This is a genomic window from Vitreoscilla stercoraria DSM 513 (assembly GCF_000382305.1).
Taxonomy (GTDB): domain Bacteria; phylum Pseudomonadota; class Gammaproteobacteria; order Burkholderiales; family Neisseriaceae; genus Vitreoscilla; species Vitreoscilla stercoraria.
In genome coordinates this window covers 1-45,721 of the sequence record NZ_KB908035.1, presented here as the reverse complement: position 1 = coordinate 45,721, position 45,721 = coordinate 1, and the positions used below count along the sequence as shown (strand labels likewise).

Genomic DNA, 45,721 nt, shown 5'->3' with positions numbered 1-45,721 from the left:
ACTGTCTGTCTTTAATCTCTTTAGGGCGGTCCCAAATTGACTTTAAATTTGGAATCTGCTGCTTACCAGAGTTGTGATGATTGCGGGCGTGGCGAAACATTCTTTTTCTGCGAAGATGTCTTTTTAGCTTTGGAGGCAGAATGTTTTTTTTTCAGCAGATACAGTGATTTGTATATGGTTTCATAAGAAACATGCATCGATGGATTATGAGGAAACTGTATGAATTTCAGCCAGCCTGCTATTTGTTCGGGAGACCAACAACATGACAGTTTATCAATAACCATCTGTTTTAATAATGAATTGCTTTGTAAAATAAAAGATTTTGGCCTTTTTACTTTCTTTAAAGCCAATTGCTCTGCTAAATAAGCCCTGTATTTATGAGCACCTCCATTACGTGAAACCTCACGCGAAATGGTCGATGGCGATCGATTTAATTGGCGACTTATGGCTCTTAAACTCAGTCCTGCTGCCAATGCTCGAGAAATGCATTCGCGCTCTTGCAAGGTTAAATCGGTCGCTTTTCGGCGTCGAATATCAGGTTCAATACCACCATGGTATTCTAGAAATGAGTAAACGGTCGCAGGTGGTTTCATAATGTCTTTGGCAATGAAGGCCATAGGCTTTCCCTGCTTCCATAGAAACCAGATTCGTTTCTTACGTTCATCAGTCATTGCTCCATGTATGGAAACCATAACAATCCTTTTAACATAAAAAGTAGGATTGGTGTTGCGCTGACCGGTTGAATCCGCATGGCATCACATTTGGTAAACCATAAAATTTTATTGTGAATCAATATTATCAACATAATTAATATAATCTATATGTTATCTGTTAATGCTGTTTAAATATATTAAATACAGTAAAATGCTTAGAACATATTAATTAGAGTTTTCAGTGCCATCACTGGAGCAAGGTGAAATAGTGAATGAATGTAATATGGTGTAATGCAATAACAGTGGCTGTGTTAATGGTGATTGTGACGGTGGCTACTGTGAGCTTGGCGACTGACGATGCGCAAACCAATTGGTTTCAGGCCATGACCAATCAATTAATGCCTATGGATGAAGTGTTGCTAGAGATGCCAGAAGAACGCCAAAAGAGAATGATGGCTTTGTATTCAGGCATCATGCATTGAGCGATGGCAGTGTCATTTTAAAAATACCAGCGTCCTGTAAATGTTACAGGACGCTTTGTATTGATGATTGCTGGTCATCATTGGCTGAGTGGATTGTTTGATGTCGATGGGATTTTATTTGCGGCATTTATGGTTATAATCAATCCTTGAGTTTTGTTTTATTTTTCCAAAAATGCCAGTCGTTTTTTTAGAGAGGGATCAGAATGTCTCAAACCGATACACGCACACCATTGAATTTAGACCACGATATCATTGAGCACAATGCCATTGATCATTTGCCGACTGTGGTGGCGCAAGAGGCGCAAGGGCAATCTGATGAAACTACCGATGTCGTGACTGCAAAAACAGTGGCACAGCAAGAAGTGAGTAAGCGTGAACAAGCCCGTTTGCAGCGTGCGGCTTTGCTTGCTGAGCAAGAAAAATTGCAAAAATTATTGGATGAAATTGAAGATGACAGCGATGGCGATATTGCACAATTGAAAGCCCAAGTCCAAGATTTGCGTGACGAATTTGATCGTTGGGTTAAGCCAGATGACCATCATGTGGTGTTTGCCCACATTGGTATTTTTTGTTTGGTGGCATCGTTGGTGTGTTGGTTTGTGGCACCGTGGTTGTCGGGTCAAAGTACTTATTTAGATGGCGCTATTAGCAGTGCTGCGGTGTTGTTGGCGTATGTGGCGGCAGGTTTGTTATTGTTTGTGCAAACGCAAAAACATTGATATATGACTCAAAAAAGCGTCCTGTAAACTGTTACAGGACGCTTTTACATTTTAATGTACCGATGCAGATGTGATTTTTTGCGCTTTTTTGTAGCCCAGTACTAAAATCAATAAGCTCAGCAGACTAAAGGCGACGCCCATCCATGTGACCGACAATAAGCCCAAGCCTGAGCCAATCAAATAGCCACCCAACAAAGGACCAATGGCATTGCCAATATTGAGAGTGCCGTGATTCAAGCAAGAGGCGAATGTGGGTGCGGCAGGTGAGCATTGAATGATGAGCAGTTGCAAAGCAGGCAAAAACACCGTGCAAGCGCCTAAGAGCAAAAAGCCGATATAAAAACCGATGGCAGACAATGCCAACCAATTAAAACACAAGATCACTAAAGCGCAATAAGCAAAGGATGCAAACAAAGTGCGATACATGTTTTTATCTGCCAAAATGCCACCTATGACAAAGCCTAAAGACGTTCCAATACCGCTTACTATGACGACCAAAGGCAATTGTTGTTGGGGTAATTGGGTGATTTCTAGGAAAATTGGCTCTGCATAATCGATGATGGCCATACGACCACAAAAAAGCGTGACGCCCAAAGCTGCCGCCCACCACAACAAGGGATTTTTTAAAATTTCGGCGGTGCTGACATTGGAATGCAAATCAGGCGGAGCAGGTGCCTCGTTGAGTAAGTCGTGTAGCAATACAATCACCAACAAATCCAACAATCCAATGCCGCGTGCAATCAAGCGCCAGTCTTGAAAATGTTCCAAATAAATACTGCTAGGGACGACTAATAATAAAGCCAAACCAATGCCGCTCATTAAAATACCAATGCCAAAACCATGGCGGTGTTTGGGCAGAGTTTGAATCAAAACCATGCTGGCAATGCCAAAAAACATACCATGAGGCATGCCTGCAAATATTCTAACCCAGCGCAATTGTTCCCATGTGGTGACAAATGAGGTGGCAATATTGCCTGCGAAACACCAAAACAACAGTAAGGTGAGCAGACGTTGGTGAGAGAGGTATTTCACCAAAGGCAGTAGCACAGGAATGCCTATCATGACACCAAACGCATAATAACTGGTGACTGTGGACGTGAGAGGTGTTGATGCTTGTAAGTCGTGAGTGATGGTGTGTGAAAGCCAAATAGTAAAAAACTCAGCCATGCCCGCTGAGAAGCTGCCTAAGGTTAATACGATTAAAATGGTCAATTGGCTTTTGGAAAGGGTTTCTTGCGACATACGATGCTCCAAAGTTACCAACCGATGAGCAAAAGCATATTGACTAAGCAAATATGCGAAGAATGCGACAGAGTCATCTATCGCATTCTATCTTTTAAATCGCGGCAGTCAAGATTTAAGCGTCTACTGGCAAATCTTTCAACTCACGACGTAAAATTTTGCCTACATTGGTTTTTGGCAATTCGGTTTTAAAGACGATATCTTTAGGAACTTTATAACCAGTTAAGTTCGCTCGACAATGCTCAATCAACGCTTCGGCAGTTAAATTAGGGTCTTTTTTCACGACAAACAAACGAATGGCTTCACCGCTTTTTTCGCTTGGTACTCCCACGCAAGCGACTTCTAACACACCTGGGTGCATTGCGACCACGTCTTCAATTTCATTTGGATAAACGTTGAAGCCAGAAATGACAATCATGTCTTTTTTGCGATCGACGATTTTCACAAAGCCTTGTTCGTTGACAATCACGATGTCACCTGTCGCCAAAAAGCCATCACTGCCCAAAACTTTTTCGGTTTCTTCAGGTTTGTTCCAATAGCCTTGCATGACTTGGGGACCACGCACAAACAATTCACCCGTTTCACCAAAGCCCAAAGCTTTGCCATCGCCATCGCGCACTTCAATTTCGGTATCCGAAATAGGCAAACCAATATTGCCTGAGTAATTGGTACTGGACAAAGGATTGACGCACACACCCGGACTGGTTTCGGTCAAACCATATGCTTCAATAATCGGTTGTTTGGTGATGGCTTTCCATTTGTCTGCAACGGCTTGTTGTACCGCCATACCGCCGCCCAAGGCGATTTTCAAACGTGAGAAATTCACTTTGGCAAATTCAGGATTGTGTACCAAGGCATTGAACAAAGTATTTACTGCAGTGATGACGCTGACTTTGTAAGTGTCGATTTCTTTGACCAAATTGGGAATGTCACGTGGATTGGTAATCAAGATGTTGTGCGCACCGATTTTGGTGAAAATCATCAAGTTAACCGTTAAACAGAAAATATGATATAGCGGTAAAGCGGTTAAAATGGTTTCACCTTCATGGCTGATTTTGGCTTTAATCCAAGCACCCGCTTGCATCATATTGGCAACAATATTGCCATGGCTTAATACCGCGCCTTTAGACACGCCCGTCGTGCCGCCTGTGTATTGTAAAAAAGCAGTATCGTTTAAGCTTAATTCCACCACTTGAAAACTGTGCGCCTTACCTTGTTCTAAAGCATTGGAAAACGTAATGGCATTGGGAATATGGAACGCAGGCACCATTTTTTTAACTTTGCGTATGACAAAGTTGGTAATCATGCCTTTCAGGCCGCCTAACATTTCGCCTATGTTGGCCAAAATGACATTTTTCACAGGTGTTTGTTTGAGAACTGATGCCAAAGTATTGGCAAAGTTTTCTAAAACGATGATGGTGGTGGCACCGCTGTCTTTGAGCTGATGTTCCAATTCGCGTGGCGTATACAATGGATTGACATTCACCACCACATAACCGGCCTGTAAAATAGCAAATACTGCAATCGGATATTGCAATACATTGGGCATCATGATGGCCACACGTTCACCGCGTGGCAATTTCAAAACGTTTTGCAAATATGAGGCAAATTGATCTACCAATTGCTTGGTTTGACCATAAGTCAAAGTTTTACCCATATTGGTAAAACCTGGGCGAGCGCTGTATTTGGCAGCGCTCTCATTGAATACTGCAGTGATAGAAGAACAAGCAGTGACATTGGCAAATTCAGGCACGCCTTCATCGTATTGCGATAACCAGACTTTTTCCATATTAAGGTTTCTCCTTTGCTGTATTGTTTTGATGGTTTTTACTTATGGTTTTTTCAGTGCATCATTTTTTATGCACGGCTAGTGATGATGCCGCCACCCAAACATACTTCACCATCGTATAACACGGCCGATTGTCCAGGGGTAACTGCCCATTGCGGTTCATCAAATATCAATTCGATGCGCTCATCATCGAGGTAACCCAATTGGCATTTTGCATCTTGCATGCGATAACGGGTTTTACATGCATATTCGCCTTCGCTTGGGCGAGTTGGTAAAGTAAAACTCAAGTCATGCATGACCAAACTGCGGCTTTTTAGTAATGGATGATCATGCCCTTGCACCACAATCAATTCATTTTTAGCCAAATCTTTGTCTGCCACAAACCAAGGCTCACCTGGGCCGCCTATGCCCAAACCTTTGCGTTGACCCAAGGTATAAAACATCAAGCCCAAGTGCTCACCGATGACTTTACCTTCAGGCGTGCGCATTGCACCATTATTGGTCGGCAAGTATTTTTGTAAAAATTCACGAAACGGACGTTCGCCAATAAAACAAATGCCCGTACTGTCTTTCTTGGCCGCGGTAGGCAACGCCACTTCAGCAGCGATACGACGTACTTCAGGTTTTTCCAAATCGCCCAATGGGAAGATGGACTTACTTAATTGGTATTGATTCAAACGGTATAAAAAATAACTTTGGTCTTTGTTACCATCCAAACCTTTGAGCAAGTAATGCACGCCATCAACCACTGATTTGCGGGCATAGTGACCTGTCGCCATCACATCTGCACCATGGGCTAACACATAATCCAAAAAGCTTTTGAATTTGATTTCAGCATTACACAATACGTCGGGATTGGGTGTGCGTCCTGCTTGGTATTCTTGTAAAAAATACGCAAACACACGGTCTTTGTAGTCTGCGGCGAAATTGACGATGTCAATGTCGATGTCCAAAATGTCCGCCACTGCCATCGCGTCCAATGAATCTTGCTTGATGGAACAAAATTCATCGTTGTTGTCGTCCTCCCAGTTTTGCATAAAAACGCCTTTAACGGCATGACCTTGCTGTTTGAGCAAAGCTGCCGTTACGGACGAATCAACGCCTCCTGAAAGGCCGACGATGACGTTAGAATGGGGTGGAAGTTGTTGTGTATGCCAAATCATGTGAGAACTATGCCATAAGTATTAGGTTTTTAGTTTAGAAAATTAAACTAACTAATCTATTAAGAAGTGATTTTTATGCGCGGCCTGTAGAACCAAAGCCACCTTCGCCACGCGCGCTGGCAGCGAATTCTTCAACGAGGTTAAATTGTGCTTGTACCACAGGGACAATGATCAATTGTGCAATACGCGCCAAAGGTTCAATGACAAAATCTTCGTTAGAGCGGTTCCACAGCGATACTTTTAATTCGCCTTGGTAATCTGAGTCTATCAAACCGACCAAATTACCCAATACGATGCCATTTTTATGACCCAAACCCGAGCGTGGCAAAATCATGGCGGCTAAATTTGGATTTTCCAAATACATCGCCAAGCCTGTAGGAATCAAAACAGTTTGACCCGCGGCAACGGTTAATGGCGCATCAATGGCAGCACGCAAATCCAAACCTGCTGAACCTTCGGTAGCGTAAGCGGGCAAGTATTCGGTCATTTTAGGGTTAATGATTTTTAATTGTACGTCGGTTGGGCTCATAATAAAGTGTTGCCAAAATAGATAAGAAGACTCTATTTTACGCCAAACTGACACAAACTTCATAACTTGCCGTTGAACGATGCCAAGAGATTGGGTTTAAATATGTAAAATTAACTGAATAAAGTCTATTTTGATAACAATAAATATTTGCTCATGTCATTTTGATGGCTTTTGAGGGAGTGAATGCAGCACTAAAAGGAGAGAAATGGTTAATTTATACCAATTGTTAGGTATTCATATGCAAGCGGATGCGGCACAAATTCAATCAGCATTACAAGCGGCAAGAGTGGCAGGGCAAATCAATCCTCAAGTGTTGAGTAAGGCGGAAGCGTGGTTATTGGATGCGCCAACCAAAATGCGTTATGACGCACAATTGCTGCAATTTCTGCAAACGCAAGCGGCACCAGAACCCATTGAACTTACGCAAGCTGAAAATCATTTGTCACAGCCATCTTCAATCCCAACTCCTGAACCGATTGCTTTGCCTGAAAAATCAGCCCATCAAACTGTTTTTGCCAGTGATGCTTTGCCACAAGAAGCTTTATTGCAGGCTTTGTGGGGGGTAAGCAAGCGGATTATTACCAAAAGTATTTTGATATTTTAGAGCAAAGTGGCAAAGCGCCTTGGCATTGGGGAGCTTTTTTCGGTGGTGGTTATTGGTTGTGCGCACGTGGCATGTGGCGCAAGGGCTTGCTGGTTTTGATTGTGCCGATAGTCTTGTTTTTTGGTGGTTTAAGCGTGTTAAACATTGTGGCACCTAAATCGTGGTTGCTAGGCGTGTATTTGTTGACTTTTGCGGGAGCTTGGGCTTTGGGACGGTTTTTGTATTTGCCTAGCAATGCCCATGCTTGGTATTACGCTTTTGCCAAGCAGCGCATCGCTCAAATGCGTTTTAAATATCCCAACAAGCCGCAACGGGTGTTAAAAATGTTGTCTGAAACCAACAATATGCTGGCTGCTTGGATATTGTTTGCCGTATTTGGTTTTTTTACGATGATGGCGGTCATCGGCTTGTTGGCAGCAATTTTGTTGCCGTTGTATGCAAAATCATTGTGAAAGATTGAGTATTGATGAAAGCGTCCTGTAAATCTTTACAGGACGCTTGTTTTTTGTAGCGATGTTTTAAGCTTGGGCTGTTGTGTCGATTTGATTCAATACTTCTTGTGCCGCCCGAAACGCTTCTTGCGCAGCAGGCGCGCCGCAATAAGGTAAGCTGTGTAACAAGGTTTCTTGAATGTCGGCAATGCTGCAACCATTATTCAATGCACCGCGAATATGACCTTTGAGTTCAGTGGGACATTTTAAAGCCGTCAGCATGGCGATGGTAATCAATGAACGGGTTTTGCGGTCAAGCGTGTCTTCACGTTGCCAAGTCGAGCCCCAAGCATGCTCATTGATCCAATCTTGTAAAGGCTGCGTCAATTCGGTAGTCTGGCTTTGTGCTTTAGCGACAAATTCAGCACCCATCACTTGCGTACGCACTTTCAAACCATTTTGATAATCTTGCTCTGACATGTTGCCAACCTTGCTTTTGAAATGGATGTTGCTCATTTTAGCGCAATCCATTTTTTAATGCAGATATCATTTAAAATTGAGATTTTAAAAAGATTGCTTGCGCCAGTTTTGGTTTTGAAAATCATATACAAATTGGGTTTTGGGCATAAAAGTGCTCGAATAAGACACTTGTGCTTGCTTGCCATCCAGTTGGTAAGACACGTTTGGCAATGGCGTTGTCGCTTGCCAAGCGTCCTGTAATTGCTTGGGAAAAACTTGATGTTGCTGTTGATACGTTTGTATGGATTGTACCGCTTCATTGGCAACCAAGCGTGCTTGTTGGTGATGGCGACCTTGTATCATGGCAATGCTGGCGATGCTGACAAAACACAGCAACATTTTGATGGCCAAAGTCGGTAGCAGTTGGGGATTGTGGCGGCTTTTCCAAGCGCAAGTACCTATGTAAATCAAGAGCAAAGGCGTGAAAACATAGATGAAAAAACCCATTTGTGGCTGTATCAAAACCAACACGCTTACAGCGCAAAATACCATCAAAGGCAATAAAGAACGCAGCATAAATCAAGACAATACAGGAATAAAATCAATAGAATCAAGCGTCCTGTAATGGTTTACAGGACGCTTGCATGGCTTTATGGCAGCAAATGAGCAATGCGTTGCACAATGGCTTCGGCAACTTGGTCTTTGCCCATATTGGGTAATTCGGTTTCCGCTTCATCGTCCAATAAAGTGACTTGATTGGTCGCCTTGCCCATGGATTCGCTGACCAAATTGGCAACCAACAAAGGCACGCCTTTGCGTTGGCGTTTGGCGCGGGCATGGTTGAGCAAATCGTGGCTTTCTGCGGCAAAACCGACACAAAATGGCGCATCATCAAGTTGGCTGACGCTGGCCAAAATATCAGGGTTTTCAGTCAATTCAATCACAGGCGCCACGCCTGCTTGTTTTTTGATTTTTTCGTTGCTGGCATTTTTGACTTTGTAATCTGCCACCGCCGCCACCGAAATGAACACGTCTTGCTCACGCACGCTTTGGTGCACCGCTTGGTACATCGCATCGGCGCTGACGGCTTGAATGGTATGGGTTAAGCCATTGGGCAAATCGGTTTGAATTTGACCGTAAATCAAAGTCACATTCGCACCTGCGCGGCGACAAGCACGTGCCAACGCCACGCCCATTTGACCGGTCGAAATATTGGTAATGCCGCGCACAGGGTCAATTGCTTCAAATGTCGCGCCCGTGGTAATCATGACGTTCGTGCCAAACAAGGCTTTGCTGAGCCATGCATCGGGCAATAAATCGGCAATTTGCACCGCTTCTAACATGCGTCCGACACCGATTTCACCACAAGCTTGCTCACCTGAGGCTGGTTCTAAAATCGTGACGCCATCGTCTTTTAATTGTTGGATGTTGCGCAAATTGGCAGGATTGAACCACATTTGCACATTCATTGCAGGCGCAATGACCAAAGGACACGTGCGAGCTGCGACCAAATTGCTGATGAGATTGTCAGCAATGCCGTGTGCGACTTTGGCGATGGTGTTGGCTGTGGCAGGGGCGATGAGCATCACATCGGCTTCGCGAGTGAGATTGATATGCGCCATGCCGTTGCCATCGGAAGTGCCGTGGGTGTCGACCAAAACAGGGTTGCCGCTCAAAGCTTGGAACGTATTGGGATGGATGAATTCGGTGGCGCTGCGACTCATTGCTACCGTCACTTCATGACCTGCTTTTTTCAATAAGCGTACCAATTCACAGCATTTGTACGCCGCAATGCCGCCTGTAACGGCCAAAAGAATGTGTTTTTGTGTGCTCATCATGTGCATTATCAGTGTTTGTGGTTGCAACCGTCATGATGGCAGTGTTCGCCATGTTCATGCTCATGTGAATGGGCATCTGAATCCAAGACCACATCGTCCCAAGCTTCATCATCACCTTCAAAATCTTCCACCACATCAAAGTCACCATTGGTCAACATGTCTACCAATGCGCTCAATGTGGCCACGCCTTCCACTTGAAAGCTCACTTCGTCGTCAGTAGCATCTTCATGAATAATGGTGGCCACTTGCTCATGCCACGCCACCCAATAACCGTTTTCAGTGCGTATGAATTGCGCGTGTTCTGAAATAATATCGTCTGTGCCTTGGGTCAAGCGGGCAATGACTTCTTGTTTGGTCGCAATGCGGTTAAGTGACATAGTGGGCCTTTCTGATGCGAAAAAAATCTCAATGGGGCATGTTACACGGTTTGTTTGGGCAAGAAAACCAAGCTTGAGCCATGATAGTATTTGCCAATCAATCAACATTAGGTGAAATCATGGGTGTATCTGAAACTGTCGGCATCAGTGCTTGTTTGTGTGGACAAAGTGTACGTTACGATGGCAAACACTGTTTGATGGACAATGCGCCTTCCACCGACCAACGCTTCATGATTTGTCCTGAAGTGATGGGCGGATTGTCCACGCCCAGAGCGGCAGCGGAAATTGTCGGTGGAGATGGATGGGATGTGTGGCAAGGGCATGCCAAAGTGATAACGAGAGATGGCAGCGATGTCACACAAGCGTTTAAACAAGGGGCATTATTGGCTTTACAAAGTTTACAGGACGCTCAAATCAAAACGGTATGGCTTAAAAGCAAAAGCCCATCTTGTGGCAGTGGGCAAATTTATGATGGCAGTTTCCAAGGCGTTCTGAAACAAGGTGATGGCGTGACCACTGCCTTATTGCGCCAACATGGTATTGCAGTGGTCAGTGTGTGAGGCTTTATTGGAGACCAAAGTGTTTTAAAGCTTTTTGCATCCATTCACGGTAAAAATAATACAAAAAGTCGTTGGTTTGGGTGATTTGATATTCTTTGGTAAACCAAGGTTTGGGTTGGTAGGTGTAATGCAAAATATGCACATCGGTAAAACCAAAAAATCCCAAACGGATATAATCCGTCAATTTTTTGGCAAACACATTGCACGTTTGCGGTAGGTGTAATTCTGGTGTCTGCTGCCAATGCGACCACAATTGACGCAAAATTTCTTGGTCAAAGCCTTCCATGGTTTGCATCAAATGCAAGCAGGCTTGGTAATCTTGTATATTGGGTTGGAAGACAAATAAGCCTGAATTGAAATTTTTAAAATAATCATATTGCGCTTGGTTGTAGTCTGGTGTGTGAATCGGATTTTGAATCAAACCCAAATCCATAGCAGCGCTACCGTGTGGACAATCAAATAAAAATTCAATGTTTTTCAATACCAACATATCGGCATCAACATAAACCAATTTGTCATATTCAGTCAGGGTAAATACACTGAGTTTGTCGGCAGTGTTTATCATTTGTTGTGGCCAACCATACGACAACATATCCAGATTGTTTTTATCGCTATATTGTAATTTAGGCGCTTGGTAACATTTCAATTGTGCTTGTTGTAATACCAATAGCGTATTTTCAGACAGCTGATCGTTAATCATGACAATCAATTCATGCGTATTGCCATGTTGTTTTAAACTGTAAGCCAAGGTCAAAACGCCTGCCAAATACTGATCATCAGACAGCAAGGTCACATAAGCACGTTTTGGGGATAACGCATTGGGTTGAATGTCGGTGGTGAGCATGGATAGGGGTGGCTTTCAAAATTTTTGATGAATATAAATGATTGGTATCCATTTTGGTGATTTTGATGGATAAAAAATATTTCAAATGGATATTGAGTAACAAGCGTCCTGTAAAACTGCCCAAGCCATCAAGCACGTGGATGGTGTTGGTCTATGAGGTGTTTTAAGCGTACATTGGCAACATGGGTATAAATTTGCGTGGTGTTGATGTCTGCATGCCCCAATAACATTTGCACCACACGCAAATCTGCGCCGTGATTGACCAAATGCGTGGCAAAAGCATGGCGCAATTTGTGTGGGCTTAAATTTTCGATGCCAATTTGGGTGGCGTATTTGTCCACAATTTGCCAAGCCAATTGGCGGGTCATGCCCACACGCTTTTGGCTGACAAACACAAAATCACACGGCTTTTGCTTTAACAACATTGGACGCGAGTGCAATAAATATGCTTCTAGCCATTCGCATGCCTCTTCGCCCAAAGGAATCAGGCGCTGTTTGTCGCCTTTGCCAACAGTCGATACTACGCCTTGCTGTAAATCCAGATGGCTTAATTCTAAATTAATTGCTTCGGATACCCGCATGCCAGTGGCGTACATCATTTCGAGCAATGCTTTGTCACGCAAGCCATGCACATCATCCACATCAGGTGCTTCTAGCAAAGCATCCACTTGCGCTTCGGTGATGATGGGCGGCAAGCTGCGACCGATTTTGGGACGCTGCAAATAAAACAAAGGCTCTTGATGTTTGAGTTCTTGCTCGTTGAAGTAATTGTACAAACGTTTACAGGCCGACAAAGCTCGTGCTTGTGAAGTCGGTTTTTCTTCGTTTTTGAACAAAGCTTCACCCAATTGCACGCCATCGCAATTGAACCAATCGACTTTGTGTACTAAAAGACGGTCGTGGATTTTTTGCAAATCGCGGCGATACGCGTCCAAAGTGTTTTGGCTCAAACGGTCTTGCAACCACAATTGCTCTAGCAATAAATCGATGTAATCAGCTGGCGTGAGTGCGTTCATGTTCTAACAACCAATGTTTGATGGATAAAGTGTCGTCGCCTGTACCGCCTGAATAACCGCCAATGTGGTGTTGTCCGACAATGCGGTGACACGGGATAATCAACGGAACAGGATTGCGCTTGCAAGCTTGACCAACCGCTTGGGCTGCCGAGCCAATTTCTTTGGCAACATCGCCATAGGTGCGAGTTTGTCCGTAAGGGGTGTTTAACATTGCTTGCCACACTTTGCGGTCGTGTTCGCTGCCTTGAATCAAAATGTCGCCTTCAAAGCTTTGTAAGCGTCCTGTAAAGTAGGCATCGAATTGCGTTTGCCAAATCAGTGGCAAGGATGCATTGGCTTCTTGGTACAAATGAGGATAAGGTAAATCGACTTTGATTAAGACATCATCATTGAAATGCAATTGCAAACAGCCTAAAACAGGATGGATGTAATGGGTGAGGGTTGGTGTCATGACCGCTCCTTGCAAGAATGTTGAGCCCATTATACTTGAATCCGCCCTGTAACACCGTTAGGCTAATGCCTCCGATGGCAGACTAAAAAATGAAATGGGTTCAGATGGAAGATTTGTTGATGAGTGAGAGTGTGCAAAAAGTACACCATATTTTGGAAACCAAGCAAGTGGTACATCAGTTGCGTTTGCTGTCTGATAGCACTCGCACCGCACAAATGGCTGCCGATGTTTTGGGTTGTACGCCCAGCGAGATTGCCAGCTCTTTGATTTTTGAAGAAGCCACAACAGGACAATTGATTTTGATTGTGGCGTCAGGTGGCCATCGAGTGGATATAGACTTTGTGTCCCAACAATTGGGCAAAAATTTGCAAATGGCCAAAGGCAAACGCATCAAGCAAGAAGTCGGTTTTGCCATTGGTGGTGTGCCACCGTTGGCGCACAATCAGCCGTTGGAAACGTGGCTGGATGTGCGTTTGTTGCAATACCCTATTGTTTGGGCGGCAGCAGGTTCACCGTTTGCGGTATTTGGTGCCAATCCTCAAGAATTACAACGAGTCACAGGGGCGCAGTGGTTGGCGGTAGAGGAGGCGGACCTTGAACAATTGGCGTAAATGTTTTGCAGTGCTGGCGTTGGTCGTGAGTTTGAGTGCTTGCCAAAGTGTGTTGCCCAATCGGCAATTGGATTTTCAAGTGGATGGTGGTGCAGTGAAGTCGTTTCAAATGACCGAGCGTGGTGCATTGCCTGCCAGTGATGGCACATACCATGTCGAAAATTTGGGTTTGATGTTATACCAAGCAGATAATGGACAGCTTGAGTATGCTTGGAATTTTGTTGTCAATGTGGAGAAAAAAGCACCTAGTCATATTCAAGTGTCACAAGTATTGAATGATGGTACGGCACAGGCTTTGATTACAGATGAGTTTTTGAGTGACAAGCGTGGTGATGCGTGGCGCAACTTGGATGATGGCAGTCGCAGTCAGGTATTGGCACAGCGTTGGCATGCAGTGTCTAAGGGCAAAAATATGGCACAAGTGGCTTGGCTCAATCAGCCCGAGACAGAAACCATGTTTGTGTTCAAAATTGAAATTCAAGCACAAGACGGCTCACGCTCTGTATTGTACCAACCGATGGTATTGGCCCCAGACAGCAAGCAACAATATTTGAAACTGATGGCGCAAATTCCCTCTTAATTTGTTTGATGAAAAAAGCGTCCTGTAAACCATTACAGGACGCTTGGAAGCGATTGTTTTTTAAGCGTCAACTTTGTTAGGCTCGTTGTGAACGGCTTCTAATAAGTCTGCAAAGCTGTGTCCAACTTTGCTAGACAGTTCTGGTAAAGTGCGTTTGGTAATGACAATTGCTTCGGCAAAATAGCCTTTTTCATGTAAACGCACCGCTTCACCTGCGCATTGGTGAAATTCAGCATGTTTTTTACGTAGCAATTCGTATTCTGGATAATTATGGTATTCCGTGCCCGGACCGTAAATCCACTGACCCACTTTGCAACGGTTATCTGCACTCACTTGTTCGCAACCATAATTGGTTAAATTATGTTCACGCAGAGCTTGGAACCAATTTTCACGCCACGCAATATGGGCTTTGATGGCTTCATCAATAGGCAGACCGCCTAATACCAATTCTTCTTTTGGCATGGGTAGGGGTGCTTCTTCGCCTTTTAACAACAGATCAATCCAAGTATCTAAATTCATGTTTTCTTCCCAATCAAGTTGATGATGCAGCTTAAAATGCAGCAATAGCAAATATTTACCTTTATGTGCGGCATACATTTATATGTATTTGAATACGACGAGTTACTGCTTTAACTTGTACCGTGATTTAGAGAAGCTTGCTTTAATTCAAGTCAAAGAAATGATATCGGTATTTTTAAAGCGGCCTTTGTATGGCTTTGGAATGATGGATAGTGAATAATTGATATTTTGAATCATTCAAGTTGATAAGAGTGTTGTTTTTTTGAGAATTAAAAAATTCCAAATAAATATTTAGAGGAGGTTTTTTGTTTGGATTGGCCTCAAATGTAGCGACATGCCAAACGTCATGTGGCTGTTGATGTTTGCTACGATGAGTATAAAATTGTAAGTTATTTGCCGAGGATGAAAATTTTCAGGACGCTTGTGTTAAATCGTGTTGGCATAAAGCTTATAAAGAATGGTTACTATTATATTTTTGTTGTTTTTAGAGCGGTAATCATCCTATAGCTGGAGGATTTATCACATTGGCAGCCAAAGATTATTTATTAAAATGTGGCATGTTACAGTCAGTAAATTCAAAGCGTAGCCGCATCACTTTGATACGATTTTGTAAGGGCGTATTTGAAACCTTACCATGTGGATAGAGCATGATTTCAAGACAAAAAATAAGAGCACAGTTACTGTGCTCTTATTTTTGCTGTAACATGGTTTTGAAGTAAAACTTTGCAACAGGCTCTATTCTAAATCACCACACGCTAGGGTAGTGAATTTCAGGCTAATTATGCAGCTTGAATGTTTGAAGCTTGTTTGCCTTTAGGGCCTTCAGTTACATCAAAGCTTACGCGTTGACCTTCTTTTAAGGTTTTGAAGCCGTTCATGTTGATAGCTGAGAAGTGAGCGAACAAATCTTCGCCACCTTCATCAGGAGTGATGAAACCAAAACCTTTAGCGTCGTTAAACCATTTAACAGTACCTGTTGCCATTGAAACTTCCTAACTCTATAAAACAATTATTTTGAAAATGTGAGCCAAACACATCAACCTTGGAGGTGAGTGATGTTTGCCACTGATGACGTTTTACCGTTATTTACCCTAATGAGTCAAGCACAGTTTGCGAAAAATTTAAAAACTGCGCACAATGAAACATAAAACTAACACAAATTTTTTACTTTGAAGTGAACAATCATTATCTTATGACAACGGAAATAAAAGTGATGGTATCCCATCCTGTAAATGAAACATCAGTTGAGTCTAAAACCCTATTGGCACAGCAATTGGTTCCGCCAAAACAATATGCTGTTTATTTGTTAAATGATGACTTTACGCCCATGGATTTTGTGATGTATGTGTTGCAAAATATTTTCTTTATGGACGAATCTCAGGCCTTTGCTTTGATGATGATGGTGCATGAACAAGGCAAAGGATTGTGTGGTATTTATAGTTGGGATATTGCGACAACCAAACAAAGTCAGGTGATGGATTTGGCTTTTGACAATGAGCATCCGTTGCAATGCACAGTAGAGGAGGCAGTTGTATGATTTCCACAGAATTAGAACAAACTTTACAAGAAGCTTACACAAATGCTCGAGTTAAACGTCATGAGTTTATCGGTGTGGAGCACTTATTATTGGCTTTGCTAGACAATGATTCGGCTCACAAAGCATTAGTGGGTTGTCATGTAAACATTGAACTTTTACAAGAACGATTGACCGAATGTATTGTCAATGAAACCCCGAATGTTCCAGCGCATATGATGGAGCAGATCGAGACAAAACCAACTATGGGGTTCCAGCGTGTGTTGCATGCGGCCATTTCTCACTCTCAAAGTGCAGGGAAAAAAGAGGTAACAGGCGCAGATGTGTTGGTTGCGGTTTTTTCAGAACGTGAATCTCATGCGGTTTATTTTTTAAACCAGCAGTCAATCACGCGTTTGGATGTGATGCGTTATTTGGCTCATGGCATCGAGCCTGAAAGAGCACCGCCTCCGCCCCTACAAGGGAATGAGTATGGAAAGGAAGCTTCCATGGACAATGCTTTGCAGCAATACACTACTAATTTGAACAGTGAAGTTTTGGCTGGTCGTGTGGATCCATTGATTGGGCGAGCGCATGAAATGTTGCGCATCACGCAAATCTTGGGTCGCCGACGTAAAAATAATCCTTTATTGGTCGGCGAGGCTGGCGTCGGTAAAACCGCGTTGGCAGAAGGCTTGGCTTACCAAATCGTACATAAGCAAGTGCCAGAGCATTTAGAAAATGCAATTGTATTTTCTTTAGACATGGGCGCTTTGCTGGCAGGCACCAAATATCGTGGTGATTTTGAAGCCCGTATTAAAGCGGTGCTGAAAGAATTAACTGAACTTTCTAACGCCATTTTATTTGTCGATGAAATTCATACCATCATTGGTGCAGGCAGTGTGTCTGGTGGCACGATGGATGCGTCTAATTTGCTCAAACCTGCTTTGGCAAAAGGTCAGTTGCGCTGTATTGGTGCGACGACTTACCAAGAATACCGCACCATTTTTGACAAAGACCATGCTTTGAGTCGCCGTTTTCAAAAAGTGGATGTGGTGGAGCCAACAGCAGAAGAGACAGTGGCGATTTTACGCGGCCTGAAAACTTCGTTTGAAAGCTATCACAATGTGCGTTATACCAATGAAGCTTTGGAAGCGGCTGTGAGTTTATCGGTGCGTTATTTGAATGAGCGTTTCTTGCCTGATAAGGCGATTGATGTGATTGATGAAGCGGGTGCGGCGCAAAAAGTGAAGCCTAAAGGCAAGCAGCGCAAAACCATTGGACGTGAATAAATTGAAGAAATCATCGCTAAAATGGCGCGGATTCCTGAAAAAACGGTTTCTTCTAGCGATAAAAATACCTTGCAATATTTGGGTCGCAATTTGAAAAACATGGTATTTGGTCAAGACAAAGCCATTGAAGCTTTGGTCAATGCCATTAAAATGTCTCGCTCAGGTTTGGGTCATCCTGATAAACCAATTGGCAGCTTCTTGTTTTCAGGTCCAACAGGTGTGGGTAAAACAGAAGTGTCTAAGCAATTGGCCTACAATTTAGGCATCCCGTTCTTGCGTTTTGATATGTCTGAATACATGGAGCGTCATGCCGTTTCTCGTTTGATTGGTGCGCCTCCAGGTTATGTGGGTTATGAAGAAGGTGGTTTGTTAACCGAAGCCATCAGCAAACAACCTTATTCAGTGTTGTTATTAGACGAAATTGAAAAAGCCCATCCTGATATTTTCAATGTGTTGTTGCAGGTAATGGATCATGGCACTTTGACCGATAACAACGGTCGCAAAGCCGATTTTCGCAATGTCATCATTATCATGACAACCAATGCAGGCGCGACGGCGTTGATCAAACAAAACATTGGTTTTGCCAATGCCAAATCGGTAGGGGATGAAATGGCTGAAATCAACAAATTGTTCAGCCCAGAATTCCGCAATCGTTTGGATGCGACTGTGTCTTTTGCTGCTTTGAACGAGCAAATCATCACACAAGTGGTCGAGAAATTCTTGTTGCAATTAGAGCAACAATTGTTGCAAAAGCAGGTGGATGTTGAGTTTACCGATGGATTGAAAGCTTATTTGGGTAAAAAAGGTTTTGATCCGCAAATGGGTGCGCGCCCTATGGGCCGTTTGATTCAATCGACCATTCGTAAGGCTTTGGCTGATGAGTTGTTGTTTGGTAAGTTGGCTGAAGGTGGTCGCGTGATTGTGGATTGGGATGAAAAAATCGATGGTATTCAATTGATTTTCCCAACTGCTAAAAGCGATCGAGAGTTAGCGCAAGCTGTTCATTAATGAGTATGACAAGCAAAAAAAACCGCCATTTGGCGGTTTTTTATTGGGCAAACATTATTTAGAAATGGGTTCTAAGCGCCATTGCAATGCATTGTTTTGTACTTGGATGAGCAAATCCACATTAGGATGCTTGCCTGGATTTTGGACAGCATCTTCTACATGTTCTGCAAACCATGTCAAACCTTGTTCAGCGGCCTGTACGTTCAATACACCGTTAAATTGAGCGGCCAAAGCATTGTATAACTTTAAGCTGCCCAATTTGCCTGTTACAGCAGGAATGTGGTGTACCAATTGACCATCGGCAGAAATCACGTTCAGGCCGCTTAAATCGTCTACGTTGGCAAATGTTGCTAAGTAATCATTGAAATTCATGTTTGTCCTTATTCAAGGGTTTAATGGTGAACCGTACCGAAAATTTTGTCGCCTGCATCGCCCAAGCCCGGAATGATGTAGCCGTTTTCATTCAAATGGCTGTCTAAAGCTGCGGTGTAAATGGTCACATCAGGATGGGCATCGTTGACCACTTTCACGCCTTCAGGCGCAGCCACAATCACCAAAGCTTTGATGTCTTTACAGCCTTTGCTTTTCAACAAATCAATGGTCGCTACCATAGAGCCGCCTGTAGCGAGCATTGGGTCGATGATTAACGCAGTGCGCTCAGACACATTCGGTACGAATTTGTCGAAATATGACACAGGTTGCAAGGTTTCTTCATCGCGTTGTAAGCCGACCACGCTGATTTTGGCAGTTGGCAACATGTCCATTACGCCATCAAGCATGCCGATGCCAGCACGCAAAATCGGTACGATGGTGACAGTTTTACCTTTGATTTGTTTGCCTTGAATGATATTGCCTTCCCAGCCCATCATGTCGTAGTCTTCAATGGGAAAGTCGCGCGTGGCTTCATAAGCCATTAAACGAGCCAGTTCATTGGTCAAGGTACGGAATTTGTAAGTGGAACAATCTTGTTGGCGCATTAAGCTTAATTTGTGTTGTACCAAAGGATGGTCGATGATGCATAAATTGGACATGGTGATGCCTTTTAGGGTTAATGAATGGTTGAATGAGGTTTAGATTGCTGGATGAAATCAGTGAGCACATGAGCGATATGGATGTGATTTTGATGTTTACAGGACGCTTAAATCATTTAAACGTCATGAATATGCTCTTATGAATTTACAAATTGGCTGCCAGATTGGATGGTTTTCCAAATCTGTGCAGCCAACTCATATACCAGCAATCATGTATCAGCGAATGTGTTTACATTCACTTATTGCTGATTATTCTGCTAAAAGGCTTTGCAATTCGCCTGCTTCGAACATTTCCAACATGATGTCAGAGCCGCCCAAAAACTCACCGTTCACATACAATTGCGGAATGGTAGGCCAGTTAGCAAATTCTTTGATACCTTGACGAATACCTTCATCCATCAATACGTTCACAGTGTGAAAGTCGGTGCAGCCAGCTGCTGCCAAAATTTGCACTGCACGAGAAGAAAAGCCGCATTGTGGAAAGCGTTTGTCGCCTTTCATGAATAAAACAACTTTGTGACTGCTAACGATGTCTTGAATGGTTTTTTGCACGCTCATGTGTGTTTCCTAAGATGAAGATTTTTGCAATACCGCTGCGAAAAAGCCGTCGGTATGGTGGGTTGCAGGGCTCATTTGTAAATATTCGCCTGTATTGAGCGGTATTTTATAACCGTTCAGCAATTCGCTGCAATTAACCAAGCTGAATTCTGGATGGCTGGCCAAGAATTTTTCCACTTGTTGTTGGTTTTCTTCTGCCAAAATACTGCAAGTGGCATAAACCAAATAACCGCCGCGTTTGACCAATTTGGCAGCAGATACCAAAATGCGTTGCTGGATTTCGACCAATTCGTCAATGCTTTGTGGGCTTTGACGGTATTTCAAATCTGGGTTGCGGCGCAAAGTGCCCAAACCTGAACAAGGTGCATCTACCAACACGCGATCGGCTTTGTTCCACAATTTTTTCAAACGCAAATCACGCTCGTGATCCAAGCGTTGAGGTGTGATGTTGCCCACGCCCGCACGTGCAATACGTGGTTTGATATTGGCCAAGCGTTTTTCAGAAACATCCATGGCATACAAGCGGCCTGTATTGTTCATCATGGCTGCCAATGCCAAGGTTTTACCGCCTGCGCCTGCGCAAAAGTCCACTATCACTTCACCGCGTTTGGCGCCAGAAAGCAAAGCCAACAATTGGCTGCCTTCGTCTTGTACTTCAATCACGCCATCTAAGAACAATGGGTTTTTGTTCAAAACAGCTTTGTCTTGGAAGCGAATGCCCCATGGCGAAAATGGTGTGGCTTGGGCTTTAAAACCTTCAGTTTCCAATTGTGCCAAGACTTTTTCACGTTTGCCTTTTAAGGTGTTCACGCGTGTGTCTAATGGCGCAGCTTGGCTTAAAGCTTGTCCCAATGTCACGATTTCTTCATCGCTGTATTGACCTTGCATGCGTTCAATTACCCATTCAGGCAATTCGCTGGCAGTGTGCAATTGATCAGCAAAACCTGCACGAGCGGCTTTCAGGTCGCTTAATTTTTGGCGTTCGTCTTCGCTTAAAATGCTGCTCAATGAGCCTATGCTTACACCGCGAGCGATGACCAAAGCGCCCAATGCCAACAAGCGTACAGGTGCTTTTTTGCCAAAAAAGGCATGTAATTTTTGCCAATGGCGCAAAGTGGCGTAAACGGTTTCCGCAATCTCATGTCGGTCTTGGCGACCCAGCTTGCGATGGTCTTTGAAGAATTTCGACAAAATCACATCAGCAGGAGATTGGAAAAAACGCACTTCGGTCAAAAGGCGTTCGGTATGGACTAATTGTTGATTGTTCATTTAGTATTTCTTGCCGTCTAAAGTGGCGGCGGTTAAGTTGAGTTGGTAGGTTGTGCCATCATCGGTATAACGAATCAAAGCTGGAATATTGCCCATGCTAGGTGCTAAGCCGTACTCCATGACATCGCCACCACGAGTGGCTTTGTACATGTTGACAGGCAGGCTTTGACCTTTGAATTTCACATTTTGTGAGCCATTAGGACGAATATTGGTGTTTTCGTTATACACTTTTTTACCATTGGTAAATTGTGACACACCTGTGAGTTTGCCGTCGTTCAAAGCCAATTGCCACGCCAGACTAAATAAGTCCATAGGCGTACCACGCATAGGCGCAGTTTGGCTTTGACCAGCTTTGCCATAAGTAATGGTTTTGCTGCCGTGGTTGAACAAGGCTTGTGCATACAGTTTGCCGCGACGGGTGTCGCTATAACGTTGTGGCACCATTTGGTTGCCATTCATACTGCCGTTAGAGGCAAATTGCATACTGTAAAGCGGGATTTTGAAGATGGTTTGGATGCTATAAGCATTGGCATTGCGGCTGAAATTCATGTTGGCCGTCACGCCACCATTACCTGAATACGTTAAGGCTGCTTTATTGGGAAATTGGGTTTCATTGGCCATTGCAATGCTGCTCAGTAGCGCTGCGCTGACACCTAACATCATGGTCCATTTTTGCATCATTATCACACCTTCATTTGAAAAATCAAATTATTTCATTTGGTTGGCTTAGTAAGCCAAAAGTTTGTTTTGTGCGTCAGTTGGTTGCGCATTGATGACTTTACCATCTTGCACACTTAAGCGTCCTGTAACAAAATCAGCCACTGCTTGTGGATATAATTGATGTTCCACAGTCAAAATGCGTGCCGCCAAATCATCCGCACTGTCATCAGGCAAAATTGGCACTGCCCCTTGCGAAATAATCGGACCGTGATCCAATTCAGGTGTGACAAAATGCACCGTGCAACCTGCCAATTTACAACCCGCATCAATGGCAGCTTGGTGGGTGTGCAAACCTTTGAATGATGGTAACAAAGATGGGTGTATGTTCAACATGCGATTTTGATAATGTAAGCAAAAGTTTGCTGTCAAAATGCGCATAAAACCTGCCAAAACCACCAAATCAGGTTGGTAAGCATCAATGACTTGTTGTAGCTGAGCATCGAAGGCTTCGCGGTTGTCAAAGTCGCGGTGATTCAAGACTGCCGTGGCAATACCACGCTCTTGTGCCCAAGCCAAACCACCAGCATCAGGACGATTGCTAATCACGGCTACAATCTTAGCGCCTATAATATTGGCATTTACGATAGACTGCATATTACTGCCGCGGCCAGAAATCAAAATCACCACATTTTTATTCATATTTGGTACGGTCCTGCCGTTTTTAAGCGGCCTGTAAATCATCAAGCTGCATATTATAACTGACAGTGACTTGAAAGGAAAAAACATGATTTTGGATGTTCAACAATTGAAAGTGAATGCAAGGAAAAAATGGCGTTGGGAAAACCATCCAACACAATGGAAAGAAGGCTTGCCGCCAACGAAAAAAGAGCGGCAAGCTTTGGCGCAAACATTGTCTTCACAATTGAATGATTGGCAAGAAAAACTGCATGCAGAAGGGCAGCGCAAAGTATTGGTGATTTTACAAGGTATGGATACTTCGGGCAAAGATGGCACCATACGGTCAGTTTTTCAAAACGTGGATCCTTTGGGCGTGCGTGTTGAAGCATTCAAGTCTCCCACTAGCACTGAATTGGCACGGGATTATTTGTGGCGGGTGCATCAAGTGGTGCCTAAGAATGGGGAAATGGTGATTTTCAATCGCAGCCATTACGAAGATGTGTTGGTGACACGAGTCAAAGGTTGGATTGATGAGAAAGAAGAAGTGCGACGCATTCGTCATATCAATGAATTTGAGCGCATGTTGAGTGAAACAGGCACAGAAATTATCAAAATTTTTCTTAATATTTCCAAAGAAACCCAGCGCGAACGCTTACAACAACGTTTAGATATTCCTGAGAAAAATTGGAAATTTGCGTTGAGCGATGTTGAAGACCGCCATTTGTGGTCTGCTTTTCAAAATCAATATGCGCAAGTTGTCTCCAAAACAGCAACGCCTTATGCACCTTGGTATGTGATTCCTGCTGATTCTAAAAGCGGTCGTGATGTGATGGTGTTACAAATTTTATTAGCACATTTGCAAGCGATGAACCCTCAATTTCCACAAGTAGACAGAGCCTTATGGCCACAAACCATCGATTAATGGGTGATGATACATGGAAACAATCGTTCAAACCGATTGTTGGTACAGAGCCGAAAGTGATGATTCTGGGTTCTCTGCCAGGGGATGCTTCTTTGCAAAAACAGCAGTATTACGCCCATCCACGCAATCAATTTTGGCGATTGCTGGGTGATTGTTGCGGGGTAGATTTGCAAAGTTTTGAATATGCAGACAAAATAGATTATCTACAACGAATGCCTTTGATTTTATGGGATGTGATTGACAAGGCCAAGCGTCAAGGCAGCTTAGACAGTGCCATACATCAAGCACATACTCATGATTTGCCCGCCTTGCTATTGCAATATCCCAGTATTGAGCAAGTTTGGTTTAATGGACAGCAGGCGGCGAAATTGGGTCAGCGGCAAAGGCTGAATGTGGCATTGGTGCAAGTGGTTTTGCCTATACGTTGTCATATATGTATAAGCTTGCGCATTGGCAACAGGCTTGGCAGCAGTTGTTTGTACCTGATTGACGATAAAACTGTGTGATGCAATCAAAAGGAGCAGCGGGATGGATAAAGCAGAAATGGCCAGCTTGTTCGAAGCTTTTAAGCTGAATGAATTGTGGATGCACTTGATACCTAAGCTCAGCGAAGGCATCAAAATGAAGTTAGAGCCGTATGTGCATGTGGATGTGGGCGGGAGCAAAATTGGCGGCATGCCTGATTTGCCCGATAGCATCGCTTGGCCACATGCGTATGAGCAGCCTTTGGCATTTGTGGCGCAAATCAATTTGTCAGAAGTGACGGAATGGGATTTGGACGAAAAGCTACCGACTTCAGGTTGGTTGTATTTTTTCTATGATGCACTCAATGAGCATTGGGGCAATGTGCCGGAGGATTATTGGCATTTTGCTGTACGCTATTTTGATGGCGATATCAGTCAATTAAAACCTGCGGTGCCGCCTGAAAAATTGGCGTCAGAAAATCAATTTTTAAGTGCCAATACGGTGTTTTATCCACAAACCACGTTTCCCGATGAAAGCAGCGTGGCATGGCCTAAAGTTGGCTTGACGCGCAAGCAATGGATGTCATTGGGTGATTTAGAAGAGCATGTGTATGAGCTCAATTCAGGCCGCTACAACCAGTTATTAGGCCACTCGACCAATTTACAGTCGGGGATGGAGCAATTGTGTGTGCAAATGTCACAGCATTTTTTTGAAACCGAACATGGCTCGGCAGATGATTGGGTTTTGCTATTGCAGCTAGACAGCAATGACAAAGAATGTGGCATGATGTGGGGTGATTGTGGCGTCCTGTATTTTTGGATACGTGAACAAGATTTAGCGCAGCGACGTTTTGAAAAATGTTGGTGCGTGATGCAATGTTTTTAAAGAATCAAAAGGGATAAAAATGACAGATGTGGTGGCGTTGGTGCGCCAATATGCTGTGGATGCCAAAGCCGCTTCGCGCGTGTTGGCAGCCGCTTCAACAGCACAAAAAAACCAAGCTTTGTTGGCAATGGCAGATTTGCTAGAGCAGGCGCAAGCCGATATTTTGACTGCCAATGCCAAAGACATTGAGGCCGCTGAGCAAAATGGCTTGGATGCGGCAATGGTCGATCGTTTGCGTTTGACGGAAAAATCTGTGGCGCAAATGGCAGAGGGTGTGCGCCAAGTGGCAGCTTTGGCAGACCCTGTGGGCGAAATGGACGAATTCAAAACGTTGCCCAATGGTTTGCAATTGGGAAAAATGCGCGCGCCTTTGGGCGTGGTGGGCATGATTTATGAATCTCGCCCTAATGTGACCATTGATGCGGCGGTATTGTGTTTGAAATCTGGCAATGCGTGTTTGTTGCGTGGTGGTTCTGAATCGTTTTACAGCAATCAAGCCATTGCGAAGGTGATTTACCAAGCCTTGGCGCAAAGCGGCTTGCCTGAAGCGTGCGTGCGCTTGTTTGAAACCAAAGACCGAGCTGCTGTGGGTGTGATGTTGGGTTTGAGTGATTTGATTGACGTCATCATTCCACGTGGCGGCAAAGGTTTGGTCAAGCGTGTGACCGAAGAGGCGCGCATGCCTGTGATCAAACATTTGGATGGCGTGTGCCATGTGTTCATCAATCACGATGCCGATTTGGACATGGCGCAGTCTATTGCGTTGAATGCCAAAACTTCACGTTACGGCACATGCAACACCATGGAAACGTTGTTGGTACATCAAAACATTGCTCAAGATGTGTTGCCACGTTTACAGGACGCTTATCAAGCCAAAGGTGTTCAATTGCGTGGTTGTGAGCGCACACGAAGCGTCCTGAAAGACATTGTTGCTGCCACCGAAGAAGATTGGTTCACCGAATATTTGGCACCAGTTTTGTCGATTCGTGTCGTGGATGATTTGGATGCTGCCATGGCTCACATTAACCATTATGGCAGCCATCATACCGACAGCATTGTCACCAATTCGTATGCTGATATGCAGCGTTTTTTGCGTGAAGTCGATTCTGCTAGCGTGATGGTCAATGCATCGACTCGTTTTGCCGATGGTTTTGAATATGGCTTGGGTGCGGAAATTGGCATTTCAACCGATAAAATTCATGTGCGCGGTCCTGTGGGCTTGCATGGTTTGACCAATCAAAAATGGATTGTTTTGGGCTCAGGTCAGATCCGTATTTGAGGCCTATCAGATAATTGTGACAATTTTATGTAGAATTTTTGCATTAAATCATGGACGCTATATGCGTCCATTTGTATGTAAAATTGATTAAATTTGATACAAAAACACCATTTTGCCTTAATATGGTTTTTTGATTTCAAGCACACTTCTTTGAAGAAAATATAAAAAAAGGGATTATATGAAACGAATATTTTTATTCATCCTAACCAACTTGGCAGTGATGGCGGTCATTACCATCATTGCTTCGATTTTGGGTATCAGTGGCAATCCTAACAATTTGATGGGCTTGCTGGCATTTTCAGCTTTGGTGGGTTTTACAGGTTCCATCATTTCTTTGTTGATGTCTAAATGGGTGGCTAAAAAATCAACTGGCGCACAAGTGATTGAGCAGCCTGCGAATGAAATGGAAGCATGGTTGGTCAATACGGTCGAAAATCAAGCCCGTCAATTGGGTTTGAAAACACCTGAAGTGGCGATTTATGATGCGCCTGAGCCTAATGCATTTGCCACAGGTCCAAGCAAAAACAATTCTTTGGTAGCTGTGAGCACTGGTTTGATGCACAGCATGACGCGTGATGAAGTTGAGGCTGTTTTGGCGCATGAAGTGGCACACGTTGCCAATGGTGACATGGTGACCATGACGTTGATTCAAGGCATTGTGAACACGTTTGTGTATTTCTTGGCGAGCGTGGTGGCGAACATTGTGTCGAGCGCTTTGAGCAGTGATGATGAAGAAGGTCAAGGTTATGGCTCTATGGCTTATTTTATCATTCAAATGGTATTGCAATTGGTGTTTGGTTTCTTGGCAAGTTTCATCGTGATGTGGTTCAGCCGCCAGCGCGAATACCGTGCGGACGAAGGTGCAGCGCAATTGGTGGGTGCGCCTAAAATGATTGCGGCTTTAGAGCGTTTGAAAGGTGGCGGTAGTTCTTTGCCGCCTGAAATGAATGCCATGGGTATTTCTGGTGGCGAAAAAGACTCTTTGTTGAGTACCCATCCAACATTGGATAATCGTATTGCAGCATTGCAAAATCAATAAATAATCATCATGAAACAGCGTCCTGTAAATTTACAGGACGCTTTTTTTGTCGTTTTTGAATATCATTCAATTAAAATATTGGCTTATAACATGTTGTCTTTCAAGATAGATGAACAGAATATGAAAACTGAGTTGAAAAAATGGAATCGCAAAAGAAATTATGCTTTGAAAACGTTAAAGCTCAAACTAAAGTATTTTTTGCCGATATTGGTATTGAATCAAATCAAAGCCAAACAAACCATTCAAGATGTTTCAAATATTAAAAAAATTTTAGTGGTACGCAATGATTTGATTGGCGATATGGTCTTAAGCACGCCTTTATTGCGCAATTTGTTTGAGCATGGTTATGAAGTGTATGTGGTTTCTAAAGCCCAAGCTTTGAGCATGATTGAAAATAAGGATTATGTTGCAGGCAGTTTTGTTTATAACGATGCTTCGTGGAAACACGTCTTTGAATCGATTAAAAATGTCAGACAACACCGATTTGATTTGGTGATTGATATGAAATTGTCTTCTAAAACAGAGCATATTTGGTTTTGTGCTTGGATGAAAACGCCTGTGTTAATGGGTTTTAATAAAAGCAATGTCAAAGCTTATAATATTAGCCATTCATATCGAAATCCAGAAGCGCATATTAGCCGTTCTTTTGAAAGTATTTATACCAAACTGGGTATTCATGCCAAACCACATGCTTATGATGTTTCTGTTCCTGCCGCTGTTCGAAGTCATACTCAGGCATTTTTACAATCCGCATGGCCTCAGCAGGTTGATACCAATTCTAAATTGATTGTATTGAACCCGTTTGGGAGTAAGTCCGATCGCTGGTTGTCTGAGGCACAAATTGCGGTGATATTGGCTTTTTTCTCAGCGCATAAAGTGGTTTTAATTGGTGAATATGCCAAAATTTCAGCCATCACCACGCCCAATCATGTCAAAGCGTTTCAATCTAAAGGTGTTTTGGATATCACGGCATTGATTGAAATGGCGGATTGTATGGTGACGGTTGATACGGCGATTGTACATATTGCCAGTGCCTTGCAAAGCAAGATGATTGCTTTTTATAAAGAAACGCCACTCATGCGTCCTGATGCCATTTTAAATGAAGACCAACAGCTCAAACAATCGAAGTATGAGTTTGAGCGTTTGGCACAAGATTATCCTAATATTAGACACAATCATCAGCCCTTAGCCAAACACGTACAATTTAAAATGTATGCACCCAATCATCCACAAGCAGTACAAAAAGTATTCACTTGCCATCGCATTGATGCGGTGTCTTGTGAACATTTGCAACAAGAGTTAGGTGATGCATGGCAGCAATTGATGCAAGAAAATCACGCTGTCTAGCGTGTGAACGCTGGCAAGATTTCATCAGAGCTTATTGGAGCTGCCGGAATATTTGGGAGGCTGTTTATCTTGTGTGATGCTGGTTAGGTTGGTTTTTCAATGGACAATCAAGATGTCATTTAAAATTTGGTTGGTGAAAAACCATCGAGTCTCCTAAACGCCACAGATGAGGCCAATTGGTTGAGTTTGATGTGGCGTAACGCGATACAGAGATGACCGTTGGTGCGGTCATCGGTAATGAGCAAAATGGTGCGTAGGCTTTTGTTGCCATTCACAACCGATTACATATTGCTACATTGTCCCATCTTGCGACCTGTAACTTGATTTTGATTGCCGGTTGGATTTTGTGAGTTGCGTTTGCATTCTAAATCACCGCTGACATGATTGCCTGACAACAACAAGCGTCCTGTATTGCGTTCCAATTCCAAATCGCCACTGATGGTATTGGCATTCAAACGCGAAGTTTGTCCTTTGTCTATTTTCAAATCACCACTGATGCGATTGCGGTCGAATTCGGCTTCACCGCTGGTATATTCTAAATCCACATTACCGTGTACCGTATTTTCCACCAAACGCACCCGAGTGCCTCGTTCCAAATCAACATCGCCATTGATGGTATTTTTAATCATCACCACTTCTTTGAAACGATTGCGCGACTCCACATCACCATCCACAACACTGTTGGTTAAGGTCAAAGTCGCACCGGGTAAAATAATCACATCGCCACGCACATTCACCTCTGACAAACTACAACTGCCTGAGATGCGCACATCGCCTTGAATGGTACGATTTTTGATACTGCTGCTACATGTTTCATTCGCCATGGCAATATTTGCCGCCAATAAAAACACTGTCAATGCAATCAGCTTTTTCATGATTGAGCCTTTCTTATGTTTAGATGTATTGGGACAGTACGATGACCATCATCGGTATTTTGACACAATACTTTTTTTAGTCTTGGCCTGCGTTAGAAAATTCAAATAAATTGTATCAGTGCATGAGTAGCTTATTTTGAAACCAATCTATTTCAAATCTACCCGATTATAAAAAAGCGTCCTGTAAACTTTACAGGACGCTTTTGACAACTCAAATCAACGCTGACAGCTTATGCTAACAAGCGTTCTTCGCCTTTGCCTTCAATGTTGTCAGCACAACGCGCGCACAAACATGGATGCGCAGCAACGCTGCCCACGTCTGGCAAGTAATGCCAGCAACGCTCACATTTTTCGCCTTCGGCTTTTTCAACAGTAATGCTTAAAGCTTCGCCTTCGTTAACAGTCACTTTAGACACCATCAACACAAAACGCAACTCCTCGCCCAACGCACGCAAATAGCCGTAAGTTGGTTCAGGCGCAGTCACGCTGACTGCCGCTTGCCAAGAAGAACCCACTACATCAGCAGCACGTTTGGTTTCGATTTCTTTGTTGATGGCTTCGCGTACTGCACGCACTGCTTGCCATTTTTTCACCAACTCTTCTTCTACGTTTTCAGGCATAGACGGGAATTCGTGCAAAGTATGGTACATCACCGAGTCTTCATTGCTGCCAGCCAAAACTTCCCAAGCTTCTTCTGCGGTAAAGCACAAAATCGGGCTGATGGCCAAAATCAAGCTGCGTGTAATGTGGTATAGCGCGGTTTGCGCACTGCGACGAGCACGGCTGTTCGCTTGTGTGGTGTACAAACGGTCTTTCAAAATGTCCAAATAGAACGCGCCCATTTCGTCGGCACAGAAATGTACGATGTCTTGAACCGCATAATGGAAAGCGTAACGTGGGTAATGGTCGCCCACCAAACGCTCTTGCAATTGACGTGCTAACACTACCGCATAACGGTCTAACGACAACATGTCGTTGTAACCGACTGCATTTTCAATTGGGTCAAAGTCTGACAAATTCGCCAATAAGAAACGCATCGTGTTGCGCAAACGGCGGTAGCTGTCGGTGGTGCGTTTTAAGATTTCGTCAGAAATCGCCAATTCGCCTGAGTAATCGGTCGAGGCTACCCACAAACGCAAGATGTCGGCACCCAAAGTATCGTTCACTTTTTGTGGTGCAATCACATTGCCGATGGATTTGGACATTTTTTGACCTTTGCCATCCACCACAAAACCATGCGTCAACAATTGGTTGTAAGGTGCACGATTTTGAGTGGCACAAGCGGTCAACATAGACGATTGGAACCAACCACGATGCTGGTCAGAGCCTTCTAAATACAAGTCCGCAGGCCAAGTCAATTCTGCACGTTGTTTCAAAACTGCATAATGCGTTGAACCTGAATCAAACCAAACGTCCAAAGTGTCTGGCAATTTGTCGTAAACTGCTGCATCTTCTGCGTTCAATAATTCGGTTTTGTCCAATTTGAACCAAGCTTCGATGCCTTCTTTTTCGATGCGCTGTGCAATGATTTCTACAAATTCAGCGCTTTGTGGATGCAATTCACCTGTTTCTTTGTGAGCAAAGAAAGCCATAGGCACACCCCAATTGCGTTGGCGTGATACACACCAATCAGGGCGTCCTGAAATCATTGATTCCAAACGCGCACGACCCCAAGCTGGGAAGAATTCGGTTGAATCCACCGCATTCATTGCCACATCACGCAACACTTTGCCTTCATGGCCTGATTTGTCCATCGCGATGAACCATTGAGCCGTCGCACGGAAAATAATTGGGGTTTTGTGACGCCAGCAATGTGGGTAGCTGTGTTCCATTTTTTTGAATGCGAGCAAGCGGTTGTTTTCTTGCAACCATTCAATCACCACTTCATTGGCTTCCCAAACGGTTTTGCCTGCCACACGCGAGACATCCGAGCGGAAGCGACCGTCATTCATCACAGGACAATCAATCGGCAATTGGTATTTCAAACCCACATTGTAGTCGTCCAAACCATGCGCAGGGGCGGTGTGTACCATGCCTGTACCTGCATCCGCAGTCACGTGGTCACCCACAATAATCGGTACGATGCGCTCTTCTAAGAATGGATGCTGGACTTCCAAGTTTTCCAAATTGATGCCGACGGTTTCACCCAAGATTTCAAAACTCTCGAAACCATAACGAGCAGCAGCGGACTCAACCAAATCTTTGGCCAATACCAACACGCGGCCTGTATTACTGCGCACCAATTGATACGCCAATTCAGGATGCACGCTGATGGCTTGGTTGGCAGGCAAAGTCCAAGGTGTGGTCGTCCAAATGACCGCTTCCACGCTTTCTAATTGCTCACCTGAAAACTCGAACACTTGCGCGACTGCTTCCGCATCCAAAAATTCAAATGCCACATCCAAAGCAGGCGACACTTTGTCTTTGTATTCTACTTCTGCTTCTGCCAAAGCCGAACCGCACTCTAAACAAAAATGAACCGGTTTTTCACCTTTGACCAAATAGCCTGCTTCTTGGATTTTGCCCAAGTTGCGCACGATATTCGCTTCGGTATCGAAATTCATGGTTTTGTAAGGATTGTCCCAATCGCCAATAATGCCTAAGCGAATGAAATCTTTTTTCTGGCGCGCGATTTGTTCTTCTGCGTATTCACGGCACAATTGGCGGAATTTGGCAGCAGGAATCTCTTTGCCATACAGTTTCTCAACCATCAATTCAATGGGCAAACCGTGGCAATCCCAACCGGGAACATAAGGCGCATCAAAGCCCGCCCAAGTTTTTGAGCGCACAATCATGTCTTTTAAAACTTTGTTCACCGCATGACCAATGTGAATATCACCGTTGGCGTAGGGAGGGCCATCGTGCAAAACGAATTTCGGACGGCCAGCTGCCACTTCACGCAATTTCTCGTAACGCTTTTGTTGGCGCCATTGTTCTACCCATGCACCCTCGCGTTTGGCAAGGTTACCGCGCATCGGAAACGGCGTATCCAATAAATTGACGGTGGTTCGATAATCGGTCATAACTTTCTCTATATATTGGTGGTTCTATTTAATATGTCATCTATACAGGCGTCCTGTAAAACTTTTAAGCCTGCGTCCAAGCTTTTGCTTGTGACATGTCCATGTGTATTTTTTGTTGTAATGCTTCCAAACTGTCAAATTTGGCTTCATCTCGCAATTTGTGTAAAAACGCCACGCGCAAACGCTGTCCGTATAAACTTTCATGCCAATCAAACAAATGTACTTCACATTTTTGATTGCGGCTGTCGGTCACGGTCGGATTTAAGCCAAAACTGGCAACGCCTCTGCGCTTGCCAAAATTGCCTGTCACTTCTACCACATATACGCCACTTAATGGAAACGACAGCGCAGGCAAATGAATATTGGCAGTCGGACAACCCAATGTGCGACCTAATTTCGCGCCGTGTTTGACTTTGCCTGTCAATTGATAAGGATGTCCTAACAAACGTTCAGCCAAATCCAAACGTCCTTTGAGCAAGGCTTCACGCACCGCGGTACTCGAAGCACGGGTGTTTTCGACCATGACGCTGGATGTGTTTTCAGTCACAAATGCATTTTGTGCTTGGAGCAAATCAAACGTGCCTTGGCGCTTAGCACCAAAGCAGAAATCATCACCGACCAGTAAATATTTCACATTCAATTGGCCAATCAACACGTCATCAATGAAGCGTTGAGCATCGATTGCCGCAAACTCGCTGTTAAAACGGCGCACATTCACGCCTCGCAATCGCGGTTGGTGCTCACGCATCAGGCGCAATTTGTCGCGCATTGGGCTTAAACGTGGTGGCAAAGCCAATTGACGTTGACGAGCGAAATACTCTTTCGGTTGTGGTTCAAATACCATCGCCACTGCCGGTAAGCCGCGCGCATCCGCTTCATTTTGTAAGCGTGACAAGATGTGTTGATGTCCTAAATGAACACCGTCAAAATTGCCTATGGTCAAAGCGCAACCATTTTGAAACAGTTTGGCATCGGTGTGCCCCAACCAAATTCGCATATCAATACAGCATCTTTATGGTGATAAAACGTTTTATTTTAAACGCTATATGCAATTGCAGCTAGTCTTTTGCAGCATGATGCTTGACGCCATGCACAACAATCAATACTTAAAATCGGTAGCATCAGACAACAGATTGCCTTAAACTTCGCATAATATTAACGTTTCATGTGGCTAAATTGACAAAATACACACAGTTGTAGCCGTCGGGACACATCCTTTCAGTTGGAGTGATTTATGGATTTTCGCTTTGATATCATTTACGAATATCGCGAAATGTTTTGGATCGGGGCGAAATATACCTTAGGTCTGACCGCATTTTCTGTGGCCGTGGGCACGGTTTTTGGTTTAATTGGTGCTTTGTGTCGCTTAGCAAACTTTGAAAAAGGCAACATTTTGTTGCGTACATTGGGCTGGTTTTTGCGTACAGTCTCTTTATTGTATGTGACTTTGTTCCGTGGTACGCCATTGTTTGTGCAGATTTTTATTTGGCATTTTATTTGGTCAGTCGCCCTCATCAATCCTGTTGATGGTTGGCTGATCAGTGGTGAATTGGCGCGCGAGTTGCGCAAAGAATACGGTGCATTGATTGCGGGTGCTTTGGCTTTGTCGGTCAATGCGGGTGCTTATATCACGGAAATTTTCCGTGCAGGCATTCAGTCTATCGACCGTGGCCAAGTGGAAGCGGCGCGTTCTTTGGGTCTGAATTATGCCCAAACCATGCGTCATGTGATTTTGCCACAAGCGACCCGTCGCATGTTGCCGCCGTTTGGCAATGAGTTCATCACTTTATTGAAAGACAGCTCTTTGGTGTCTGCCATTGGTGTGGCGGAATTGGCATATGTGGCGCGTACGGTTTCAGGCCGCTTCTCGATTTACGAAGAGCCTTATTATGCCATCGCCTTGATTTACTTGGTGATGACCATAGGTTTGGCAGCGTTGTTCTCTTGGTTGGAAAAACGTTATCGCATCGGTCAGCGTTAAGCTTGAACTTATGACTAGCCACAACAAGCCCGACTCGTTCGGGCTTGTTTGTTTTTGTGCCATAATAAGCGCCATTATAAGCGTCCTGAAAAATTGCTCATGAAATATGCTGATTTGCGCGACTTCATCTCGCAGCTAGAACAACAAAACAAACTCAAACGCATTGCCCATCCGGTGTCACCACATTTGGAAATGACCGATATTGCAGACCGTGTCTTGCGTGCCGAAGGTCCAGCCTTGCTGTTTGAAAACCCTACTACCGATGGCAAGCGTTATGATTTTCCTGTGTTGGCCAATTTGTTTGGTACGACCGAACGTGTGGCGATGGGCATGGGGGCGAAAGACTTGTCTGAGTTGCGCCAAATTGGTCAAACTTTGGCATATTTAAAAGAGCCTGAGCCGCCAAAAGGCATTAAGGACGCTTTTTCGAAATTGCCTTTGCTCAAAGACATTTGGTCGATGGCGCCGAATGTGGTTAAAAAAGCACCTGTACACGACATCATTATTGAGGGCGATGATGTGGATTTGTCGGTGTTGCCGATTCAGCATTGTTGGCCGGGCGATGTGGCACCATTGATTACATGGGGCTTGACTGTTACCCGTGGTCCACACAAAAAACGCCAAAACTTGGGTATTTACCGCCAACAAGTCATAGCCAAAAACAAAGTCATCATGCGTTGGCTCGCTCATCGTGGCGGTGCTTTGGACTTTTTGGCACACAAACAAGCCAATCCAGGCCAACCTTATCCTGTGTCTGTGGTTTTAGGTTGTGATCCTGCAACGATTTTGGGTGCGGTGACGCCTGTGCCTGATACTTTGAGTGAATACCAATTTGCGGGGCTGTTGCGGGGCTCACGCACCGAATTGGTCAAATGCATAGGCAACGATTTGCACGTGCCAGCTCGCGCTGAGATCGTCTTGGAAGGCGTGATTCATCCCGATGAAACCGCGTTAGAAGGCCCATATGGCGACCACACGGGTTATTACAATGAGCAAGACCATTTCCCTGTGTTTACCGTTGAGCGCATCACCATGCGTCAAAACGCCATTTACCACAGCACTTACACTGGTAAACCAATCGATGAACCTGCGGTTTTGGGTGTGGCGTTGAACGAGGTATTTGTACCATTGTTGCAAAAACAATTTCCTGAAATTGTTGATTTTTACTTGCCGCCTGAAGGTTGTTCTTACCGCATGGCGGTGGTGAGCATGAAAAAACAATACGCAGGTCACGCCAAGCGTGTGATGATGGGTTGTTGGAGTTTCTTGCGCCAATTTATGTATACCAAATTCATTGTTGTGGTCGATGAAGATGTGAATGTGCGTGATTGGAAAGAAGTGATTTGGGCAATTACAACACGTATGGACCCTGTTCGCGATACGGTTTTGATTGAAAATACGCCGATTGATTATTTGGATTTTGCCAGTCCTGTGTCTGGCTTGGGTGGTAAAATGGGCATGGATGCGACCAATAAATGGCCAGGTGAAACCAACCGCGAGTGGGGCGTTGTGATTGAAAAAGATCAAGAAATCTCACGCCGAGTGGATGCGATGTGGCAAGATTTGGGTTTATAAGAAATTTGAGTTTAAATAACTGACACTTACATTGTGTTTTGCATCTATCAAGCGTCCTGTAACTTACAGGCCGCTTGATTTGTTTTTAAAGCCCATTGATTTACAATTTTTTTGTTGCAAATGAAGCGTATCGCGGTTAAAAATAAACATAGGTTGGGTGGCTTGAATCGACCCTGCTGTTGCCTAATAGTCAATTCTTATTGGTCTTTGCTTGGCAGCATAGAATTTTCCGCTATAATCCGCGCAGGTCATGCCTGAGCTTTGAGGCATGACATTTTTTTAATTCGTCAGGGAAAGATAACCTATATGAAAAAATTGCTCTTTGCTCAAGTTGTAACTTTGGCATTGTTAACTGCATGTGGTGGCGGTAGCCAATCACAAGAACCCGCTCAAGCCGCACCTGCAGCCAGCAATACCGATTCAGCTAGCGCAGCCAGCAATCCAGCCGCCGGCCACGATTATCCACAAACATCTGAATTGAACATCTACAACTGGTCTAACTATGTGGATGAAGCGACGGTTGAAGAATTCCGCAAAGAATTTTCTTTGAAATTGAATTACGATTTGTATGAAAACAACGAAGCCTTAGAAGCCAAAGTGTTGACAGGCAAATCAGGCTACGACTTGGTAGTGCCTGGCATTTCTTTCTTGCCTCGTCAAATCCAAGCCGGTGCTTACCAAAAAATCGACAAAAGCTTGTTGAGTAACTATGGTAATATCGATCCTAAATTATTGACCTTGTTGAACCAAGTGGATCCAGGCAATGAATATGCCGTACCTTATTTCTCAGGCTTGAATACTTTGGCGATTAACAAAGACAAAGTCAAAGCTGCTTTGGGTACAGACCAGTTGCCAGAAAACGAATGGGACTTGGTCTTTAAACCTGAGTACTCTAATAAGTTGAAAGCTTGTGGTATCAGCTTGTGGGACTCTCCAAGCGAAATCTTCCCATTGGTGATTAAATATATTGGCAAAGACCCTGCTAAAGCCAGCAATGAAGATATCAATGCAGCTGCGGCCGTATTGAAAGCCGTTCGTCCTGACATCAAACGCTTCAGCCCATCGTTCATCGATGAATTGGCCCGTGGCGATATTTGTGTGGCAGTGGGCAATGGCGGCGACATGAACATGTCTAAAAAACGTGCTGAAGAAGTGGGCAATGGCGTCAACATCGAAGTATTGACACCTAAAGGCATGGGCTTCTGGGTGGAATCTTGGTTGATTCCAGCTGACGCTAAAAACTATGTCAACGCTCACAAATACATGGACTGGACGTTGAAGCCAGACATCGCAGCTCGCAATGCTGCAGAAGTGACTTTCGCTCCAGCGAGCTTGCCTGCACGCGAGTTGATGGACAAATCTTTGGTTGAAACCCGTTCTATCTTCCCGAATGACGAAGATGCAGCAGCTGGTTTCTTGATGCCTGAATTGAGTCCAGATGCGAAAAAATTGACTGTGCGTTTGTGGCAAGAATTGCGTAGCGGTTCTTAATCGCTTTGAATTGACATAATATCCAACATCATCCCCTAACATCTTCTATGTTAGGGGATTTTTATTGGCATATTGGCTAACAATCTGTTTTAATGAAATTAAATACCAAGCGAATATTTTAATTGTTACAAGAAAGCCAATGGCATTTACAATGTACATCTTTACAAGGGTGAAAACATGACTAATAAAACACTTTTAGCCACAATAGGCCTATTAAGTATTACATCTGCTTTTGCACAACCGCCAGCTTTTGGCAACAATCCCAATATGGTCACCAGACAAACGATACACAGTGATGTCAGTGGCAGTACGACCATCACCACTGTGATTGAGCCAGTTCGCCAAACCCAAGATGCCACCGCCACATTCACGCCCATGGCCATGCCTGTGGTTAATACCAATCCAGAAGCTATTATGCCGAAGACAGAACCTAGTGCTGCGGCATCTTTTTTGGCACCGAGTTCAACACATCAGCCTGCTACTTTAGATCATGAGGTTGTGACCCACTACCATTTAGGTAGCCAAAAAGCAGAAAAATCAATGCCTGCTTATCAAAATCCCGTTAACTCAAACAAACAAGCACCAACGGTACGCTATGAAAATATGCGCGAAGATCCAGAAGATGTGATGATGCGTATTTTGAATCAACGACAATAAACATCTATACACGAGTCATTTTTTACAAATGCCTAAAAAAGCACATTTTTATGTGCTTTTTTAGCATAAATAAGTGTTTATTTTAGGTACAATAGCGCTTTTATCAAACTGACCGAGTGACAGCAAATGAGTCAATACGTTTACTCAATGTTGCGTGTGAGCAAAGTAGTGCCACCGCAAAAACAAATCATCAAAGACATTTCTTTGTCTTTTTTCCCTGGCGCTAAAATTGGCTTGTTAGGTTTGAATGGTTCGGGTAAATCAACCGTCCTGAAAATCATGGCAGGCGTGGACAAAGAGTTCGAAGGCGAAGCGGTGCCAATGAGCGGCATCAAAATTGGTTATTTGCCGCAAGAGCCTGAGTTGGATGCGACCAAAACCGTGCGTGAAGAAGTTGAAAGCGGTTTGGGCGAAGTGGCCGATGCACAAAAACGTTTGGACGAAGTGTACGCAGCTTATGCCGACCCCGATGCAGATTTTGATGCTTTGGCTGAAGAACAAGGCCGTTTGGAAGCGATTTTATCCGCAGGCGCAGGCGACAATTTAGAGCACCAATTGGAAATTGCGGCCGATGCTTTGCGCTTGCCTGAGTGGGACGCCATCATTGGCAATTTGTCAGGTGGTGAAAAACGCCGCGTGGCTTTGTGCAAATTGTTGCTGTCTAAGCCTGACATGTTGTTGCTTGACGAACCGACCAACCATTTGGATGCAGAATCAGTTGAATGGTTGGAGCAATTTTTGGTGCGTTTCCCAGGCACCGTGGTTGCAGTCACGCATGACCGTTACTTCTTAGACAATGCTGCCGAATGGATTTTGGAATTGGACCGCGGCCATGGCATTCCTTGGAAAGGCAACTACTCTTCTTGGTTGGAACAAAAAGAAAACCGTTTGGCCACCGAATCCAAACAAGAAGCGGCGCGCATCAAATCGATGAAGCAAGAATTGGAATGGGTACGCCAAAACGCCAAAGGCCGCCAAGCCAAATCCAAAGCGCGTATTGCCCGTTTTGAAGAAATGTCGAGCTACGAATACCAAAAACGCAACGAAACTCAAGAAATCTTCATTCCAACTGCCGAGCGTTTGGGCAACGAAGTGATTGAGTTTACCAACGTGACCAAATCGTTTGGTGACCGTGTGTTGATTGATGATTTGAGCATGCGCATTCCAGCAGGCGCGATTGTCGGTATTATCGGTCCTAACGGCGCGGGTAAATCGACTTTGTTCAAAATGATTACTGGTCAAGAAACGCCTGATTCTGGTGAAGTGAAAATTGGTCAAACCGTTCAATTGTCTTACGTCGATCAAAGCCGTGGTAATTTGGGCAATACCAAAACCGTGTTTGATGAAATTGCCGAAGGTCGCGACATTTTGCAAGTGGGCAAATTTGAAACGCCTGCACGCGCCTACTTGGGTCGTTTTAACTTCAAAGGCGCAGATCAAAGTAAAATCGTCGGCAATTTGTCAGGCGGTGAACGTGGTCGTTTGCACTTGGCCAAAACCTTGATTTCAGGCGGCAATGTGTTGTTGCTTGACGAACCATCAAACGATTTGGACGTGGAAACTTTGCGCGCGTTGGAAGATGCGTTATTAGAGTTTGCAGGCTCAGTCATGGTGATTTCGCATGATCGTTGGTTCTTAGACCGTATTGCGACCCATATTTTGGCAGCCGAAGGCGATTCAAAATGGGTGTTCTTTGATGGTAACTACCAAGAATACGAAGCGGACAAAAAACGTCGCTTGGGTGAAGAGGGCGCGAAACCAAAACGCATTCGCTACAAACCTGTGAGCCGTTAATTCGTTTGACTTAACAAGCTTTAAAAAAAGCGTCCTGTAAATTACAGGACGCTTTTGTATTCAAATCATTTATTTGGCATTTAACCATTGAATCTTGGCTTCATCCGCGACAGAGCCTAATTTAGCTGTCATGTTGGTATCCACTTTACAAGCTTCAACGACCAAGCCAATGGCCATGTCTTGTGGGTTGCTGCCAACCAAACGGGTCAAACCACGGGCATCGGCAGATTTCACTTGTGCAGGTGCTGCTAGGTTTTGTGTCCACGTAATATGGCGACCACTGCTAGAGAATTCATTGTATTTAGGGTTGTTGGTGCGCAATAACAAAGGTGATTGGGCACCATCATAAACCACTTGTACACCTGCTACTGTGTTGTTTTTGATGCCATATAAGGCCAAAACACGACCACCTTGGCATTGATAAGCCACTTCTTGGTAGCTGTCAAACTGCACATTGGTTTGCACAGGTTTGCTCTTCGCTTGTGTAGATGGATTCGGTGCATCAGTAGAAGCACACGCACTTAAAGCCCAAGCAGACATTGTTGCGATTAACCATTTATTAAATTGCATAAAACCATTCTCACATAAGGTTTAGATAAGTGGTTCAAGATTACCATGCTTGAATATAAGTTCCAAGTTAAGCAAGGCAAAGAATCAAGGCAGACGGCAGAAATGAAAAAAACCAGCTCGAAAGCTGGTTTTTAAAATTGGTACGCCCACGGGGAATCGAACCCCGGTTGCCGCCGTGAAAGGGCAGTGTCCTAACCGCTAGACGATGGGCGCGGCTTTTCAGAATGGTGCACCCGGAGCGATTCGAACGCCCGACCCTTTGGTTCGTAGCCAAATACTCTATCCAACTGAGCTACGGGTGCATCTGAAGAGAAATGCATTATAGGATGGACTTATTTGTACGTCAAGAACTTTTTATAAAAATATGCATAAATTTATTTGGCCAGCTGTTTTAGCGGTAGAATAAAGCGTTTTTTGTTTCCGGCCACTTCTCCATGTTACGTCACGATGACTTACATACCTTGCAGCAACAACTGCAATTTTTAGCAACCCCCATCGTCATCATCGATACCGAAGCCACGGGTGGCAATTTATACCAAGACCGTTTGACCGAAGTGGCATTGATTCGCTTTGACGAACACGGCATACATACTTATGAGCAATTGATTAATCCTCAAATGACCATTAGCCCTTTCATTGAAGAGCTTACAGGCATCAGTAATGATATGGTGGCAGCTGCACCTTTGTTTGAGGATATTGCAGATGAATTGGCACATTTTTTAAAAGATGCTGTTTTGTTCGCTCACAACAGTCGTTTTGATTATCATTTTTTACGTTTGGCATTTAAACGTTGCGGCAAACAATTGAGCATGCCGCAATTGTGCACGGTGAAATTGTCACGCCAATTGTATCCTGAACATTTCAAACACAACTTAGACAGTTTGATTGAACGTTTTCACATTGTTTTACCGCAACGTCACCGCGCGATGGCAGATGTGGCAGCTTTAACGCAATTTTTGGCACAAGCAAGTCAAGAACGTGGCCATTTATGGCAATCTGCTTTGTACAAACACATTACACCAAGCTTGTTGCCTGATTGGTTGCCTGAGCATTTGAAGCAACAATTACAAGCCTTACCAGATGAATATGGCATGGTTTTGATTTGGCACAAAGATGCCAAACAGCCCAAAGTGCGGGTGTGTGAACACATGTATCATGATATGTGTCACAAATTACATGCCAAACAAGCCCAAGATTGGTTTGCCAGTATTGTCAAAATAGAAGGTTTTGCGGCCATTGGACCATTGGATGCTGCAGTGATGTCTAGCCAATATGCCGATCCCAAGCAGCATGCTTTTTATACCATACGTTTAATTAAGAATGACCAACAGCGTTTACAAGCCAAAATCCAACCTTTGGGTACGCAAATCACTAACGAACCTCCTTTTGGCGTCTTTGCTCATCCCAAAGCTGCCAAAAAAGCCATCTTAGAGTGGGCGCGTGAACATGGCTTTTGCCCAAAATATTTGGATATTTTGCCGCAAACGTTGTCTGAACAGACTCCTTGTCCTATACACAGTAGCAAAAAATGTCATGGTTGGTGTCCTCAATTGAATGAACAAGAAGACATTGATGCTGCCTTGCGTCAAGAAATGACCAAGTTGCCTATTGCAGGTTGGCAACAACGTTGGCCACACAATGCCCAAGAGGTGGATTTGGTCACAGGGCAAACCAAGCAATGGCATGTTGCAGGTTCTGCCATTCAAACGGAAGATGGTTTGTGGCTGTGGGATGCGCGGGTTTTTCAAGCTTTAAAAGAACATTTTCGCAAGCCACAAGCTTAAAAGCGTCATCACTTCAATAGACAAGCAGATGGTTTCTGGTGCACCAAAGACATTGCTAAGCGGTCAATAGGCGTGTTTTAAATCAATTGACAAAGCCTATTCAAAATAGACGTTTGCTCATAAATGGGCTGGCGATACATTTCAAGGAGCATGTATACGGTCTTTGTAACGCAGATTATGGGTACAAAATCATTGAAATTTTTGACAATAAGCGTCCTGTAAAACCTTTACAGGACGCTTATTTTTAATGTGATTTATTTGACATCTATTTCAATGCGGCCGCCATTTTGATTGGCATTGTGTAAGTTGATAAATAAGGTAGAGGCACGTTCAACATTTTTGCCTGTTTGGACATTGTAATCGTCTTGGCGTATGGCAATCTTCAAATAACCCACTTTAGCGCTGGGCAGCACTTGATAGCTTTTGACATTGGGTAAATGGTAAACATTCCAACTGAGTTTTTCTTCATTGACCACCGCCAAGCGTAGAAACCATGGATTCATGCTAGGAGCATCAATGGGCATGCTGTGAAACAATTTGACCGTCATGCTTGAGTCTGGCATTGCCGTGACTTTTTCGACATGCGCTGCACCTGTATTGTGGCTGTCGTTTTGTGGTGATAACCATTGTGCTTGAGCTTGTGCACAGAGACTGAATAAGCTGAACATCCAAAACAGTGGTTTCATGCAGACATCCTTTTAAGGTTTTTGTACGATTTCTTCGATTTGTATCGAGCCATGAGCTTGTGCGGCGGCAGTCATGTTCACAAATAAAATCGAAGTTTGGGAGGTAACATGGCTTGTTGAATCGAGGTGTTCAGTACGCAATTGTAATTTCAAATAACCATTTTTTGCGCTGGGTAAAATACGGTAGTCGGCGATATCTTTTAAAAAATACACATTCCATTGTTGGTCTGATTTCACTGCCAAACTTAATAATAAGCCATTTAAAGCTGGGTCGCCTGCGGTAGCAGACAGCAGTTTGGCTTCAATGGTAGGGTCTTGAATGGCTGCAATATGGAATATTTCTTCATCAATTTCAATGCGGTTTTGTGTTTGTGCATGGATGGTTTGTGCTGATAATGGCAAACTGAAAAATAAAAGTGCACAAAATGCCAAGTGTTTGAACATGGGTGCTCCTAATGCTTTGTCATAAAGTTCAATAGTAAGATTAACATAAGTATTTGTAATATGAATATAAAATAAAAGCGTCCTGTAAATTTACAGGACGCTTGTTCATACTAACAATGGTATTTAAATGGGATTACAAAAATGGATTGTCTATTTCAGTATTGTTTTGACCTAAAATCAATTGTTCAGGCAATGCTTCAGTGTTTTGCAGTTGCAATATGGCGCCATCAATGATGGTTTTGATTTCTTCTAAGTATTTCAAACCTTGTTGGTCACGCAAAATTTGAATGTCACCATAAATAGACAAACCGTCACCGTGGTTTTCAAAAGTCAGGTTTTCAATGCTGTATGAATGGTTTTCATCGCTCAATGCAGAAAAAGTCATGTCAAATACCCTTAATCGTTAGGAAAAGCTTTGAGCCAATTTGCTGGCTTCTGTGGTGCTGATTTTATTACTGCATTCGCTGGTTTTGTCAGTTTTCAAAAGTTTGATTTGTCCATTTTTAGACACATCTTTACCTATGGTAGGCAAATCATATACTTTGCGGCGTTCCTCTTTGTTCAAAAGTGGGAAGGCATTGATGCCTGTTTTGGCTTCTAATTCACACAAGCTGATAATCTGCGGCTTGGCTGAAGCGGTATTGGCAATCCAATATGCACCAATCACACCAGTATCGGGTTGGTAAACTGCTTTGTACAAATGGCTAGGCACCAAAACCTTATTTTTACCAATGCTCGGTATTGTCTTGTTTAAAAAGCTGACGCCCGTTACCAAATACACAGGTTGATGACTGCTGCTGACCACATCTCGCACTGCTTCTTCAATGTTACGCCAAGCATTTTGGTTGTTTTTAGGGTTTTGCGGCACCATGTTGGCCAATGAAAAGCTGTCTTGCTGAGCAGATTTGGTGCTCATATTGGCACTTGGCGCCAAATGCCCACGATCGTAGCCACTGCCTTTGTAATCAGACAATTCAGCTCGCATATTTTTAGGCACTTGGTCTTCAGCATGAAACTCGCCTTGGCGTTTGATTTTGGTATTTACTTTTTTAGGCGTCAAATGTTCCGCTACCCACAAAGGGCCTTTGGTGATGCTCGAATGTAGGGATGCGAATTGCTCAAAGCACAAATTTTGGGTCTGTTTTAACAAGGCGGTTTGATTGATTTGTGGCGGGATGGCATCCAGCAACATGGCACTGGCGCAATGCGAGGCAGTCGTGGTTTGATTTTTTGTTATTTTAGAGTCAATGACAGCTGGCTCGGTTTTGGGGGCTGTTTTATCCAAACAGGCACTTAAACTGAGGCTTAAGCCAAGTATTGCAACTGTATATAGTGGGAATTTAAAGTTCATACGGAGATTTCTTTGGTAAAAAGCCATATTAATGACAATAACGTTTCATTTAAATCTTGATGTTTGAAATGAACACTGCATGAATTCTAATCATTCTTTGCCAATAAGCATATCAATTTTGAATATTGATAGAGTTTATGGTGAATGTTATCTATGTATATAGAGTGTTTGAAGTATGTATCTGAGATAGTAAAGATACAGTTTAAATGAATTATAAGAGTAGCTTTAAATGATTTAAGGTTGGTTAATAGGATGAAAAACAATTTAAAGAAGGAGTTTTTTAATTTATTTGTGAATGAAATATTGAAATTGAACAAGTAGGCTGCTTTTTTAATTTTAAAATAATGATTTTTTTCAATGCTTTAAATTTTAGTTTCAATATTTTTAGAAAAAATTCACATTAGGTGTTGACGGGTTTTCGGTGTTTCTGTAATATTCGGTTTCTTCGCTGCTGAGACAGAAACGAAACAGACCAAACGGTCAGCTTCACAAGTTTCACAGCACAGCTCTTTAAAAAACAGATTACCGATAAGTGTGAGTGCGAAGAGCCTCACACTGCTAAAGAAGTAAAGACAAGATATGATTTTTAATCATTTCTCGCTCTTTTTCTTTGAGAAGCAGACCAGAAATTAAATAGTAAGCTTAGAGATTAAACATAAGAGTTTGATCCTGGCTCA

49 protein-coding genes, 2 tRNA genes and 1 pseudogene are annotated in these 45,721 nt (G+C 43.7%); 21 read left to right on the top strand and 31 right to left on the bottom strand.

Features of this window, described 5'->3' with window-relative positions; translation table 11 throughout:
* Positions 1-62 precede the first annotated feature (62 nt).
* Positions 63-692 carry an IS30 family transposase gene (locus H150_RS14440; RefSeq protein ID WP_051083046.1) on the bottom strand — a complete coding sequence of 210 codons (630 nt, stop codon included), beginning with the start codon at positions 690-692 and terminating at the stop codon, positions 63-65.
* A 233-nt stretch (positions 693-925) separates the two neighbouring features.
* Between H150_RS14440 and H150_RS0112070 the strand changes: the two genes are divergently transcribed.
* Both H150_RS0112070 and H150_RS0112065 read left to right on the top strand, forming a co-directional pair.
* Positions 926-1,135, top strand: a complete 210-nt coding sequence (locus H150_RS0112070) for a hypothetical protein (protein WP_155970624.1) — start codon at positions 926-928, stop codon at positions 1,133-1,135.
* A 203-nt stretch (positions 1,136-1,338) separates the two neighbouring features.
* On the top strand, positions 1,339-1,854 hold the full coding sequence (locus H150_RS0112065; protein WP_019959318.1) for a hypothetical protein: 516 nt from the start codon (positions 1,339-1,341) through the stop codon (positions 1,852-1,854).
* Between the two features lie 51 nt (positions 1,855-1,905).
* Here the strand turns inward: H150_RS0112065 and H150_RS0112060 are convergent, their stop codons facing one another.
* The 4 genes from H150_RS0112060 to dut all read right to left on the bottom strand — a co-directional run bounded on the left by H150_RS0112060 (position 1,906) and on the right by dut (position 6,577).
* Positions 1,906-3,096, bottom strand: a complete 1,191-nt coding sequence (locus H150_RS0112060; RefSeq protein WP_019959317.1) for an MFS transporter — start codon at positions 3,094-3,096, stop codon at positions 1,906-1,908.
* Between the two features lie 115 nt (positions 3,097-3,211).
* Positions 3,212-4,885 (bottom strand): long-chain-fatty-acid--CoA ligase, encoded by a 1,674-nt coding sequence (locus H150_RS0112055; protein ID WP_019959316.1) that lies wholly within the window; start codon positions 4,883-4,885, stop codon positions 3,212-3,214.
* A 68-nt stretch (positions 4,886-4,953) separates the two neighbouring features.
* The gene (mnmA, locus tag H150_RS0112050; RefSeq protein WP_040755943.1) at positions 4,954-6,048 is read right to left on the bottom strand and encodes a tRNA 2-thiouridine(34) synthase MnmA; all 1,095 of its coding nucleotides are present in this window, start codon (positions 6,046-6,048) and stop codon (positions 4,954-4,956) included.
* A 73-nt stretch (positions 6,049-6,121) separates the two neighbouring features.
* Complete coding sequence (dut, locus tag H150_RS0112045; protein WP_019959314.1) at positions 6,122-6,577, bottom strand: dUTP diphosphatase; 456 nt, start codon at positions 6,575-6,577, stop codon at positions 6,122-6,124.
* 205 nt (positions 6,578-6,782) lie between these two features.
* Between dut and H150_RS0112040 the strand changes: the two genes are divergently transcribed.
* Positions 6,783-7,181 (top strand): hypothetical protein, encoded by a 399-nt coding sequence (locus H150_RS0112040; RefSeq protein WP_019959313.1) that lies wholly within the window; start codon positions 6,783-6,785, stop codon positions 7,179-7,181.
* On the top strand, positions 7,133-7,633 hold the full coding sequence (locus H150_RS0112035) for a DUF2628 domain-containing protein (RefSeq protein ID WP_019959312.1): 501 nt from the start codon (positions 7,133-7,135) through the stop codon (positions 7,631-7,633). Before H150_RS0112040 ends, H150_RS0112035 begins: the two co-directional genes overlap by 49 nt.
* Before the next feature lie 66 nt (positions 7,634-7,699).
* On the opposite strand, the gene H150_RS0112030 is transcribed toward H150_RS0112035, so the two are convergent.
* The 4 genes from H150_RS0112030 to H150_RS14435 form a co-directional block, all read right to left on the bottom strand.
* A complete protein-coding gene (locus H150_RS0112030) occupies positions 7,700-8,092 on the bottom strand; it encodes a carboxymuconolactone decarboxylase family protein (protein WP_026353687.1) in 393 nt (130 codons plus the stop codon).
* Positions 8,093-8,176: 84 nt separating this feature from the next.
* Positions 8,177-8,647, bottom strand: a complete 471-nt coding sequence (locus tag H150_RS0112025) for a hypothetical protein (RefSeq protein ID WP_019959310.1) — start codon at positions 8,645-8,647, stop codon at positions 8,177-8,179.
* Between the two features lie 74 nt (positions 8,648-8,721).
* A complete protein-coding gene (coaBC, locus tag H150_RS0112020) occupies positions 8,722-9,915 on the bottom strand; it encodes a bifunctional phosphopantothenoylcysteine decarboxylase/phosphopantothenate--cysteine ligase CoaBC (protein WP_019959309.1) in 1,194 nt (397 codons plus the stop codon).
* Between the two features lie 2 nt (positions 9,916-9,917).
* Positions 9,918-10,286 (bottom strand): hypothetical protein, encoded by a 369-nt coding sequence (locus tag H150_RS14435; RefSeq protein WP_019959308.1) that lies wholly within the window; start codon positions 10,284-10,286, stop codon positions 9,918-9,920.
* A 119-nt stretch (positions 10,287-10,405) separates the two neighbouring features.
* Here H150_RS14435 and H150_RS0112010 point away from each other — a divergent pair, with 119 nt between their 5' ends.
* Positions 10,406-10,846: a 2-thiouracil desulfurase family protein gene (locus H150_RS0112010; RefSeq protein WP_040755949.1), complete on the top strand. Its 441-nt coding sequence runs from the start codon at positions 10,406-10,408 to the stop codon at positions 10,844-10,846.
* 4 nt (positions 10,847-10,850) lie between these two features.
* Here the strand turns inward: H150_RS0112010 and H150_RS0112005 are convergent, their stop codons facing one another.
* From H150_RS0112005 to H150_RS0111995, 3 genes are all read right to left on the bottom strand, one after another.
* Entirely contained in the window at positions 10,851-11,690 is an 840-nt protein-coding gene (locus H150_RS0112005) for a glycosyltransferase (RefSeq protein WP_019959306.1), read from the bottom strand.
* Between the two features lie 128 nt (positions 11,691-11,818).
* Complete coding sequence (gene xerD, locus H150_RS0112000; RefSeq protein WP_019959305.1) at positions 11,819-12,706, bottom strand: site-specific tyrosine recombinase XerD; 888 nt, start codon at positions 12,704-12,706, stop codon at positions 11,819-11,821.
* Complete coding sequence (locus H150_RS0111995) at positions 12,684-13,157, bottom strand: methylated-DNA--[protein]-cysteine S-methyltransferase (protein WP_051083044.1); 474 nt, start codon at positions 13,155-13,157, stop codon at positions 12,684-12,686. Before H150_RS0111995 ends, xerD begins: the two co-directional genes overlap by 23 nt.
* Positions 13,158-13,246: 89 nt before the next feature.
* Between H150_RS0111995 and H150_RS0111990 the strand changes: the two genes are divergently transcribed.
* Together H150_RS0111990 and H150_RS0111985 are read left to right on the top strand one after the other, a co-directional pair.
* Positions 13,247-13,768, top strand: a complete 522-nt coding sequence (locus tag H150_RS0111990; protein ID WP_026353684.1) for a YbaK/EbsC family protein — start codon at positions 13,247-13,249, stop codon at positions 13,766-13,768.
* A complete protein-coding gene (locus H150_RS0111985; RefSeq protein WP_019959302.1) occupies positions 13,752-14,348 on the top strand; it encodes a hypothetical protein in 597 nt (198 codons plus the stop codon). Before H150_RS0111990 ends, H150_RS0111985 begins: the two co-directional genes overlap by 17 nt.
* 60 nt (positions 14,349-14,408) lie before the next feature.
* Here H150_RS0111985 and H150_RS0111980 read toward each other — a convergent pair whose 3' ends face one another.
* Positions 14,409-14,867 (bottom strand): CZB domain-containing protein, encoded by a 459-nt coding sequence (locus tag H150_RS0111980; protein WP_026353683.1) that lies wholly within the window; start codon positions 14,865-14,867, stop codon positions 14,409-14,411.
* Positions 14,868-15,646: 779 nt separating this feature from the next.
* Positions 15,647-15,850, bottom strand: coding sequence for a cold-shock protein (locus H150_RS0111975; RefSeq protein WP_019959300.1), 204 nt, complete (start codon positions 15,848-15,850; stop codon positions 15,647-15,649).
* A 230-nt stretch (positions 15,851-16,080) separates the two neighbouring features.
* Between H150_RS0111975 and clpS the strand changes: the two genes are divergently transcribed.
* Positions 16,081-16,404: an ATP-dependent Clp protease adapter ClpS gene (clpS, locus tag H150_RS0111965; protein WP_019959298.1), complete on the top strand. Its 324-nt coding sequence runs from the start codon at positions 16,081-16,083 to the stop codon at positions 16,402-16,404.
* Positions 16,401-18,680, top strand: a pseudogene (gene clpA, locus H150_RS14430) (ATP-dependent Clp protease ATP-binding subunit ClpA). The gene clpS and the pseudogene clpA overlap by 4 nt, the downstream one beginning before the upstream one ends.
* A gap of 54 nt (positions 18,681-18,734) precedes the next feature.
* Here clpA and H150_RS0111955 read toward each other — a convergent pair.
* The 6 genes from H150_RS0111955 to purN all read right to left on the bottom strand — a co-directional run bounded on the left by H150_RS0111955 (position 18,735) and on the right by purN (position 22,897).
* Positions 18,735-19,052 carry a DUF2322 family protein gene (locus tag H150_RS0111955; protein WP_019959295.1) on the bottom strand — a complete coding sequence of 106 codons (318 nt, stop codon included), beginning with the start codon at positions 19,050-19,052 and terminating at the stop codon, positions 18,735-18,737.
* Positions 19,053-19,072: 20 nt separating this feature from the next.
* Positions 19,073-19,711 (bottom strand): uracil phosphoribosyltransferase, encoded by a 639-nt coding sequence (gene upp / locus H150_RS0111950; protein WP_019959294.1) that lies wholly within the window; start codon positions 19,709-19,711, stop codon positions 19,073-19,075.
* A gap of 249 nt (positions 19,712-19,960) precedes the next feature.
* Entirely contained in the window at positions 19,961-20,269 is a 309-nt protein-coding gene (gene grxD / locus H150_RS0111940) for a Grx4 family monothiol glutaredoxin (protein WP_019959293.1), read from the bottom strand.
* Between the two features lie 9 nt (positions 20,270-20,278).
* Positions 20,279-21,538, bottom strand: a complete 1,260-nt coding sequence (locus H150_RS0111935) for an RsmB/NOP family class I SAM-dependent RNA methyltransferase (protein ID WP_019959292.1) — start codon at positions 21,536-21,538, stop codon at positions 20,279-20,281.
* Complete coding sequence (locus tag H150_RS0111930) at positions 21,539-22,219, bottom strand: hypothetical protein (RefSeq protein ID WP_019959291.1); 681 nt, start codon at positions 22,217-22,219, stop codon at positions 21,539-21,541.
* Positions 22,220-22,264: 45 nt separating this feature from the next.
* Positions 22,265-22,897 (bottom strand): phosphoribosylglycinamide formyltransferase, encoded by a 633-nt coding sequence (gene purN / locus H150_RS0111925; RefSeq protein WP_019959290.1) that lies wholly within the window; start codon positions 22,895-22,897, stop codon positions 22,265-22,267.
* A gap of 85 nt (positions 22,898-22,982) precedes the next feature.
* On the opposite strand from purN, the gene H150_RS0111920 reads away from it, so the two are divergent.
* The 6 genes from H150_RS0111920 to H150_RS0111895 all read left to right on the top strand — a co-directional run bounded on the left by H150_RS0111920 (position 22,983) and on the right by H150_RS0111895 (position 28,813).
* On the top strand, positions 22,983-23,798 hold the full coding sequence (locus H150_RS0111920) for a PPK2 family polyphosphate kinase (RefSeq protein ID WP_019959289.1): 816 nt from the start codon (positions 22,983-22,985) through the stop codon (positions 23,796-23,798).
* Positions 23,777-24,304, top strand: a complete 528-nt coding sequence (locus H150_RS14425; RefSeq protein WP_155970613.1) for a DNA-deoxyinosine glycosylase — start codon at positions 23,777-23,779, stop codon at positions 24,302-24,304. Before H150_RS0111920 ends, H150_RS14425 begins: the two co-directional genes overlap by 22 nt.
* Before the next feature lie 22 nt (positions 24,305-24,326).
* The gene (locus tag H150_RS0111910; RefSeq protein ID WP_019959288.1) at positions 24,327-25,148 is read left to right on the top strand and encodes a YwqG family protein; all 822 of its coding nucleotides are present in this window, start codon (positions 24,327-24,329) and stop codon (positions 25,146-25,148) included.
* 19 nt (positions 25,149-25,167) lie between these two features.
* Positions 25,168-26,427 carry a glutamate-5-semialdehyde dehydrogenase gene (locus H150_RS0111905; protein WP_019959287.1) on the top strand — a complete coding sequence of 420 codons (1,260 nt, stop codon included), beginning with the start codon at positions 25,168-25,170 and terminating at the stop codon, positions 26,425-26,427.
* A 178-nt stretch (positions 26,428-26,605) separates the two neighbouring features.
* Positions 26,606-27,466, top strand: a complete 861-nt coding sequence (gene htpX, locus H150_RS0111900; RefSeq protein WP_019959286.1) for a protease HtpX — start codon at positions 26,606-26,608, stop codon at positions 27,464-27,466.
* A 120-nt stretch (positions 27,467-27,586) separates the two neighbouring features.
* The gene (locus H150_RS0111895) at positions 27,587-28,813 is read left to right on the top strand and encodes a glycosyltransferase family 9 protein (RefSeq protein ID WP_169708879.1); all 1,227 of its coding nucleotides are present in this window, start codon (positions 27,587-27,589) and stop codon (positions 28,811-28,813) included.
* Between the two features lie 119 nt (positions 28,814-28,932).
* Here H150_RS0111895 and H150_RS15170 read toward each other — a convergent pair whose 3' ends face one another.
* From H150_RS15170 to ribF, 4 genes are all read right to left on the bottom strand, one after another.
* Positions 28,933-29,088: a hypothetical protein gene (locus tag H150_RS15170; protein WP_155970610.1), complete on the bottom strand. Its 156-nt coding sequence runs from the start codon at positions 29,086-29,088 to the stop codon at positions 28,933-28,935.
* A 6-nt stretch (positions 29,089-29,094) separates the two neighbouring features.
* Complete coding sequence (locus tag H150_RS14885) at positions 29,095-29,688, bottom strand: DUF4097 family beta strand repeat-containing protein (RefSeq protein ID WP_019959284.1); 594 nt, start codon at positions 29,686-29,688, stop codon at positions 29,095-29,097.
* A 230-nt stretch (positions 29,689-29,918) separates the two neighbouring features.
* Entirely contained in the window at positions 29,919-32,711 is a 2,793-nt protein-coding gene (gene ileS / locus H150_RS0111885) for an isoleucine--tRNA ligase (RefSeq protein WP_019959283.1), read from the bottom strand.
* 64 nt (positions 32,712-32,775) lie between these two features.
* Positions 32,776-33,708: a bifunctional riboflavin kinase/FAD synthetase gene (gene ribF / locus H150_RS0111880; RefSeq protein WP_019959282.1), complete on the bottom strand. Its 933-nt coding sequence runs from the start codon at positions 33,706-33,708 to the stop codon at positions 32,776-32,778.
* A gap of 237 nt (positions 33,709-33,945) precedes the next feature.
* Here ribF and H150_RS0111875 point away from each other — a divergent pair, with 237 nt between their 5' ends.
* From H150_RS0111875 to ettA, 5 genes are all read left to right on the top strand, one after another.
* A complete protein-coding gene (locus H150_RS0111875) occupies positions 33,946-34,692 on the top strand; it encodes an amino acid ABC transporter permease (protein ID WP_019959281.1) in 747 nt (248 codons plus the stop codon).
* A gap of 99 nt (positions 34,693-34,791) precedes the next feature.
* Positions 34,792-36,267 (top strand): 4-hydroxy-3-polyprenylbenzoate decarboxylase, encoded by a 1,476-nt coding sequence (gene ubiD, locus H150_RS0111870; RefSeq protein WP_026353682.1) that lies wholly within the window; start codon positions 34,792-34,794, stop codon positions 36,265-36,267.
* A gap of 306 nt (positions 36,268-36,573) precedes the next feature.
* Complete coding sequence (locus H150_RS0111865) at positions 36,574-37,758, top strand: extracellular solute-binding protein (RefSeq protein ID WP_019959279.1); 1,185 nt, start codon at positions 36,574-36,576, stop codon at positions 37,756-37,758.
* A gap of 177 nt (positions 37,759-37,935) precedes the next feature.
* On the top strand, positions 37,936-38,415 hold the full coding sequence (locus H150_RS0111860; RefSeq protein ID WP_019959278.1) for a hypothetical protein: 480 nt from the start codon (positions 37,936-37,938) through the stop codon (positions 38,413-38,415).
* A 126-nt stretch (positions 38,416-38,541) separates the two neighbouring features.
* Positions 38,542-40,209, top strand: a complete 1,668-nt coding sequence (gene ettA / locus H150_RS0111855) for an energy-dependent translational throttle protein EttA (RefSeq protein ID WP_026353681.1) — start codon at positions 38,542-38,544, stop codon at positions 40,207-40,209.
* Between the two features lie 69 nt (positions 40,210-40,278).
* Here the strand turns inward: ettA and H150_RS0111850 are convergent, their stop codons facing one another.
* The 3 genes from H150_RS0111850 to H150_RS0111840 form a co-directional block, all read right to left on the bottom strand.
* Complete coding sequence (locus H150_RS0111850; RefSeq protein ID WP_155970607.1) at positions 40,279-40,779, bottom strand: hypothetical protein; 501 nt, start codon at positions 40,777-40,779, stop codon at positions 40,279-40,281.
* A gap of 138 nt (positions 40,780-40,917) precedes the next feature.
* Positions 40,918-40,992, bottom strand: a tRNA-Glu gene (locus tag H150_RS0111845).
* A 12-nt stretch (positions 40,993-41,004) separates the two neighbouring features.
* Positions 41,005-41,081, bottom strand: a tRNA-Arg gene (locus tag H150_RS0111840).
* Between the two features lie 132 nt (positions 41,082-41,213).
* Here H150_RS0111840 and H150_RS0111835 point away from each other — a divergent pair.
* The gene (locus H150_RS0111835) at positions 41,214-42,563 is read left to right on the top strand and encodes a 3'-5' exonuclease family protein (RefSeq protein WP_019959275.1); all 1,350 of its coding nucleotides are present in this window, start codon (positions 41,214-41,216) and stop codon (positions 42,561-42,563) included.
* A 254-nt stretch (positions 42,564-42,817) separates the two neighbouring features.
* Here H150_RS0111835 and H150_RS0111830 read toward each other — a convergent pair whose 3' ends face one another.
* The 4 genes from H150_RS0111830 to H150_RS14415 all read right to left on the bottom strand — a co-directional run bounded on the left by H150_RS0111830 (position 42,818) and on the right by H150_RS14415 (position 44,978).
* Complete coding sequence (locus tag H150_RS0111830) at positions 42,818-43,249, bottom strand: hypothetical protein (RefSeq protein ID WP_019959274.1); 432 nt, start codon at positions 43,247-43,249, stop codon at positions 42,818-42,820.
* 12 nt (positions 43,250-43,261) lie between these two features.
* The gene (locus H150_RS0111825; RefSeq protein ID WP_019959273.1) at positions 43,262-43,693 is read right to left on the bottom strand and encodes a hypothetical protein; all 432 of its coding nucleotides are present in this window, start codon (positions 43,691-43,693) and stop codon (positions 43,262-43,264) included.
* Positions 43,694-43,826: 133 nt separating this feature from the next.
* Complete coding sequence (locus H150_RS0111820) at positions 43,827-44,078, bottom strand: hypothetical protein (protein ID WP_019959272.1); 252 nt, start codon at positions 44,076-44,078, stop codon at positions 43,827-43,829.
* 18 nt (positions 44,079-44,096) lie between these two features.
* Positions 44,097-44,978: a DNA/RNA non-specific endonuclease gene (locus H150_RS14415; protein ID WP_019959271.1), complete on the bottom strand. Its 882-nt coding sequence runs from the start codon at positions 44,976-44,978 to the stop codon at positions 44,097-44,099.
* Positions 44,979-45,721: the final 743 nt, after the last annotated feature.

What these genes read in the sequence shown, in the direction of transcription:
- H150_RS14440 (WP_051083046.1), bottom strand. Translation starts at nt 692, where the DNA reads ATGGTTTCCATACATGGAGCAATGACTGATGAACGTAAGAAACGAATC.
- H150_RS0112070 (WP_155970624.1), top strand. Translation starts at nt 926, where the DNA reads ATGAATGTAATATGGTGTAATGCAATAACAGTGGCTGTGTTAATGGTG.
- H150_RS0112065 (WP_019959318.1), top strand. Translation starts at nt 1,339, where the DNA reads ATGTCTCAAACCGATACACGCACACCATTGAATTTAGACCACGATATC.
- H150_RS0112060 (WP_019959317.1), bottom strand. Translation starts at nt 3,096, where the DNA reads ATGTCGCAAGAAACCCTTTCCAAAAGCCAATTGACCATTTTAATCGTA.
- H150_RS0112055 (WP_019959316.1), bottom strand. Translation starts at nt 4,885, where the DNA reads ATGGAAAAAGTCTGGTTATCGCAATACGATGAAGGCGTGCCTGAATTT.
- mnmA (WP_040755943.1), bottom strand. Translation starts at nt 6,048, where the DNA reads ATGATTTGGCATACACAACAACTTCCACCCCATTCTAACGTCATCGTC.
- dut (WP_019959314.1), bottom strand. Translation starts at nt 6,577, where the DNA reads ATGAGCCCAACCGACGTACAATTAAAAATCATTAACCCTAAAATGACC.
- H150_RS0112040 (WP_019959313.1), top strand. Translation starts at nt 6,783, where the DNA reads ATGGTTAATTTATACCAATTGTTAGGTATTCATATGCAAGCGGATGCG.
- H150_RS0112030 (WP_026353687.1), bottom strand. Translation starts at nt 8,092, where the DNA reads ATGTCAGAGCAAGATTATCAAAATGGTTTGAAAGTGCGTACGCAAGTG.
- H150_RS0112025 (WP_019959310.1), bottom strand. Translation starts at nt 8,647, where the DNA reads ATGCTGCGTTCTTTATTGCCTTTGATGGTATTTTGCGCTGTAAGCGTG.
- coaBC (WP_019959309.1), bottom strand. Translation starts at nt 9,915, where the DNA reads ATGCACATGATGAGCACACAAAAACACATTCTTTTGGCCGTTACAGGC.
- H150_RS14435 (WP_019959308.1), bottom strand. Translation starts at nt 10,286, where the DNA reads ATGTCACTTAACCGCATTGCGACCAAACAAGAAGTCATTGCCCGCTTG.
- H150_RS0112010 (WP_040755949.1), top strand. Translation starts at nt 10,406, where the DNA reads ATGGGTGTATCTGAAACTGTCGGCATCAGTGCTTGTTTGTGTGGACAA.
- H150_RS0112005 (WP_019959306.1), bottom strand. Translation starts at nt 11,690, where the DNA reads ATGCTCACCACCGACATTCAACCCAATGCGTTATCCCCAAAACGTGCT.
- xerD (WP_019959305.1), bottom strand. Translation starts at nt 12,706, where the DNA reads ATGAACGCACTCACGCCAGCTGATTACATCGATTTATTGCTAGAGCAA.
- H150_RS0111995 (WP_051083044.1), bottom strand. Translation starts at nt 13,157, where the DNA reads ATGACACCAACCCTCACCCATTACATCCATCCTGTTTTAGGCTGTTTG.
- H150_RS0111990 (WP_026353684.1), top strand. Translation starts at nt 13,247, where the DNA reads ATGAAATGGGTTCAGATGGAAGATTTGTTGATGAGTGAGAGTGTGCAA.
- H150_RS0111980 (WP_026353683.1), bottom strand. Translation starts at nt 14,867, where the DNA reads ATGAATTTAGATACTTGGATTGATCTGTTGTTAAAAGGCGAAGAAGCA.
- H150_RS0111975 (WP_019959300.1), bottom strand. Translation starts at nt 15,850, where the DNA reads ATGGCAACAGGTACTGTTAAATGGTTTAACGACGCTAAAGGTTTTGGT.
- clpS (WP_019959298.1), top strand. Translation starts at nt 16,081, where the DNA reads ATGGTATCCCATCCTGTAAATGAAACATCAGTTGAGTCTAAAACCCTA.
- H150_RS0111955 (WP_019959295.1), bottom strand. Translation starts at nt 19,052, where the DNA reads ATGAATTTCAATGATTACTTAGCAACATTTGCCAACGTAGACGATTTA.
- upp (WP_019959294.1), bottom strand. Translation starts at nt 19,711, where the DNA reads ATGTCCAATTTATGCATCATCGACCATCCTTTGGTACAACACAAATTA.
- grxD (WP_019959293.1), bottom strand. Translation starts at nt 20,269, where the DNA reads ATGAGCGTGCAAAAAACCATTCAAGACATCGTTAGCAGTCACAAAGTT.
- H150_RS0111935 (WP_019959292.1), bottom strand. Translation starts at nt 21,538, where the DNA reads ATGAACAATCAACAATTAGTCCATACCGAACGCCTTTTGACCGAAGTG.
- H150_RS0111930 (WP_019959291.1), bottom strand. Translation starts at nt 22,219, where the DNA reads ATGATGCAAAAATGGACCATGATGTTAGGTGTCAGCGCAGCGCTACTG.
- purN (WP_019959290.1), bottom strand. Translation starts at nt 22,897, where the DNA reads ATGAATAAAAATGTGGTGATTTTGATTTCTGGCCGCGGCAGTAATATG.
- H150_RS0111920 (WP_019959289.1), top strand. Translation starts at nt 22,983, where the DNA reads ATGATTTTGGATGTTCAACAATTGAAAGTGAATGCAAGGAAAAAATGG.
- H150_RS14425 (WP_155970613.1), top strand. Translation starts at nt 23,777, where the DNA reads ATGGCCACAAACCATCGATTAATGGGTGATGATACATGGAAACAATCG.
- H150_RS0111910 (WP_019959288.1), top strand. Translation starts at nt 24,327, where the DNA reads ATGGATAAAGCAGAAATGGCCAGCTTGTTCGAAGCTTTTAAGCTGAAT.
- H150_RS0111905 (WP_019959287.1), top strand. Translation starts at nt 25,168, where the DNA reads ATGACAGATGTGGTGGCGTTGGTGCGCCAATATGCTGTGGATGCCAAA.
- htpX (WP_019959286.1), top strand. Translation starts at nt 26,606, where the DNA reads ATGAAACGAATATTTTTATTCATCCTAACCAACTTGGCAGTGATGGCG.
- H150_RS0111895 (WP_169708879.1), top strand. Translation starts at nt 27,587, where the DNA reads ATGAAAACTGAGTTGAAAAAATGGAATCGCAAAAGAAATTATGCTTTG.
- H150_RS14885 (WP_019959284.1), bottom strand. Translation starts at nt 29,688, where the DNA reads ATGAAAAAGCTGATTGCATTGACAGTGTTTTTATTGGCGGCAAATATT.
- ileS (WP_019959283.1), bottom strand. Translation starts at nt 32,711, where the DNA reads ATGACCGATTATCGAACCACCGTCAATTTATTGGATACGCCGTTTCCG.
- ribF (WP_019959282.1), bottom strand. Translation starts at nt 33,708, where the DNA reads ATGCGAATTTGGTTGGGGCACACCGATGCCAAACTGTTTCAAAATGGT.
- H150_RS0111875 (WP_019959281.1), top strand. Translation starts at nt 33,946, where the DNA reads ATGGATTTTCGCTTTGATATCATTTACGAATATCGCGAAATGTTTTGG.
- ubiD (WP_026353682.1), top strand. Translation starts at nt 34,792, where the DNA reads ATGAAATATGCTGATTTGCGCGACTTCATCTCGCAGCTAGAACAACAA.
- H150_RS0111865 (WP_019959279.1), top strand. Translation starts at nt 36,574, where the DNA reads ATGAAAAAATTGCTCTTTGCTCAAGTTGTAACTTTGGCATTGTTAACT.
- H150_RS0111860 (WP_019959278.1), top strand. Translation starts at nt 37,936, where the DNA reads ATGACTAATAAAACACTTTTAGCCACAATAGGCCTATTAAGTATTACA.
- ettA (WP_026353681.1), top strand. Translation starts at nt 38,542, where the DNA reads ATGAGTCAATACGTTTACTCAATGTTGCGTGTGAGCAAAGTAGTGCCA.
- H150_RS0111850 (WP_155970607.1), bottom strand. Translation starts at nt 40,779, where the DNA reads ATGCAATTTAATAAATGGTTAATCGCAACAATGTCTGCTTGGGCTTTA.
- H150_RS0111835 (WP_019959275.1), top strand. Translation starts at nt 41,214, where the DNA reads ATGTTACGTCACGATGACTTACATACCTTGCAGCAACAACTGCAATTT.
- H150_RS0111830 (WP_019959274.1), bottom strand. Translation starts at nt 43,249, where the DNA reads ATGAAACCACTGTTTTGGATGTTCAGCTTATTCAGTCTCTGTGCACAA.
- H150_RS0111825 (WP_019959273.1), bottom strand. Translation starts at nt 43,693, where the DNA reads ATGTTCAAACACTTGGCATTTTGTGCACTTTTATTTTTCAGTTTGCCA.
- H150_RS0111820 (WP_019959272.1), bottom strand. Translation starts at nt 44,078, where the DNA reads ATGACTTTTTCTGCATTGAGCGATGAAAACCATTCATACAGCATTGAA.